This is a genomic window from Brachybacterium paraconglomeratum (assembly GCF_003994255.1).
Lineage (GTDB): Bacteria > Actinomycetota > Actinomycetes > Actinomycetales > Dermabacteraceae > Brachybacterium > Brachybacterium conglomeratum.
This window is the reverse complement of record NZ_ML133853.1, coordinates 229,951-287,033: the sequence shown is the minus strand read 5'-3', so window position 1 is coordinate 287,033 and position 57,083 is coordinate 229,951. Positions and strand designations below refer to the sequence as shown.

Genomic DNA, 57,083 nt, shown 5'->3' with positions numbered 1-57,083 from the left:
GGAGTTCACGGTGACGCCGGTGCCGGCGGCGTCCTTCGCGAAGCCGCGGGAGACGGCCAGCAGCGCCGTCTTGGAGACGCCGTAGTGGATCATCTCGGCCGGGGTGACGATCGCGGAGTCGCTGGCGATGTTCAGCACCCTTCCCCAGCCGCGCTCCTTCATGCCGGGCAGGGTCGTGCGGATCAGCCGCACCGCGGCCATCACGTTCACGTCCCAGTAGCGCTGCCACTGCTCGTCGGTGATCTCGAGCGCCGGTGCGGCGCCGAAGATGCCGAGGTTGTTCACCAGCACGTCCACCTCGCCGGCGGCCTCGAGCGCGGCGGCGAGACCGTCCTCGGCGGTGACGTCGCCGGGCGCCGCGATCAGCCGCGACGGGTCGACCCCGGCGCCGACCAGGGCATCGAGCGCCTCCTGCACCCGCTGGGAGCTGCGGCCGTTAACGGCCACCCGCGCACCGGCGAGCGCGAGCCGCTGCGCGATCGCGAGGCCGATGCCCTGCGTGGAGCCGCTGACGAAGGCCGTCCTGCCGGTCAGGTCCAGGTCGATCATGGGATGGTCCTCTCCTCGTGCCCCCAAGGGCCTCGCGCTCCGGGGTGCCAGGGGGCAACGCCTTCGGCCGACGGATCCTTCCCCGGTGATGCCCGACGCCGCGCGATGGTGCCCGCCGCCCTCGCGCTGCAGGAGCCCGTGACAGCGAGTCAGTCCCGGAGCGCCGCGGTCCGTCGCTTCTCGACGCGCCACACGATCAGCACTCCCACGGCCTGCGCGAGCAGGAACAGCAGCATGTACGAGCCGCCCGCGCCGGCGGAGCGGTCCTGGGCGATGCCGCCCCCGTAGGCGAAGACCGCGCCGATCCCCATCGCGAACACGTTGTTCATGGCGTGGAAGGCGATGGAGGCCTCGAGGCCGCGGCTGAGCAGCGCCATGAGCGCCGTGCTCGCGCCGAGGCCGATGTAGTTCAGCAGCATCCACGAGTCCGCGGAGGTGTGCACCAGGGCGAACAGGACGGTGGAGAGGCTGATCCCGAGGGCGAGCGCGGGCCGGGCCGCGCGCAGCCAGGAGCCGTAGGCGGCGGTGAGCACGCCGCGGAACACGATCTCCTCCGCCGCGGCCTGCAGCGGCGTGGTGAGCAGCACAATCGCCAGCAGCGCGACTGTGGTGCCGGTGACCGCGACGGCGGTGAGCGGGGAGGGCTGCACGAGCGGGAGGATCAGGTTCGCCACCGCCATCAGTCCGGCGAACACGGCGGTCCAGCGGCCCAGGCGCCGCCAGGAGAAGCGTCGGCCCACCGCGAGCACGTCCCGCCAGGACGTACCGGTCATCAGGCGCAGCACGGGAAGCGCGATCGGGACCAGCAGGATGATCGACAGGTTCAGCGCGAGATAGGTGAGCGGGGTGAGGGATTCGTCGGCGGGATCCTTGCCCAGCACGCGCACCTCGACGATCGCGGCGACCGCCAGGAACAGGATCTGCAGCAGATAGAGCGCGCCGACCACGACGACCGTCATCAGCACGGGCTTCCACCAGCCCATGACGAGATGGGCCCCGAAGGGGCGGGCGGGGTCGACGGGACCACTGCGGTCCACGGAGCGGTCGGAGGTGGCTGGGGTGGTCACGACGGTCCTTCCGGTCGGGTCGTGCGCGGTGTGCGATCAGCGGTTCAGCTCAGGTGACGGTCGAAGTGGGCGGCGATCGCGCGCTGCAGGCGGATCTCGTTCTCGGGGTTGCCGAAGCCGTGGCCCTCGTCGTCCGCCACCAGGTACTCGACCGGCACCCCGCGCTCGCGCAGCGAGGCGACGATCCGGTCGGACTCGGTCTGCATGACCCGTGCGTCGTTCGCGCCGTGGGCGATCAGCAGCGGGGTCGTGATCTCCTCGACCCGGCTGATCGGGGAGCGGGCGAGCATGTCCGCCTCCCGCTCGGGATCGTCGGGGTCTCCGGCATAGGCGAGCCAGTTGCTGGCGAGGTACGGGCGGCTGAAGGGCGGGAGGGCGCGGACGAAGCTCGTCAGGTCCGCGATGCCGACGAGGTCCACGGCCGCGGCGAAGCGCTCCGGGGTGAAGGCCGCTCCGACCAGCGCGGCGTACCCGCCGTAGGAGCCGCCCATGATCCCGACCCGGTCCGGGTCGGCGAGGCCGCATCCGACGGCCCAGTCCACCGCGTCCAGGAGATCGGTGTGCATGGCGCCGGCGAACTCTCCCTGCGCGGCGAGGGTGTGACGTCGGCCGTGTCCGGTGGAGCCGCGGAAGTTCACCTGCAGCACGGCGTGCCCGCGGTCGGCCAGGAACTGCGCCTGCGCGCTGAAGCCCCAGGCGTCATGCGCCCACGGCCCGCCGTGGGTCACGAGCACGAGCGGCAGGTCCCGGGCAGGAACGCCGACGGGCAGGGTGAGGTAGCCATGCAGCTCGGGTCCGTCCCCGGCGGGGAACGAGACGGGCTCCATCGGGGCGAGATGCGCGGGGTCCAGGTGCGGGTGCGGTCGGAACAGCCGACGGCTGTCCCCGGTGGCGTGGTCGTACAGCCACGCCTCCGGCTCCCGATCGTGGACGAAGGTCGCGACCCAGCGGGTCCCGGTGAGGTCCGAGCTCAGCGTGCCGAGCACCCCGTCGGAGAGCGCGGCGAGCGCCGAGTGGACCTCGGTGAAGTCCGGATCGACCACCTCGATGTGGGCGCGGGGTCCCGCGAAGCGGGCGGCGAGGACCTCCCCCGTCCCGCGATCGATGTAGAGGGGAGGCGGGAGCACGCCGGGGGCCAGCATGCCCATGATGTCCAGACTCCGGCCGGGAACGGCGGCCAGCACGCTCACCTCGGCGCTCTCGCGGTCCACGCGCACCAGCTGCAGGTCATCGCCGTCGAGGTAGAGGCTCAGGAGCAGGCCTGTGCCGTCGGGGGTGGAGCGCTGCACCTCGACCCCCAGGGGCTGCTCCGGGCCGCCGGCGCGCAGCAGCGGGCGCCGCTCGCCGGTGTCCGGGTCGATCGCGGAGAACTCGGTGCTCCCGTCGGCCGTGACGCGCGAGGCGAAGACGGGCTCCCCCTCCCGGTCCAGCAGCAGATCCACCCCGGGCTCCGTCTGCTCGTGCAGCAGCGTGGTCTCGCCCGTGCACACGTCGATGAGGAACATGTCGAAGCTCGCAGGCCGCGGGTTCATCGTGACCAGCACCGTCCCGGGACGAGCGGGCAGCGGTTCGGCGGAGAAGACCCGCGATCCCGGCTCCAGCGGAGTCAGGTCCTCGGCCACGGCCGACGGGTCCTCGAGGTCCACCCGGAACAGGTGCCAGTCCTCGTTCCCGTCGGTGTCCTGCAGGTAGAGCAGCCAGCGCGGGTCGTCGGACCAGAAGAAGGTCAGGATCCCGCGTCGGGTGTCGTGGGTGACGCGGCGGGCGTCCTCGTGCTCCTGGTCGATGTCGCGCACCCAGACGTTCCTCCGCCCGCCGGACGGTGCCAGATAGGCGAGCGATTCGCCGTCGGGCGAGATCACGGGGTGGGAGAAGGCGGGGTCTCGGAACAGGTCCGCCGCCTCGAGCCGGCGGGGGGCCGGAGCGGCGGGGCGGGGGTCGGGGCGGGCGGTCATGAGCGTCTCCTCGGTCTCGATGGCGATGCCCGCACCGCACACCGTGCCCCGGGGGCACGGTCAAGGACGCCCTTCCCCGCCCGCCGTCGAGAAGGGAGGATGGCCCCCATGCCCGCACCCCGCAGCGAGACATGATGGCCTGGAGCACGCGTCGCCTCGCCCAGCTCGCGGGCACCACGATCAAGACGATCCGGCACTATCACGCGATCGGGCTGCTCGAGGAGCCCAGTCGTGCCGGGAACGGCTACAAGCAGTACGAGACCGCGCACCTGGTGCGTCTGCTGCAGATCGCGCGGCTGCGGGAGCTGGGGATGCCGCTGGCGGACATCGCCGAGCTCGAGACCTCCGGGGAGACCTTCACGCAGACCCTGCGCACCCTCGATGCGCAGCTCGCCGAGTCGATCGCTCGCAGCCAGCACCTGCGCGCCGAGATCGCCGAGCTGCTCGAGCACCATGCCGAGGCCGACGTCCCGGCGGGCTTCGCCTCCGTCGCAGACGCCCTCACCCCGGCCGACCGGGCGATCGTCATGATCAGCGAGCGCCTGTTCGACGAGCAGGGCATGGAGGACCTCCGAGAGATCGCCGCGGAGCACCAGGAGGCCGACCACGCGTTCAACGCCCTGCCGGCCGACGCGGACGAGGAGGAGATCGACGCCGTCGCCGCAGATCTCGCTCCGGTGCTGCGCACGATCCACGAGGAGCACCCCGGCACGAGGAACCCGCCGCTCGGGCCGGAGCGGCGCTCGACCCTGCCGGATCTCATCCAGGTCGTGGCCGAGCTCTACAACCCGGCCCAGGTCGAGGTGCTGCGCCGCGCGTACGTGCTCGCGCGGCAGGCAGGGGCCGACGACGGCGGAGCACGGTCCGACGTCGGCGCGACGCCCGACCCCGGGGATCAGGCCGGCGGCTGAGCGCCCGCCCGTCGGAGGGCGTCCGGGCTCAGAGCCCCATCAGCACGATGCCCGCGAAGGCGAGCACGAGCGCGATGGCCACCGCGATGGTGGTGCGCGCGGAGGAGTCCCGCTGTCCCGCGTCGGCGCTCGCGGACACGACCGGGATGGGCCCGGTATGGGTCGTCGGGGTCAGATCGTGACCGAGGTGGATATCGGTGCGAGAGTCCATGCCGGAGGCCTCCTTCAGCGGTGTGTGGGACGCGCCTGGTGCAAGACGTGTCCTGCCAGGTCAGTCGGGGGAATCGTGCGCCTCGGCGCACCGGTCAAGAGTAGGGTCCTCGCGGGCGCGCGCGAAAGAGCTGTCCAGCACCCGTCAGCGGGATCACACCGCCCCGGGCGCACTGCCCGTCGACCCGTCCTGTGCCCTCCCCGCACGGCGCCGGAGCCCGGGGTCTACAGTCGGTCCCAGCTGCCCGCACACCCCACGCCTGGCCCCGCACCGTCGGCCGCCGACGGTCACCGTGGACGTCGGAAGAGGGTCCCATGACCGATGAGACCGACGCGGCCGATCCTCCCGCGGCTCCTCCCTGCCCGAGCATCGGCGCGGCGCCCTCGACGATGCCGCCGAGTGGCAGCGCTGCTGTGCGAGGACCTGCACGGCGCGGACGGCATGAAGGCGGGAGCGGATCCCCCGATCCGTCTCCCGCCTCCGCTGGGCCACGGGCCCGGCGCCGGCCTCCGCCCCCGCGGAGTGCCACCATCCCTCTCCCCCGAGAGTCCCGCACCCAGTGCCTGGAATCTATGACGGGTGCTGGGAATGCGCGATGGGGCGAACTGCCTGGGGAGAACTCCCCATGCCCTCCCCCGGCCATCCCCCGAATCCAGCCCGCGCCCACCTGCGGTCCAGCTGCTCGCGGTAGCCTTCCAGCACGCCCAGGACGAGGCGTGCGCACGGCCCTCGAGGCGGTCCCCCGCCTGCACGGGCCGACGCTCGGACCTCGTCACCGTCCCGGGGAGGACAGCGAATCGCAGTGAGCGCAGGAGAGACACCCTCGGCCGAGCAGCCGAGCAGCGGGAGCAGCCGGTTCCCGGACCCCTTCGCGCCCGACTCGCCGCCCCCGCAGGCCCTCCAGCCCGAGCCTCCGGCCCAGCAGCCCACCCCGTCGGCCGACGGGCCATCCGCCGCCCCCGGCGCTCAGGACCTGCCATGGAAGGCGACCGCGGAGCGTCGTGACCTGTGGGGACCGAAGCAGACTGCGCTCGAGGGCACGGTCCGCGGCCCCGCCTCCCGCGAGGTGTCCGCGCCGCGACCCTCCTGGCTGGTGCGGCTCGGTGCGCCCGCCGTCCTCGGCGGGCTGGCCGGCCTCGCGACCCTGCTCGTCGTGCTCGGCACCGGCCTCGGCGGGCCCGTGCTGGCCCTCGGCGCCGCGGTCGGCATCGGCGCCGTCGCCCTCGGCGGGGTCGGCGTGGCCGTGAACCGTCCGCGGACAGGATCCGCCGAGCGCCCCGTGATCGACGCGAGCGTCGCCGGCGGCACCCGCGAGGTGCTCGAGCGGATCCTCGAGGCCGATGCCGCCACCCGCGACCGCGTCGCGCAGCTGCGTCCGCAGGCCTCCGCGGCCCCCGCAACTCAGGTGCTCGACGACGTCGACGCGCTGCTGACCAGGATCGACGCGCTCGTCGGCGCGGAGCAGCTGCAGGCGATGCGACCGTCCGCGGGCGAGGTGACGATGCTGGAGGGCATCGCCACCCGCTACGTCCCCGACCTCGTCGACGCCGCCGCCGACATCATCTCCTTCCTGCGCACCTTCGCCGGCTCCGCTCGCGAGGAGGCGCTGGCGAACCTCGCCTCGATCGACAGGCAGCTCGACGTGCTCGGCGAGGGCGTCGAGCGGATCGAGAGCGATCTCGTCGGCGGCGTCTCCCATTCGCTCGAGGTGCACTCCGAGTTCCTGCGCCAGCGCTTCGCCGACCAGCACCTGGACCCGATCATCGACGTCTGACCCGCCCCGTCGGCCGCACCGCCGCCCCTCCGCACCACCGCCGACCGACCGCACCCACCGACCATCCGCCCGAGAGTTGCCCGGCCCCGCCGGCATCGACCACCAGCCATCACCCGCGACCCGCACAGGAGGCACCGATGGACAAGCTCCAGCCGCCCACCCCCGCCCAGGAGATCACCCCGGCCGAGCCGGTCCAGGAGATCAGCGACGACGACGCGGTCTCCGTCCTGCCCGACCTCCCGGCCGAGAAGCAGCAGGAGCTCGAGCAGCGGGCCGACGCCTGGGTCGACCAGGTCTCCGCCCTGAACCCGCACTCCCAGGAGTTCACCGCGCAGGTCAACGCTCTCGGCGCGGTCGCGCGGCGCACCTTCGAGCGCACCTCGCAGACCTCCTCCCGCTTCATGGAGCAGTCGCTGCGGGACGCGAAGGACAAGAAGGGCAGCGCCCAGGAGAACGTCGCGAAGTCGCTCACCGAGCTGCGCACCACCATGGAGGAGCTCGCGCCGAAGGAGGAGACCTTCGCCGACAAGGCGCTCGGCTTCCTGCCCGGCCGCAACCGCGCCAAGCGCTACTTCCGCAGCTTCGAGTCGAACCAGGACCAGCTCGACCACGTCCTCGGCGCGCTCTCCCGCGGCCAGGAGGGGCTCCAGCGCGACAACGCGGAGCTCGCCGTCGAGCGCCGCGCCCTCTGGGAGGACCTCGGCGCCCTCCAGAAGGCCTCCCACCTGCTGGGGCTGCTGGATGATCGGGCCGTGCGCAAGGCCGAGGAGATGCGCGCCTCCGGCAAGCAGGCCGACGCCGACGCGCTCGAGCGGGACGTGCTCTTCGCCGTGCGTCAGCGCCGCCAGGACGTCGCCACCCAGATCGCGGTGACCGTGCAGGCCTACCTCTCGATGGGCGTCATCGAGGACAACAACACCAAGCTCCAGCAGGGCGTGGAGCGGGCTCGCACCACCACCGTCACCGCGCTGCGCACCGCCGTGATCACCGCGCAGGCGCTCGAGAACCAGAAGCTCGTGCTCGACCAGATCGACGCGGTCAACGCCACCACCGACAACCTCATCTCCTCCACCTCGAAGATGCTCGCCGACAACTCGGTGAAGGTGCAGCAGCAGGCCGCGAGCTCCGGCGTCTCCGCCGAGACGCTGCAGAAGGCCTTCGACAACCTGTTCACCACGATGGACGGCATCGACTCCTTCCGCACCCAGGCCAACCAGAACTTCCTCACCACGGTGACGAACCTGGAGCAGCAGGTCGAGCGGGCGCGGCCGTACATGGAGCGGATGCAGAAGGAGCGCCCCGAGCACGAGGAGATCGAGAGCGCGGCGAGCCTGCTGGAGATTGAGGACCGCTGACCTGGCGGGACGGCCGGAGTCGACCTGCGGCGGCACCGGCCGGCGTCTCCCGGATCAGCCTGCGGCGGCAGGTGATCTGCACAATGGGGCTCTGAGCGGCACGCCGTGGAGCTGAGCTCCGCGGCGTGCCGCTCAGAGCCCCTTTCTGCCGGCCGCGGCGACTGGCCCGGACTGCGCAGGATCGGACGCACCTGCGCCTCCCCGCCCCGCTAGCGTGGGCGCTCCGAGGCACCGACCGGAGGAGGTCCCGTGCGCCCCCTGATCCTCACCCAGAACATCACCGCCGACGGCAGCGTCGAGCTGCTCGACGACTGGTTCGACCCGATGGCCCAGGACGCCGACCAGGCCCAGATCGTCGCCCGCGACAGCGCCGCCTGCGACGCGATCCTGCTGGGCCGGCATACCTTCGAGGACTTCCGCGGCTTCTGGCCGGAGCAGACCGAGGACACCACCGGCGTCTCCGACGAGCTGAACGCCCTGCAGAAGTACGTGGTCAGCTCCACGATGACGGACCCCGCGTGGCAGAACTCCACGATCCTCACCGGCGACCCGGTCGCGCAGGTGCGCGCACTGAAGCAGACCGAGGGCGCGGAGATCTCCCTGACCGGGTCGATCACCCTCTGCCACGCGCTCATCGCCGCCGGGCTCGTGGACGGGTACTGCCTGTGGACCTACGCGTACGTGCAGGGGCGTGGACGCCGGCTCTTCCCCGACGGGCACAGCGAGCGGCTCGAGCTCGTCGAGCACCTCTCCTTCGCCTCCGGCGTCACCTACACCCGTTGGACCTCCCGGAAGGACCGCTCATGACCACCGCCGACCCCTCCACCCCGGACACCGGCACCCGCTACGCCGTCACCCGCACGATCGCCGCTCCGCCCGAGGCGGTGTTCGCGCTGCTCGCGGACCCGGCCCGGCACCACGAGACCGAGCCGACGGACTGGGTTCGCGGCTCCCTCGAGGAGGACCCCGCGCCGCTGATCGGGGTGGGGCAGGTGTTCGGCATCGAGATGTTCCACGAGAACGCCCACGGCCGCTACGACATGCACAACCGCGTGATCGCCTTCGCGCAGGACCGGACGATCGCCTGGGAGCCGGGGCAGTACGGCCCGGACGGCGAGCTCGGCACCGGCGGATGGACCTGGCGCTACGACCTCGCCCCCGCAGGCGGCGCGGGCGACGGGGACTCAGCCACCGAGGTCACGCTGACCTACGACTGGAGCGCTGTGCCCGACCCGCTCCGGGAGGAGTTCGGCCTGCCGCCGTTCCCGCCGCGCTTCCTCGAGGAGTCCCTCGCCGCGCTCGAGCGGGCGGTGACGGCGCAGTAGCCGCCGCTCGCCCGCTCAGCGCACCGCCGCGGCGCCCGCGCCGGCGCCGTCCTCGTTCTCCAGCGACACGGCCACCGTCAGCGTCGCGTCGGCCGGCACGTCCCCGACCAGCGGGATCGTCACGACCTCGCGGGCGGAGCGGACGTCGGCCGCCTCGAGCTCTCCGACGGTCCGCTCCCCGTCCCAGACGAACACGCGCCGGGTGCCGGGCGCCGCGGTGCGCACCACGGCGCTGATCTCGCGGCGTCGGCGGGTCGCCTTGTCCACCCGCACCGCGTCCGCGCCGAGCGTGGGGAAGCCGCCGAGCCCCACCCCGTCGGCCGCGGACTGCAGGATCGACTGGGGCGAGGCGACGGAGCGGGCCGAGGTGTTCGGGATCCTGGGCTCGACCGGCGCCGACGGCTGGGCCTCGAGGCCCGGTAGCTCGAGCACGCCCCAGCGGAAGGGGTCGGCCTGCACGCCGGGGAAGGTGGACCAGCCGATGCGGGACTGGCCGGTGCGGTCCTGGGTGTCGGAGTCGTAGACGACCACGTTGAAGCCCATGCGGGTGGGGTCGATGCCGTCGGGCAGCTCCGCGAAGGGGATCGTCGTCTCGAGCACGTAGCCCTGGTAGGGCTCGGAGATCTCGGCGGCGATCCGCACCGAGGGCGCGACCTCCTCGATCGGGCCCTGGCGGTTGTCGTGGTCGCGTCCGGCGACCGGTCCGCCCGCGCCGCCCGTGCCGTCGTCCGTGCCGGGCAGCGCCCCGAGGATGAAGGTGGTGGCGGTGTGGTCGGAGGTGCCGCGCGGGTCGATCATGATCTCGACGGAGTCGGTGCGGAAGCGCTGCTTGTTGTCCTCCGCCGGCAGAAGTGTGCCGAGCACGTCGTCGGTGACCTGCACGAACACGTGCAGCGCTGCGTCGTCGTAGGTGACCCAGGTGGAGCCGGAGGCGTCCTCGGGGGTGACCTCCGAGCCCTCCCACAGGGTGCCGATGTCGATCGGCTCGCTGGGGTACTCCCCTGTGCCGCGCACCGCGTCGACCTCGACGCCCTCGGTGCGGGAGGCGACCAGCCGCGGCACGAGGTGGAGGCCCTGCGGGGTCGCGGCGGCGACGCCTCCGGCCGACGCGGTGACCGTGACGGCGTAGACGCCGCCGTCCGGGGCGCGGTTCGCCGTCGGCAGCGAGGGGTCGGTGTTCTCGATCCGCACCGTGGCCGTCGACTCGCCGAGCGCGGGCACGCCTTCCACCAGCAGCTGGGCGGGCTCGGCGGTGAAGCCGTCGGGCAGGGTGAGGGTGACCTCCGCGTCCTGGACCTGCTCGGAGCGGTTGCGCACCACGATCTCGAACTCCTCGGCGCGGCCCTGGCCGAGCGAGCGACGGGTGGGCACGAGCGCGTCGAGGCGCTGCATGCCGAGCTCCTCGGTCCACTCGAGGAAGGCGGCGATCTCGGCGCGGTCGGCGATCCCGGCCTCGACCACGCCGGCGGTGCGCAGCGGGAGCACGTTCTCACCGCTGCCCTTGCGGGAGGTGACGCGGGCGCGCAGCAGCACGTGCTCGCCGGGGGTCGCGCTCTCCGGCACCTCGACGGTGAAGGTCGCGGTGCGGGACTGCTTGGCGGGGATCGTGCCGAGGACCTGCCGGCGCCCGGCGTCCCAGCCGTCGGGGACCTCGAGCTCGACCTGCACGCCGGGCAGGGCGCTGCCCGGGGAGCCGATCTCCACCTCGACCTCGACGCTGCCGCCGGTCTGCACGGCGAACTGCTCGCTGCGCAGCTCGAGCGTGGTGCCGAGCGGCAGCCCGCCCTCGACCGGGAGGCTCGCCCCGCCGAGCGCTGCGGTGTCACCGCTGGTCGGGTCCGGGAACGGGGTGCGGGAGTCGATGAGGGTGAACCAGGCGGCGGGGATCTTCGCGGGGTCCGTGGTGGTGGGCGGGAAGACGTGCCAGCCCTGGGTGCGATAGGCGTGGATCGAGTCGTCGCGCACGGCGGACCAGCGCTTGCCGTGCGTCTCGGACTCGGTGCCGTTCCACGCCCCGAACACGACGTCGCTCGCCACCAGCGGCGTGAACCCGGTCGCGACGGCGTCGGGCCCGGTCGGCGCCTGCCCGTCGGAGCCCGAGCGCAGCAGCCGCTTCGGGGCGAAGGGCGCGAGCCCCTCGTCGAAGTGCTCGGGGAAGACGTCCTCGCGACCGGCGAGGAGGTACGCCTCCACCGCGAACATCGCGGCCTGCTGGTGGTTGCCGTGGTTGCCCTGCACGGCCGAGGGGTTCATCGTCACGATCACGTCCGGCCGGGTCGCGCGCACGACGCGGATCACGCGGCTGAGCACGTCCCGCCCGCCCCACACCTCGTGGCTGAGCGGGGCGGAGAGGGTGTAGAAGAAGTCGACCGCGTCGAGGTTGAAGACGTGCTCGATCCCGGCGAGGCCGACGGCGGTGCGCTCCTCGCCCTCGCGGAGCAGCCCCAGCGCCGGGCCCTCCTCGAGGCCGACGGCGTTCCCGCCGCCCTCGCCGCGGGTGATCGTGATGACCCCGGCCGTCTGATCCTCGTACTCGTTCCACTGCCCGAAGGCGGCCAGGGTCCAGGCCTCGTCGTCGGGGTGGGCGCCGATGTAGAGGATGTCCAGGTCGACGCCGCCGTCGGCGAGGGCGCGCTCCATGGGCGGCAGCCCGCTGAGGTCCAGGGCGGTGGCGCCGGCGGCGAGTCCGAGCACTGCCGAGCCCTTCAGGAGGCGCCGGCGGGAGAGCCCGCGGGCGGCGGGGGCGTCGGGGACGGGTGCGGCAGAGGCGGGGCGGGCGGGGAGGGGAGGGTGCGACATGGTTCCTGACTTCTCTCGTGCGGCGGTGCGTCGATGCACCGGTGGATGGGTCGGGGTCGTACGGGCCGGGCCTGCGTCAGTGCCGGCCGGGGTCAGTGCCGGCCGGCGTCGGAGCGGAGCGCGAAGGTGCCCTGGGCGCGGCGTCGGCCGAGCACGGGGCGGTCGGGGACGATGCCGTCGAGGAACTCGTAGCCGCCGCGGGTGAAGGCGGCGCGGAGGTCCCCGTCGGCCGCGCCGTCGCTGAGGTGGCGCCACCAGTCGGTGATGTCGCCCCAGCCGGGCGCTGCGAGGGAGCCGCCGAACTGCTGCACGGCCAGCGCCGAGCACAGCGAGGCGAAGCGCAGCCGCTGATCGAGCGGCCACTCGGCCAGGGTGCCCAGCACCATTCCGGCGGCGAACACGTCCCCGGCGCCGGTGGTGTCGATGGCGTGGACGGGCACGGCGGGGCAGAACGCCTCCTCGCCGGTGGAGGCGTCGATCGCGTAGGCGCCGTCGACCCCGTCGGTCACCACTGCCAGCGGCACCTTCTCGGCGAGCGCCCGCACGGCGCGGCCGGGGCTGTCGGTGCGGGTGTAGGCCGTGGCCTCGAGCGCGTTGGGGGTGAAGGCGTGACAGTGGGCGAGCGGGGCGAGGTCCGCGGGGTCCCAGCGGCCGGTCGCATCGAAGCCGATGTCGGCGAAGATCAGCGCGCCGCCGCGGGCGAGCTCCGCCCACCAGGAGGTCTCCCCCGCGAGGTCCACGACGGCGGCGCGGGCGGCGGGGGCGCGGGCGATCATGGCCGACAGCGGCTCGGGCAGGTCGTGGCCGTGGGTGGCCATGGCCCGGTCGCCGTGGGCGGCGATGGAGACGGTCAGCGCCGAGTGGAAGTCGTCGAAGCGTCGCGAGGCGGACAGGTCGATGCCCTCCTCCTCGGCGAGGGTCTGCCACATCCAGTCGCCGTAGGCGTCGTCGCCGAAGCCGGCGACCAGGCCCGTGCGCAGGCCGAGCCGGGCGGCGGCGGTGGCGAGGTTCGCGATGCCGCCGGGGCTCGAGCCCATCCCCTTGGACCACAGCTCCTCGCCGGGCTGGGGCAGGCGGTCCATGCCGGTGAAGACGATGTCGAAGAACACGGTGCCGGAGAGCAGCACGTCCAGCGGCGGGTCCGACGGGGTGCGCAGCGAGGCCAGCGGGTCCCAGTCCTGCCGCTCGGCGGCCTCGGGCGGGGCCGGGGTCGCGGCGCCCGGGGCGTGCGAGGCGGCGGCGGGCCCGTCGGTCAGGGCGTCGGGGCGGTCGGTCATCACTTGGCGACTCCTTCGAGCATCCCGCGGATGAAGTGGCGTTGGAGGAACAGGAACAGGATCACGGTGGGCAGGGCGATGATCACGGCGGCCGCGGCGAGCAGCGCGGTCTCGGAGGTGTACTGGCCCTGGAAGGTCGCCAGGCCCAGCGGGGCGGTGCGTCGGCTGCCGCTCGGGGTCATGATCAGGGCGATGAGGAACTCGTTCCATGTCCACATGAACACCAGCACCACGAGCGTCACGATCGCCGGCCGGGAGGCAGGCACGAGGATGCTGCGCAGCGCGCGCAGGGGGCCTGCGCCGTCGAGCGCGGCGGCCTCGAGCAGGCTCGTCGGCATCGAACGGAACTGCGCCCGCAGCCAGAAGGTGCCGAAGGCGATGGACTGGGCGACCTGCGGCAGGGCGATCGCGAGATAGGTGTCGGTCAGGCCCAGGGTGCGCAGGTCGAAGAACAGCGGGATGATCGTCGCCTCGGCGGGGATCATCATGCCCAGCAGGAACAGGTAGAAGAGCACCGTCGCGCCGGGGAAGCGCATGGTGCCCAGCGCATAGCCGGAGCCGATCGAGAGCACGGTCGCCAGGCCCACCACGATCGCGGCGACCACGACGGAGTTCCCGAGCGAGCTGCCGAAGCCGCCCACCGTCCATGCCTCGAGGTAGTTGCCGGGGTAGAAGCCGGCCGGCTCCCCCAGCGGCGCCGAGACGGAGCCGATCAGGATCGTCAGCACGGGCGCGAGCGCGAACAGCGCGAAGGCGATCAGGAGGACGTAGTTCATCACGACCTCGCCGCGGGAGACCCTCATGACTCACGCTCCCCGATGCGGGTGACGCCCACGTTGATCGCGAAGATCAGCAGCGTCAGCACGATCGCGACGGCGCTCGCGGAGCCGACCTCGCGCAGGTCGAAGGCGCGGAAGTACACCTCGTAGCTGGGCACGGTGGTGGAGTTGCCGGGGCCGCCGGAGGTGGTCATGTAGACGAGGTCGAAGGTCTTCAGCGCCGCGATGATGGTCAGCACGAGCGCGACGGTGATCTCGCCGCGCACTGCGGGCAGGGTGATCGCGAAGAACTCCTTCACGGGTCCGGCGCCGTCCAGCCGCGCCGCCTCGAACAGCTCGGCGGGGATGCGGCTCATCCCGGACAGCATCAGCAGCATCACCAGCCCCATCTCTACCCAGGTGCCGATGAAGCCGACGGACGCGAGCGCCGTGCCCGGGTCGCCGAGCCAGCCGCGGGTGAGGCCTCCGAGGCCGACGGCCTCCAGCACCTGGTTCAGCGGGCCGACGGGCGAGTAGATCTGCCGCCACGCGACCGCGACGACGACCAGCGCGATCACCTGCGGCAGGAAGATCACGGTGCGGAAGAAGCCCATCCCGCGCACCTGGCCGCGGCGCAGGATCGCGGCGAGCACGAGGCCGACGACCAGCGGGATCACCGCGTAGAACACGATCAGGACCAGGGCGTTCCCGATCGCGGCGCGGAAGGCGGCGTCCCCGGCGAGGTCGACGTAGTTCTGGAGGCCCACGAAGGTGGAGGCCCCGAAGCCGCGCCACTCGAAGAGGGAGAACTGCGCGGCGCGGCCCAGCGGGTAGAGCGCGAACGCGGCGTAGACCGCGAAGGCGGGCAGCAGGAACAGCAGAGGCGTGACCCACGAGCGGGCCACGGCCGAGGGACGCGGACGGCGCGACGTGGCAAATGTGCCACGTCGTGTCACCCGCGTCCCGTCGGCCGACGCGCGGGCGGGCGCCCCGTCGGCGGACGCGCGGGCGGCCGCCCCGTCGGCCCCTCCTCCTGCCCGGGCCGTGCTCCGGTGAGCTGACGCCATGTGGTCAGGACCCCTCGGTGAACGCGGCGTAGTCCTCCTGCAGCGCGTCGGCGGCGGCCGCGGGCTCGGTCTGCCCGCCGATCACCTCCTGCAGGGTTGCCCCGGCGGTGTCGGCGAAGGACGGGGTGGCGTAGTCGAGATAGGGCAGCAGGGTGCCGTCGGTGGAGACCGCGTCGAAGGCCTCGTAGACGTCCTTGTTCACCCCGGACTCGGGGGCGAGCTCGGCGGTGCGGTTCACGGGCATGCCGCCGTTGTCGGCGATGAGCTGCATCGCCTCGTCGCTGGTGAGGAAGTCGATGTAGGCGGCGGCGACGTCCTTGTTCTCGGCGGCGGCGGGGATCGAGAAGGGGATGCCGGTGCCGCCGGTGGTGGCGACCGCGCCGTCGGCCCCGGGCGGCGGGGCCATGAAGCGCAGGTCCTCGCCCATCACGGCCTCCATGTCGGGGGCGAGCCAGGAGCCGCCGATGAGGAGCACGCCGGTGCCCTTGGTGTACAGCGGCCAGGCGTCGTCGTAGGCGAGGCCGTTGGGGGAGTCGCCCATCGCGCCGGAGGTGCCCCATTCGGCGAGCTGGGTGAGGGCGGCGACGTTCTGCTCGCTGGTCCAGTCGGCGCCGGCGTTGCCCATGCCGAGGGTGACGATCTCCTCGGCGGGCACGAAGTTGGCCTGCAGCGGGCCGAAGACGTGCAGGGCCGGCCACTGGTCGAGGTTGCCGAGCATGATCGGCTGCTCCCCGGCCTCCTTCGCGGCGTCGACCAGGGCGAAGAGCTCGTCCCAGGTGGCGGGGGCCTCGAGGCCGAGCTCGTCGAGCTTCTTCTGGGAGTAGTAGATGCCGCAGATCTCGCCGGTCTGGGCGAGGCCGTAGAGGGCGCCCTCGCCGAAGGTGACCCCGTCGGCCGAGTAGCGCATCTTCGCCAGCACGCTGTCGCTGAAGCGGTCCTCCCAGCCGTAGGCCTCGGCGTAGCCGGTGAGGTCGGTGAGCAGCTGGTCGGCGACGTAGGCGCCCATGTCGCCGCGGGCGTTGTTGACCTGGAGCACGTCGGGCACGTCGTTGCCGGACAGGGCCAGGCCCGTCTGCTGCTGGAGGTCGTCGAAGGACTGGCTCTGCCGGTCCACGGTGACGTTGGGGTACTTCTCCTGGAACGCGGTGATCAGGGCTTCGATCGCGTCGTTCTGCGCGCCGCGGACCTCCTGGTCCCAGACCGTGAGGGTCACGTCCCCGAGGGAGGCGATGTCGGTCTCGACGTCGCCGGCCGCCGGGCCGCCGCCGTCGGAGGCGTCCCCGCCGCCGCCGTCCGAGCCGGGGGCGCAGGCCGCGAGGAGCCCCAGGCCGCCGAGCGCTGCGCTGGTCCCGAGGAAATGACGTCGTCGCATGGTGTCCTCCTGAAGGGTCGGCGGTGCCGCTCCGTCGCGTCCGCCCGTCCGAGCACCCGGGTGTGGTGCACGGCACCATGATGGCATGATCTGCACGGGACTGCACGCTCCTGTTCGAAGCTGCGTGAAGTTGCGTGCTCGATGCTACGGTATCGCCATGCTGAGCGAGGAGCGCCACCGGGCGATCGTGTCGGCGATCCGCCGCAGCGGTGCGGCGACCGTCGCCGCTCTCAGCGCTGACCTGCAGGTCTCCGAGGCGACGATCCGTCGGGACCTCGACGCGCTCGCCGAGCAGGGCCTGGTCCGACGGGTCCGCGGCGGCGCCACCGATCCGCGCGGCTCCGTGCGTCCCGAGGCCGATCCGCGCTCCTTCGCGGACGTCGCCGCCTCCGCCCCCGCCGCGAAGCAGGCGATCGCGGCGCTCGCCTGCACCCAGATCCGCGACGGCGAGGTGATCGCGCTGGACATCGGCACCACCGTCGCCGCGATGTGCCCGCTGCTGGCCGAGCGCTCCCTCACCGTGGTCACCGCCTCCCTCGCCGTGGTGCGGGCGCTCGCGAGCGCACCGGCGATCGACATCGTCGTGCTCGGCGGGCTGCTGCGCCCCAACTACGACTCCCTCGTCGGCACCCTCACCGAATCGGCACTGCGCCAGCTGCGCGTGGACCGCGCCTTCCTCGGCACCGCCGGGGTGCGGGCCGACGGCGCGGTGCTCGACTCCACCCCCAGCGAGGTCCCCGTCAAGCGGGGCCTGCTCGAGGTCGCGACCTGCTCCTACCTGCTGGCCGACCACGAGAAGTTCCCCGGCTCCGGCTTCCTCGAGGTCGCCCGCCTGCCGCGCTTCACCGCCCTGCTCACCGACCGCCCCCTGCCCATCGAGATCGACCTCCCCGAGGGGGAGGCCGTGGAGGTCCTGCTGCCATGAAGCTCACCATCCTGGGAGGCGGAGGGTTCCGCGTCCCCCTCGTCCACGAGGCGGTCGCCACCGCCGCCACCGGCCTCACCGTCGACGAGATCGCGCTGCACGACGTCGACCCCGAGCGCCTCGCGACCATCAGCGCGGTCATCGAGGAGCAGGGCGCGCGCCTGGCCGCCGAGGGACGGGCCGCCGCCCTCCCCCGCCTGATCGCCACCACCGACCTGTGCGAGGCCGTGGCCGGCGCGGACTTCGTGTTCAGCGCCGTGCGCGTGGGCGGGGCCGAGGCCCGCACGATCGACGAGCGGGTCGCGCTCGGCCTCGGCCTGCTGGGCCAGGAGACGATCGGGCCGGGCGGCCTCGCCTACGCGCTGCGCACCCTCCCCGTCGCCCTCGAGATCGCGCGGACCATCTCAGAGCTCGCCCCGTCGGCGTGGACCATCAACTTCACCAACCCCGCCGGGATCGTCACCGAGGCGATGCGCTCCGTGCTCGGCGACCGCGTCGTCGGGATCTGCGACACCCCGATCGGGCTGGTGCGCCGCGTCGGCCGGCTGCTGGGCGCGGACCTCGTCGCCGGCGAGCGCGGCGCGGAGGTCGACTACGTGGGCCTGAACCACCTCGGATGGCTGCGCTCGGTGCGGCTGGAGGGGACCGAGCGCCTCCCCGACCTGCTCGCCGACGACGCGGCCCTCGAGGAGATCGAGGAGGCGCGGCTGATCGGCAAGGACTGGGTGCGGGCCGACGGGGCGCTGCCCAACGAGTACCTCTTCTACTACCTCCACACCTCCGACGCGATCGAGCGGATCACCGGCGCTGCGACCACGCGCGGGGAGTTCCTCGCCAAGCAGCAGGGCGACTTCTATCTCGCCGCCGCGGAGGCCGACGGGCGGGGACCGGAGGCGCGCGCGAGCGGGCACGCCGGGGCTGCCGGCTCGGCGGGTCGCCCCGACGGAGCGGGCGGAGCCGGAGGGGAGGGTGAATCCGACTCCTGCTGCGCCTCGCCGCTGGCTCTCTGGCGCGAGACCCTTCACGAGCGGGAGGCGACCTACATGGCCGAGTCCCGCGACGAGGAGCGGCGAGAGGAGGACGTCGCCGGCGGCGGCTACCAGGAGGTCGCGATGCGACTCATGACCGCCCTCGCCACCGGCCGTCCCGAGCGGATGATCCTGGACGTCGGCAACATCGCCGCCGGCCGCGAGGACGCGCCGGCGAGCGAGCGGATCGTGCCCGAGCTGCCTGCGGACTGCGTGCTCGAGGTGCTGTGCGAGGTCGACGGCGACGGGGTGCACCCCCTGCCGATCGCGCCGGTGGAGCTCGGCAGGCTCGGGATGATGTCGACCCTCCGCGCCGCCGAGCGGAAGATCCTCGAGGCCGCGACGACCGGCTCCCGCGAGGCGGCCTGGCAGGGCTTCGCCACGCACCCGCTGGTCAGCTCGCCCGAGCTCGGCCGGAAGCTGCTCGAGGGATACGAGGCCGGACACCCGCAGATCGCGGCGCTGTTCTCCGGCCGCTGAGCGGGGACTGGGCCAGGGCTGAGCAGCGCCTGCCCCTCCTCCTGAACCCACCGCCCGTGCAGCGCACGTGCCAGGATTGACCGCTCGTCGCAGCGGTCACCGGGTCCCGTCCGCAGAAGAGGGACTCCAGCGGCACGGCGAGGAGCTGAGCTCCGCGGCGTGCCGCTGGAGTCCCCTTTCTGCTGATCCCCCTCGCGCCGTGGACGGCTGACCGCTCGGCCGGACCGCTCGATACGGTGGCCGCGTGTCCCTCACCCTGTTCCTGAGCCTGATCGCCCTGGTGCTGGTCTGCGCGATCATCCAGCGTGTGGCCGGGATGGGGCTCGGCATCGTCTTCGCGCCCTATGCGGTGGTGCTGATCGGTGCGCACGAGGGGATCATGCTCGCGAACCTGCTCGGCGGGCTCGTGCCGGTGGTGATGCTGCCGCGGATCTGGTCGCAGATCGAGTGGGGCAAGGTGCTGCGGCTGGGACTGCCGGCGATCGCGGTGATGCCCTTCGCCGCCTGGCTGTCCTCCATCTCCCCGCCCGCGCCGCTGTACCTGGTGGTCTCCACGCTGGTGCTGCTGAGCCTGGTGATCTCGGTGCTCCTCGCCCGCGTCCACACCACCGTCGACGGCGTCCCGGTGCAGATCGGCACCGGGGTCGGGATCGGTCTGGGCACGGTGCTCGGCGGGGTCGGCGGACCGGCCGCGACCGTGTACGCGGTCCTCTCGCGGTGGCCGGCCCTGGCGATGGTCGCCACGCTCCAGCCGCTGTGGATCCTGGTCTCGTTCGTGTCCTTCGGCAGCAAGCTGGCCTGGGACGACGGTCAGCTGCCGGACATGCCCGTCTGGGTGTGGGCGGCGATGCTCGGCTCCCTCGTCCTCGCGGTCGGTCTCGGCGAGGCGCTGCAGCGGAAGCTCGGGGAGCTCGGCATCCACCGTCTCGTGATCGTGCTGGGCTTCATCGGCGCGGCGCTGTCGCTGTGGACCGGGCTGCGGCTGCTGCTGGGCTGAGCACTCCGACGCGGCCCCGCCCAGGGACCCCGGCGAGCGCACCGCCAACAGGACCCGGTCCGGCGGCCCGGGCGCCGACCCGTCGGCCTCCCTCGTCGAGGCATCCCGGACCGGGCTGACCTGGTCGTCACCGAGCGGCGTGGACCAGGACCTGCTGCGGCTGGGTCACACCCGCATCGACCGGCCGATGATCCCCTTCGATCCGGAGATCCCTGCCCCCGCCGCGGCGGACGTGCGGCGAGGCGGCGGCGCCTGACGCCCCGGCACGACGAGGTCAGGGCGAGGGCGCCTCGATGAACGGGTCATCGCCGCCGGCGGAGCACCGTCGGCGGATCACTCCCGCTCCCAGGCGCGGTCCAGGGACATCCCGGACGGCGCGGAGGCGGCGCCGTCACTCTCGTCCCCTGCCCGGAGCCCCGGGCGCGTCCCACCGGAAGGACCCTCATGAGCACGTTCCGCCGCCTGATCGGCACCGCCCAGAAGGCCCTGGACCAGCAGGGCTCGGGCCGCTCCCGCACGGGAGGGGGCTCGGACTGGCGCTCCCTCGTGCGCGGCGCCGCCGATGCCCTCACCGGGGACGACTCCTCGCAGCGCTCCGCACACGGCTCCTCGTCGCGCCACGACGACAGCCCCCGCCGCGATCAGCGGGACGGGAGCTCCTCGCGGCGGGCGGGCGTGGGCATCCCGACGACGTCCATGCCGTCGCTGGCCGGGGACCATGCGTCCCGTGACGCCGCCGGCGCGAGCGGGCCCGCCGGCAGGAGCGGAGGGGGCGGCGCCGCGGCGGCGGAGCTCTCCGCGGAGGACCGTCGGGCGATCGCCCGCTACGACTACCTGGTGCGCACCGCCGAGCCGGACCAGCTCGAGCGCGTGCACCGCGAGGCGTTCGAGCGCCTCACCCCGGCCCAGCGTGAGCAGCTGAGCTCGTCGATGCGCAGCGAGCTGCCCGAGGGCGAGCGGCCGCGCTCCGATGCCCCTCAGGACCTGGCCCGCTCCGCGACCCGTCTCGGGGTGCTGGATCCGCGGCGGCTCACGCGGCTGCTGGGTCGTTCCGGCGGCAGCGCCGGGAGCGGCCGTTCCGGCGCGATCGGGAAGGCCGCGCTCGGCGCCGGAGCCGTCGGCCTCGGAGCGGCGGGCGCAGCGGCGGGCGGTCTGCTCGCCGTGGTCGCGGGCGGCGCGGTGCTCAGCTCCGTCGGCGGCTCCCTGCTCGAGTCCGCGATCGGCGACGGGATCGACGTCGACGCCCTCGCCCCCGACCTCTCCGACCAGCTCGCAGGATTCACCGAGGGGTTCGAGGGGAAGGAGGGCCTCGAGGGGCTCGAGGGCCTCGACGGCGCGGCCGACGGTCTCGGCGGCGGCATCACCGATCTCGGCGAGCAGCTCACCGGCTTCGGCGACCAACTCTCCGACCTGGGGATCGGCGACCTGTTCGGGCGCTGAGCCCTCCCAGCTCCCGCGCTGCGCAGCTCAGCTCTCCCCGCGGGCCACGGACCCGCCCGCAGGCAGCGGGCAACATCCGGTGCCCGGCTCCGGGGCCCGGCTTCCCTCAGCGCTGCCGGGCCGCATCGCTCACTTCGCCTCGGGGTCGGGCTGGTGGATGCCGAAGACGTTGTTCTCGGTGTCGTGGAAGTAGCCCTGCCAGGCCATGCCGGGCAGCGCGTACTTCGGCAGCGCGACCGTGCCGCCCGCGGCGGTGATCCGCGCGGCGACCTCGTCGAAGTCGGCGACGCCCATGGTCAGGGTGGCGCCCATGACCGGGCCGCCCACCTCGGCGTTCTCCCCGCCCGGGCGGCCGAGGATCGCGCCGTCGATGCCGGGGCCGGTGCCGGTGGTGACGCCGAAGTACGGCATGCCCGCGAAGCCGGACCAGTCCTCGGTCGTCCATCCGAACACGCTCGTGTAGAACTCGACGGCGCGCTGCGGATCGGCGGCCTGGATCTCGAAGTGGACGGGGCGGCCCTTCGACCAGTCCTGGCCCTGCGCGGTGTCGCCGTCGGTGCTGCCTGCGGTGCCGCCCTGTGCGGAGTTCTCGGTCATGACGGATCCTCTCCGGTGCGGTCCCGCGCCGGTGCGGGGGCTCGGGGGAAGCGTACGGCCGCGGGCCGACGGACGGGAGGGGTCCGGGGCCGATGCGGTGGCGCGCGCCGCCTGCTCCCGACGACGCCGCAGCCGCTGCGCCTCCGCGCCTCCACCACCCCCTCGCCATCGACATCTCCTCGGAGCCCGCGGTCGAGGCCGGATTCGCCGAGCTCGCGGAGGCTGGCTGGAGTCCGGACATGGTGGTCGCGAACGCCGGCGTGCAGCTGTTCGGGCAGGACGCGAAGATCGCCGACCTTGACCTCGCCGTCTGGCAGCGGACCGTGGACGTGAACCTCACCAGCACCATGCTCACCGTGAAGCACGCGGTCCGCTCGATGCTCACCACCGGCGGCGGCTCGATCATCCTCACCGGCTCCCCGACGGGACTGACCGGGGAGGGCAACGACTTCACCTCCTACGCGACCACGAAGGCCGGGATCCACGGACTCGCCCGCACCGTCGCCGCCGCCTACGCGGCCGACGGGATCCGTGTGAACGCCGTGGTCCCCGGCTACACCGAGACCCCGCTGGTCACGACGATCTCCGACGATCCGGCCGAGCGCGCCGCGATCGTCGGCCGGATCCCGATGGGCCGCCCCGGCACGCCGGCCGACGTCGAGGGGATCATGGTGTTCCTCGCGAGCGACGACGCCGCCTTCGCCACCGGCGCGCTGTTCCGCGTCGACGGCGGCATGACCTCGCTGTGAGCGCCGCCGACGGCGCTCCCTCCCCCACCGCATCAGCCGCTGGACGCTCTGCGGAGGGCCACTCCCCCGCGGTCGCGTCCCCTACGAGCAGGCCTTGGGCGTCCGGCCGCTGGTCGCTCGAGGTCGAGATGGCCGGCGCCGTGCCGAGGATCGGCACCGGCCATCTCGACCTCGAGCTCGCGGACCCGGACTGGCCGGAGCGGCTCGACGCGGCGCTCGCGGACGCGGGCACCGGGCTCGCCCTCTGGATCGTCTCCCCCTCCTCTGCCGATACGTCGGCCCTCGCCGAGCTGCGGCGACGCCTCGCCGCAGCAGCCCGGCAGGGAGCGCCGCTGCGCTTCGTCGGGATCGCCGACGACGCCCGGCACGTGACCACCCCGGAGCTCGCCGCCGCCCTGCGCTCGGCGCTGCCGGAGGGTCTCCCCGTCGCCGCCGGGGCGCGCTCCCACTTCACGGAGCTGATCCGCGAGTGGGACACGGTCCTCGCCGCGGAGCCGGAGGCTCTCGCCTTCGCGACCACGCCGCTGTTCCACACGCTGGAGACCGAGCAGCTCGTCGAGGCGATCGCGATGCAGCGACTGCTCGCCGAGCAGCTCACCGCCCGTGCACCCGACCTGCCCGTGCACGTCGGACCGATCACCCTTCGCCCGCGCTTCGCTAACGTCGCCACCCGCCCCCAGCCGGTGCCCGCGCCAGCACCGCCGGTCGACCCCCGGGCGGGCACCGCGCTGCACGAGGCACGGACGATAGCGAGCGCCGCGGCGCTGGCCGTCCCCGGGGTCGCGTCGCTGACCTACGAGCAGGTACCCGACGCACTCGCCGCGCTGGGACGTGCAGACCGGCCGCTGCCGACCGAACCGGCAGAGGATTCCCTGGTCACCGCCCGCTCCGCCGACGGACTCATCTGGGCGATCAACGACGGGACGACGCTGCTGCTCGTGAGCCTCTCGGACCGTTGCCGCCACGTGCTCGTCCCCGGCCGGCCTGCCCCGGTCGCGCTGGAGCCTGCCGCGTGGACGGCACTGTGACCGGCGACCTCAGGAATCGACCAGCGTGACCTCGAACGAGTACCGCGAGGCGCGATACACGTGGTACCCGAACTCGACGACGCCGCCGTCGTTCGCGAAGGACTTGCGCTCCATGGTCAGCAGCGGCGCGCCGATCTCCTCCTCGAGCAGCTCGGCGTGCTCCTCATCGGCGATGGTCGCGCCGATCCGCTCATGGGCGAGCACGGTGGTGATGCCGCGCTCACGCAGGCAGGCGTACAGGCCGGAGGCGGCCAGCGCCTCGCGGGAGGGCGCGATCCGCTCGGGGATCGTGTTGCGCATGACGGCGAGCGGCTCCCCGTCGGCGTAGCGGACGCGGATGAGGTCCAGGACCTGCTCGCCCGGGGAGAGCTGCAGGCGGTCCAGCGCCTCCGGGGAGGGCCGGCCGATGCGGTACTCGATGATCTCGGTGCGCGGCGCCTTCCCGGCGGTGCGCAGGTCGTCGTACAGCGAGGTCAGCGCGACCTGCCGGTTCACGGGGGCCTGCACCACCTGGGTGCCGACGCCGCGCTTGCGCACCAGCATGCCCTTGTCCACGAGCTCCTGGATGCCCTGGCGCACGGTGGGCCGGGAGAGCTTCAGCCGCTTGGAGAGGGCCAGCTCGTTCTCGAGGCGGCTGCCCGGGGGCAGCACGCCGGAGCGGATCGCGTCCTCGATCCCGCCGGCGAGCTGCAGGTACAGAGGGGTGCTGGTATCGCGCTCGATCGTGAGGTCCAGGGTGATCGCGCCGTTCTCCGACGCGGCGCTGCCCGCCGCGCCGTTCACCGGCGCCGCGTGCTCCGTCGTGCTCCCGATGGCGTCGCTCGTGCTCTCGCTGTCCACGTCTGTCTCCTCGTCCTCCGGGTCTCCCCAGCGAGTTCCGGGTCCTCCCCCGCCGCGGCGCGGGCCCGCCCCGCAGGATACGGGGCGGGCTGAGCCGTAGGACCGCGGTCGGGGCTCTTCAGGCGCGCCGCTTCAGGCGGGGCGCTCCTGCAGGGTCACGTCCACGGCGCCCTCGGCCGTGAGCGACCGCTCCGCGGCCTCGCACACGGCGGCGGCCGCGTAGCCGTCCCAGGCGGTCGCCGAGCGGGGTGCGATGTTGCTGCCGTCGGCCACCGCGGCGACCCACGCCTGCACCTCCGCGTCGTAGGCGGCGATGAAGCGGGGGCGGAAGTCCAGCGGCACCTGCCCGCCCCAGCGGGAGCCGGCCTGCTGGGTGGTGACCATCCCGGACTCCTGGCCCACGGTCGCCGCGCCCTTCGAGCCGACGAGCTCGGTGCGCACCTCGTAGCCGGCGTCGGTGCTGACCCACAGCTCGTCGGTGACCACGGTGCCGGAGGCGGTGCGGAACAGGAACAGCAGCGGGTCGTGCAGCCCCTCGGGCGCCTTCTCGGTGCTGCGCGGCATGACGGTCTGCACCGAGACCACCGGCTCCTCGAGGAAGAAGGAGATCGCGTCGATCTCGTGCACGGCCGAGTCGTAGACCATGTGGGTGTCGGTGAAGCCGGGCAGCACCGAGGCGTTGCGGTGCTTGCAGTTCAGCAGCATCGGCGTGCCGAGCTCGCCCGCCTCGAGGGCGTCCTTCAGTTCGCCGTAGCCGACGTCGAAGCGGCGCATGAAGCCGAGGGAGACCAGCGGGGCGCCGGCCTCGGCCTCGGCGCGGACCACGTCGTAGGCGTCGGACGGGTTCATCGCCAGCGGCTTCTCGCAGAGCACCGGCTTGCCCGCCTCGATGCAGGCCAGGACCTGCTCGCGGTGGAACTCGCCGGGGCTGGCGATGAGCACGGCGTCGACGTCCTCGGCCGCGACGACCTCCTGCCAGGTGTCGACCACGCGGGAGCCGGCGGCGGTGGCGGAGACCTTCTCGGCGGTCTCGCGCAGGTAGTCGCTGAGCACGCTGACGCGCACGCCCTTGATGCGGCGCGTGATGCGCTCGACGTGGTCGGCGCCCATCCGCCCCACGCCGATCACGCCGACGCGGACGTCCTGCGGGGGTGCGGTCTGCGGCGCCGCGTTCTGCTGCAACGGGGCTGCATGCTCTGCGGTCATCGGGCCTCTCCTTCGAGTCGCGGGTCGATCCCGGCGTCGGCCCAGGTGTCGCGCACCCAGCCCTGCTCGGGATGGTCGGTGATGTTCCAGGCCCGCTCCGCCTCGGGGCCGGCCATGACGTTGAGGTAGTACATGTCGTGGCCGGGCGCGGCGGCGCAGGGGCCGTGCCAGCCGTGCGGGACCAGGACCGTGTCGCCGCTGCGCACCTCGGTGAGCACGTCGATCGGCGTGTCCTCGCCGCTGGAGGTGGTCTGGTGGAAGCCGAAGCCGGGACCGGCCGGGCCGTCCTGGATCTCGTAGTAGTAGATCTCCTCCAGCTCCGATTCCGTCTCGGTCGTCTCGTCGTGCTTGTGCGCGGGATAGCTGGACCAGTTCCCGCCGGGGGTGATGACCTCGCAGGCGATGAGGGAGTCCATCTGGTCGAAGGCGCCGACGGTGCCGAAGTTGCGCACCTTGCGGGTCATGTTCCCGCCGCCGCGGATCTCGACGGGCACATCCTCGGCGCGGATCAGCGCGACGGGGTGGGCGCCGGTGGCGACGGCGGTGGCGAGCGCGAAGCGGCCGCCCTCGGCCGAGGAGATCGTCAGCTGGGAGCCGACGGGGACGTAGAGCACGTCGGTCGCGGAGGTGAAGACGTCCTCGCGGCCGCGCAGGCGGTGGGTCTCGCCGTCCACGGTGACGTCGCACGCCCCGTTCAGCGGCACGACCATCGCCTCGACGCCGCCCGCGGTGACCAGCTCGCTGCCGCCCGGGGCGAGGGCGAGGACGCGCAGGCCGGTGTGGACCCAGCCCTCGCGGGCGCCGGGATCGATGATCGTCTCGTAGTTCCCACGGCCGGTGGCCCCGGCCGGCAGATGGAGCTGCTCGGTGGTGCTCATGGATGCTCTCCTGTTCTCGATGCTGGGAGCGGGATCGTCAGGACGCGCTCGCGGAGCGGATCATGTCGACCGAGGCGGAGACCGCCGCGGTGACGTCGTCCCCCGCGGGGTACAGCAGGGTCCGGCCGACGACGAGGCCGCGCACGTTCGGACGGGCCAGCGCCCTCCCCCACGAGGCGCGGATCGTCTCGGGATCTTCGTCCACCGGGTCGCCGCCGAGGATCAGGGTGGGCATGGTGGTGGCGTCCATGACCCGCTCCATGTCCTCGACCGCCGGGAGCTTCAGCCAGGTGTAGGCGCTGGTGGCGCCGAGGCCCTGGGCGATATGGATGGACTTGATGACCGCCTCCGGGGAGAGGTCGTTGACGACCTTCGTGCCCGGCCCGCCGGGGCGGGAGGACATGAACGGCTCGACCATGGCGATCAGCTCGTGGCGGGCGAGGTCGGTGACGGCGTTCGCGCTCGCCTCGAGGATGAAGGAGGTGCGGTCGTCGTCGAGGTCGATGCGGGTGAGCATCTTCCCGCCGTCGAAGCCGGCCTGCTTGATCGAGGCGGCGTCGTAGGCGGTGAAGCGGTCCTCGATCTCCCAGGACCCGCCCTGCAGTCCGCCGCGGTTCATCGAGGCGAACACGACCTTGTCCTCGAGCGCACCCATGACCAGCAGGTCCTCGAGGATGTCGGCGGTGCCGAGCACCCCGTCCACGCCGGGCACGGCCAGCGCCTCGCGCATGCGGTCCAGCAGCTCGGTGCGGGAGGCCATGGCCTGGTCGCGGGAGCCGACGCCGAGGGCGCCGCGTGCCGGGTGGTCGGCGGCGATGATCATCATCGTGCCGTCGGTGTCGGCGACGGTGCGGCGCTTCCGCGCGGCGGCGAGGCGGGCGAAGCGGCCCGGGTCCTCGATCCGCACGCGCGTGACCTCGTCGTAGGTCGAGACGAAGCCGTCGGCTCCGACGGTGGTGGGGCTGGTGGTCATCGCTGCTCCGCCCCGACGGCGCCGCGCCCCCGCAGGGCGCCGAGCATCTCGTCGACCGTCTGCCCCTTGTTGGGATCGCCGCCCGCGATGAGCAGGTCGATCTCCTCGGTGGTGGGCATGGCGGTGGAGCACTCGAGGCGGGAGGTCACGATGGCGCCGGCCGCGTTGCAGCGGGTCAGCGTCTCCTCGAGGGACTGGCCGGTGAGCAGGCCGTGGCAGAGCGAGCCGCCGAAGCTGTCGCCGGCGCCGAGGCCGTTGATGACCTGGATCATGTTCGGGGCGACGACCACGCGCTCGTCGGCGGTCTTGCCGAGCACGCCCTTGGGGCCCTGCTTGACGATCGCGACCTTCACGCCGGCCTCGAGCAGCGCGTCGGCCGCACGCTCGGGCTCGGTCTCGCCGACGGCGACCTCGCACTCCTCCTTGTTGCCGACCGCGACCGTCGTGTACGCCAGCGCCTCGCGGTACTGCTCCCGAGCCTCCTCGATCGAGGACCAGAACATGGGCCGGTAGTCGAGGTCGAAGACGGTGTGCCCGCCCTCGGGGCCGCCGTCCTTCCCGCGCGCCTCGAGCGCCGCGTGGTGGGCGGAGCGGCTGGGCTCCTCGGACAGGCCGGTGCCGGAGAACCAGAACAGCGGCACCCTGCGGATCGCGGCGAAGTCGAGGTGCTCGGGCGCGACCTGCAGGTCGGGGGCGCTGGGCTTGCGGTAGAAGTACAGCGGGAAGTCGTCCGGCGGGAAGATCTCGCACAGCGTGATCGGGGTGTTCAGCTCGTCGTTCTTCACGACGTAGCGGCCGGAGACGCCCAGGCGCTCCATCTCCTTGACCACGTAGCGGCCGAAGGGGTCGTCGCCCACGCCCGTGATCACCGCGGGCGTGTGCCCGAGACGGGCCGCGGCGACGGCGACGTTGGTGGGGCTGCCGCCGAGGAACTTGCCGAAGCTGTGGATGTCCTCGAGGCCCTTCTCGATCTCCAAGGGATAGATGTCCACGCCGCTGCGGCCGAACGTGATGATGTCGAGATCAGATGCCATGGCTCTCCATGCCTCCCTGCGTCAGAACCTGGTGCGGTGTCGCGGGCTGCTCTGCCCCACGACCCTCCGGTCACCACCCATGATCACATGGGGAACGGTCTTTGTCCATACAAATATAGGTGATTGTCGGGCGGCCGACGGTCCGCCACTCGATCTCCCGGGACCGGGCGAGTGCCCGGCTGCCGGGCGCCCGGGCTCAGAGCTCGCCGGTGAGGAACTGCGCGCGACCTCGGCCGAAGGACCAGTCCTCGTGGCCGTTCTCCACGACGGAGACGATCAGGTCGTCCTCGCGCACGAGACCTGCGGCGGCGAGGCGTTCCGACAGCGCCGCGTAGATCGCCTTCTTCTGCTCCTCGCCACGGCCCTGCTGGGTGATGTGGATGATCACCACGCCGTCGCTGCGCTCGAAGCCGAGACCGGTGTCCTCAGCGATGATCGAGCCGACGGGCAGGGTCTCGAGGATCTGGTAGCGGTCCCCGGGCGGGGCGGCGAACAGCTCGAGCATGACGTCCTGGACGATGTCGGCCATCTGCCGGGACTCTTCGGGGGTGCGGACATCCTGCTGGGTGATGCGGACGAGAGGCATGAGGAGCTCCTTCTGTGGGGATGGGACTGCGGAGGGATCAGAGCGGAAGGGGCGGACCGAAGCGGTCTCGGCGGCCCATCCCATGAGAAGTGCGGGAATCAGGCCCGATAACGACACTTCTCATGGAATCGACGGGGCCGCCGTCGGGGTCAGACCCCGGCGGCCTCGGCGGCGGCGAGCAGGGTGCGGGCACCGCGCTCGAGGCCCTCGACCTTGCCGAAGGCCGCGTCCTCGTGCTCGATGTTGACGCTGAGGTCCGGGCTCACCGCCGCGAGCGCCGTGAGGAACCGGGTCCAGTAGTCCACGTCGTGCCCCTCGCCGAGGGCCACGAAGCGCCAGGCCGGGTCCTCGGGCCAGGTGCTGCAGTAGTGGCCGATGCCGGTGGGGGTGCGCTGGGCGGGATCCTCGGGCACCGGGTCGAAGGCGGTGTCGAGCACGCCGCGCACGGCCGCGCCCGGCAGCACCGCGGTGTCCTTGGCGTGCACGTGGGTGATGTGCGCGCCGAGCCGCTCGATGCAGTCGATCGGCTCCATCTGCTGCCAGAACAGGTGCGAGGGATCGAGGTTCACACCGATGTTCGTCGGCTCCACGCGGTCGAGGAACTGCTCGAAGGTGAGCGGGGAGAAGACGAGGTTGCGCGGGTGCATCTCGAAGGCGAGCTGCACGTCGCGCTCCCGGGCGAGGGCGTCGATCTCCTTCCAGAAGGGCACCGCGACGGACCACTGGTGCTCCAGGATCTCCAGATCGATGCCGTTCCAGGGGTTCACGATCCAGGCCGGGTAGCGGGCGCCGGGGTCGGTGCCGGGCGTGCCGGACATCGCGACCACGTCGCGCACGCCGAGGCTGCCGGCCAGCTCGATGGTGCGGCGCAGGTCGTGGGCGTGCGGGAGGCCCTCGGTGGGCAGCGGGGAGAGCGGGTTGCCGGAGACGGTCAGGCCCGTCAGCTCCATGCCCTTGTCGGCGAAGAGGGCGCGCAGCTCGCCGCGCTCCTTCTCGCTGGCCAGCAGCGCGTCGACGTGGGCGTGCGGGGAGGGGATGAAGCCGCCGGTGTTGAGCTCGGCGCCCTTCAGGCTCGCCCCGGCGAGCACGTCGAGGGCCTCGGAGAGGGAGCGGTCCTGCAGGCAGGCGGTGTAGGCGCCGTAGGTGAAGGCCATGTCGGGTCCTTTCGGGGGTCGTGGACGGGATCAGTCGATCTGGATGGCCGCGCCGCCGCGATCGGCGGACTCGGCGACCGCGCCGAGGATCCGCATCTGGCGGTAGCCGTCGGAGAAGCTCGCGCAGCGCGGCAGGGCGCCGTCCTCGATGCCCGCGACCTGCTGGAGGAAGGCGTGGGCCTGGTAGGTGAACTGTTCGATCTGGTTCAGGCCCACGCCGCCGAAGGCCATGGAGGAGCCGTTCTTGAAATAGGGGAAGTCGGGGTTGACCAGCACCTGGCGGAGTCCGCCGAGGCCCGCGGGCGAGGAGGCGTCGGCCAGCTGGATCTCGCCGGTGCGGTCCAGGGACCAGGTGGCGGAGCCGCCGGTGCCGAGCACGGCGAGGTTCTTGTAGTTGGGCAGTCCGTGGGCGACGCGGGAGACGGAGAAGGTGCCGGCCGCGCCGGAGGCGAAACGGGCGGTGAAGGTCGCGACGTCGTCGTTCTCCACCTCCTCCTTGGGGGCGTCGGCCGCGGCGGTGACCCCGCGGCCGCCCGCGACGGCACCGGTCGCCACGGGGCGCTCGGCGATGGTGCGGACCAGCTGCGCGCCGGAGACCTCGACGACCGGGCCCATGATGAGCTCGGCGGAGTCGACCAGGTGAGAGCCGACGTCGCCGAGGGCGCCGGAGCCCATCGGGCCCTTGTAGCGCCAGGCCATCGGCACGTTCGGGTCGGCGCCGTAGTCGCACCAGTAGCGGGCGTCGAGGTGGGCGACCTCGCCGAGCGCGCCCTCCTGCGCGAGCTTGGCGAGCATGGCGATGCCGGCGTTGCGGCGGAAGGTGTAGCCGGTGGCGAGGACCAGGTCGGGGTGCTTCGCCTCGAGCTCGGCCATGGCCTTGGCGTCCTCGAGGGTGCCGGCCAGGGGCTTCTCGCAGAGCACGTGCTTGCCGCTCGCGGCCATCGCCTCGGCGATCTCGCGGTGCAGGGCGTTGCCCACCACGATCGAGACGATGTCGATGGAGTCGTCCTCGGCGACCTCGCGCCAGTCGCCGACGGCGTTCTCGTAGCCGTAGCGCTTCGCGGCGTCCTCGGCGAAGGGCAGGTGGGCGTCGGCGATGGTCGCCAGGCGCACGGGCGGAAGGCCGAGGTCGTAGACGGTGCCGGCCTGGCGCCAGGCGTTGGCGTGGGTCTTGCCGGCCATGCCGGCTCCGATCACGGCGACGGAGAGCGGTGCGGTGGTCATGGGGGCCTCTCGGGTCGGGCTGCCGACGGGGTCGGCGGGACGGGTGACGTGCGGGTGGTCGGTGGGACGGGAGCTGGGCGGTCCGACGGGCGGGCCGACGGCGCCGGGGTCAGCGCAGGCGGATCACTCCGCCGGCCTCGCGGAACTCCCACTCGATGCGCTCGAGGGTGAACTTCCTCGTCTCGGGCACGCGGATGTAGTAGTAGATGACCGCGAAGATGTTGATCGCCGCGAACAGGGCGTAGGTGAACACCGGGCCCACCCCGTCCATCAGCACCGGGAACATGACGGTCACGATCATGTTGGTGATCCACAGGATCATCACCGCGAAGCCGTTGGCGGCGCCGCGGATGGCGTTGGGGAAGATCTCCGAGAGCATCACCCACATGACCGGGCCGGGGCCGGACTGCATGCCGAGCATGAACAGCACGATCACCACGACGACGAGGTAGGGCACGAACTGCGGGATGTCCGCGGAGACCTGCCCGTCCAGGCCGATGTAGGGGTTGATGCCGAAGAGGAAGATCGCAGTCATCGCGATCAGGGACAGGGTCAGGATCACCTGGCCCACCAGCAGCACCTGGCGGCGGCCGAAGCGGCGCAGCGCCAGCAGGCCGGCGGCGGAGCCGATCACCGAGGCGACGCCGGTGAAGACGTTGAGGATGATCGAGGCCTGCGAGTCGAAGCCGGCGGCCATCAGCACGCGGGGGGCGTAGTACATCATCGTGTTCACGCCGGTGAGCTGCTGGAGGATGGCGAAGGTGCCGCCGAAGATGATGATCGAGCGCAGCCACGGGACCCTGAGGCCCGCCTTGAGGCTGAGCTTCTCGCGCTTCTCCTCCTGGCGGCGGTTCTCCTCCATCTCGGCGACCTCGGTGACGACGTCGTGCTTCCCCTCGATACGGATCCGCTTCAGGGCGCCGATGGCTTCCTTGAGCTCGCCGCGGCCCACGTGCCAGCGGGCCGACTCCGGCATCATGCGGATGCCGATCCACAGCGCGATCGCGGGCAGGGAGCAGACCACGAGCATCCAGCGCCAGGCGAAGCCGTTGCCGTCCGAGACGGTGACGCCGGCGATGCCCGCGAGGAGATCCCAGGAGACGGAGGCGCCGGACTCGTAGGTGCCCGAGGGGTCGTTCTCCACGACCGCGGTGGGGCCGCCCTGGACCGCGGCGATCACCGCGTTCATCGCGAAGGCCGCGAGCTGACCGGTGACGATCATGAGCTGGTCGACCGCGACCAGCATGCCGCGCTGCTCCTTGGGAGCGGACTCGGAGAGGTACACCGGGACCGTCGTGGACGCGCCGCCGACGGCGAGGCCGAGCACGAAGCGGGCGACGTACATGAACGGCAGGTTGGGGGCGAAGGCCACGGCCAGCGCGCCGAAGAAGAACAGCGCGGCCAGGATCATGATGTTGTGGCGGCGGCCGAAGCGGTCCGACAGGCGCCCGCCCAGCACCGCGCCGACGGCGCAGCCGGCCAGCAGGAAGCCGCCGATGAGCCCCTCCTCGAGGGAGGTCAGCTCCAGGCCGCCGGCCTGGAGGGGCATGTGCATGTAGGGCAGGGCGCCGGAGATCACGCCGGTGTCGTAGCCGAAGAGGAAGCCGCCGAGGCAGGCGACGATGGCGAGGAGGCCGATCCGACGCTTCTTGCCCGAAGCCGGGGTCCTCTCGACCAGCTGACGGATCTGTCTGGTCGTCTCCGACGGTGTGGAGCTCATGTTCCCTCCTTGGAACCTGAGGCCGACGCCGGGGCGTCGGTGCGCGGCTGCTGTGCTGTGGGGGCCGCACGCTGTCTGGGAGTCGCTTCCCGGGAGTCCCCCGGAGGATGGGCCGGCGACCGGCCGACGCCGCCGTCTCGACGCTCGGGTGTGGTCGACGGTGACACCATGTCAGGTCCTCGGGACCTATGGAAAGCTTTATTGTCCGGTCTTATCCACCGGACGGGGCTGACGAGAACGCAAGCTAACACACCATCCTGGGGTGCGGAAGGACCTTTCGAACCTCGGATCCCCCACTTCTGGGGCCGGACCTGCAGGACCTCGGGATCAATCTTGTCATGACAAAGTCTTGACATGGTCCGGCCGACGGGCCATGCTTGACCCATCACGAACTCACCGTCGAGTGGACCGCGGCGCGCGGACCGCCGACGCAGGCACCGACTCCCGCCTCGGCGGGACTGCACAACGGAGGCAGCATGAGCGAGAGCCCCACCGGCACGATCCGACTCACCGTCGCCCAGGCGCTGGTGCGATTCCTCGCCGCCCAGCACAGCGAGCGCGACGGCGTGCGACAGCGCCTGGTCCCCGGCGCCTTCGGCATCTTCGGCCACGGCAACGTCGCGGGCGTCGGCCAGGCGCTCCTGCAGAACGCGCTGGACCCCGCCCCCGCCGAGGCCGGCGCCCCGGCCGAGGAGCAGATGCCCTACTACCAGGCGCGCAACGAGCAGAACATGGTCCACACGGCCGTGGCCTACGCGCGCACGAAGAACCGCCTGCAGGCCATGGCGTGCACCGCCTCGATCGGCCCCGGCTCGACCAACATGGTCACCGGCGCGGCCCTCGCCACGATCGACCGGATCCCCGTGCTGATCCTGCCCAGCGACGTCTTCGCCAACCGCGCCGTGGACCCCGTGCTGCAGCAGCTCGAGGACGAGCGGGCCATGGACGTCACCGTCAACGACGCCTTCCGCCCCGTCTCGCGCTACTTCGACCGCATCTGGCGGCCCGAGCAGCTGATCCCCTCGCTGCTGGCCGCGATGCGCGTGCTCACCGACCCCGCCGAGACCGGCGCCGTGACGATCTGTCTTCCCCAGGACGTGCAGGCCGAGGCGCACGACTGGCCCGCGGAGCTGTTCGCCGAGCGCACCTGGCACGTCGGCCGCCCCGTGCCGGAGCCCGCGGCGCTGGACCGCGCCCTCGAGGTGATCCGCGGGGCGGAGCGCCCCGTCGTCATCGCCGGCGGCGGCGCGATCTACTCCGAGGCGAGCGAGGCGCTCGCGGCCTTCACCGACGCGACCGGCATCCCGGTGCTGGACACCCAGGCCGGCAAGGGCGCGCTGAGTGCCGACCACCCGCTGTGCATCGGCGGCGTCGGCGCGACCGGCAACGACGCGGCGAACACGCTCGCGGCCGAGGCCGACGTGGTGATCGGCGTGGGCACCCGCTACACCGACTTCACCACCGCCTCCCACACCGCCTTCCGCAACCCCGACGTGCGCTTCGTGAACCTCAACGTCAAGGCCTTCGACGCCGCGAAGCACGCCGCGACGATGCTGGTGGCCGACGCCCGCGAGGGCCTCGCCGCGCTACAGGTCGGGCTCTCCGGCTGGCAGGCCCCCGCCGCGCACGGCGAGCGGGCCAGGCAGCTCCGCGCCGACTGGGAGCAGCTCGTCGAGCCCTGCTTCCAGCCCCACGACCAGGAGCTGCCCGCCCAGACCGAGATCTTCGGCGCGCTGAACGAGCTGATGGGCGACACCGACATCGTCATCAACGCCGCCGGGTCCATGCCCGGCGACCTGCAGGCGCTGTGGAAGGCCCGCTCCCCGCAGCAGTACCACCTCGAGTACGGCTACTCCTGCATGGGCTACGAGCTGCCCGCCTCGCTCGGCGCGAAGATGGCCGCGCCGGAGTCGGAGGTCGTCGCGATCATCGGCGACGGCACCTTCCAGATGGCACCGCAGGAGATCGCGACCATCGTCGCCGAGCGGATCAAGGTCATCCTCGTGATCCTGCAGAACCACGGCTGGTCCTCGATCGGCTCCCTCTCGGAGTCCCACGGCAGCCAGCGCTTCGGCACCAAGTACCGCATGCGCGACGAGAAGAGCGGGATGCTCGACGGCGACAAGCTGCCCTTCGACATCCCCGCGAACATCCGCTCCTACGGCCTCGAGGTGCAGGAGGTCTCCGACACCGAGTCCTTCCGCGAGGCGTACCGCCGCGCGGAGGAGTCGGCCGAGGCGACCGCGATCGTGGTCAACACGAACCTGTACGGCCCGAACCCGCCCGGGATCGGCTGGTGGGACGTGCCGGTCAGCGCCGTCTCCCGCCTGGAGTCCACCAAGGACGCCCGCGCGCAGTACGAGGCCGACCTCGCCCCGCAGCGCCACTACCTGTGACCTGCCGGGCCTGACCGGCCCTGTCCCGCGGCCACCGTCGGCCGCACCCGCCCCGCGGCCACCGTCGGCCGCACCCGCCCCGCGGCCCCCGTCGGCCGCACCCCCGGACCCGCGGCCCCCACAGGCCGCACCCCGACCCGCAACGCACCTGAGGAGAACCACCATGGGATACGAGATCACGCATTGGATCGGTGGCCAGGAGGTCGCCACCGCCGGCTCCACCCAGCCGATCATGAACCCCGCCACCGGCAGGGAGGTCGGCACCCTCCACCTCGGCGACGAGGCCACCGTCGACCAGGCCGTCCAGGTCGCGCTCGAGTCGCAGAAGGGCTGGGCGAAGGTGTCGCTCGCCAAGCGCACCCAGATCCTCTACCGGATGCGCCAGCTGATGATCGAGCACACCGACGAGATCGCCGTCGTGATCTCCCGCGAGCACGGCAAGACCGTCGGCGATGCGAAGGGCGAGATCGCCCGCGGCCTGGAGACCCTCGAGTTCGCCACCTCGATCACGCAGGACCTCAAGGGCGGCTTCTCGGCGAACGTCTCCACCGGCGTCGACGCGCACACGCTGCGCCAGCCGCTCGGCGTCGTCGCCGGGATCACCCCGTTCAACTTCCCGGCGATGGTGCCCTTCTGGATGCACCCGATCGCGATCGCGACCGGCAACGCGTTCATCCTCAAGCCCTCCGAGCGCGACCCCTCCGCCTCGAACATCGTCGCCCGCCTCTACCAGGAGGCCGGCCTGCCCGACGGCGTGTTCCAGGTCGTCCACGGCGGCAAGACCGTCGTCGACGCGCTGTGCACCCACGACGGCATCAAGGGCGTCTCCTTCGTCGGCTCCACGCCGATCGCCAAGCACGTCCACGCCACCGCCTCCGCGGCCGGCAAGCGGGTCCAGGCCCTGGGCGGCGCGAACAACCACGCCGTGGTGATGCCGGATGCGAACGTCGAGTTCGCCGCCGCGCAGGTCGCCTCGGGCGCCTTCGGCTCCGCCGGCGAGCGCTGCATGGCCGTGCCGGTCGCCGTCACCGTCGGCGACATCCACGACGAGTTCATCGCGGCCATCAAGGCCGAGGCGGAGAAGCTCGTGGTCGGTCCGGGCGACGACGAGAGGACCGACATGCCGCCGGTCATCACGCCCGACGCGAAGGCGCGCGTGATCCGCATGACAGACGAGGCCGAGCAGGCCGGCGCCACCATCGTCGTCGACGGCCGCGGCCTCGTGGTCGAGGGCCACGAGAACGGCAACTTCGTGGGGCCGACGATCATCACCGACCTGGCCGCCGACCACCCGACCTACACCGAGGAGGTCTTCGGCCCGGTGCTCGTGGTGATGCACGTGAACAACTTCGACGAGGCGATCGACCTGGTCAACGCCTCGCCCTTCGGCAACGGCACCGCGATCTTCACCGACTCCGGCCACTACGCGCGCCGCTTCGGGGACGAGATCCAGGTGGGCATGATCGGCATCAACGTCCCGATCCCGACCCCGGTGGGCTACTACTCCTTCGGCGGCTGGAACGACTCGCTGTTCGGCGAGCACCACGCCCACGGCCCCGAGGGCGTCTCCTTCTACACCCGCCAGAAGGCCGTCACCACCCGCTGGCCCTCCCAGAACGAGACGGTCGAGTCCTCGATGAGCTTCCCGACCCACGACTGAGCAGCCGCACGGGCGGCCGACGGGGCCGGGCGGCCCCCGTCGGCCGCCCGGCCCGTCCCGTCGGCCGCCCGGCCGCAACCCCGTCTCGTCAGCCGCCTGGCCGTCCCGTCGGCCCCCAGGCCCGTCCCGCCGGCCCCCGGATTCCCGGCCCCGCAGGTTTTGCGTCCGCTACGACTCATGACAGCACCCGCATGAGTCGTAGTGACAGCAAAACCTCATCAGCAGCCGCCCCACCGCCGGCTCCACGTCCGGCACTCCGGCCCCACGCCCCGCATGACCTCCGAAGGAGCAGAGTCTTGACCACCACCTCGCCCTCCCCCGCCGCCGGCGACAAGTCCCGCAATCCCGTCGCGCCCTACGACAAGCTCACGATCGGCGTCTGCCCCGACCAGTGGGGCGTGTGGTTCCCCGAGGACGAGAAGCAGATCCCGTGGCGCACCGCGCTCGGCGAGATGGCCGAGGCCGGCTTCTCCGTGATGGAGACCGGGCCCTGGGGCTACTTCCCGAAGGACGCGAAGGAGCTGACGTCCGTGATGGACGAGCACGGCTTCCGCGTCGTGGCCGGCACCGGCTGGGGCATCCTGCACAAGGAGGAGGCCTGGCCGGAGACGGAGAGGACCTTCCGCGCGATCGCCGAGACCCACGCCGCCGTCGGCGCGGAGTACATGGTGCACCTGCCGCCGATGTACCGCGACGAGAAGACCTGGGAGTTCACCGACGACCGGGAGCTGACCGGCGAGGCGTGGCGGCGCTACGTCGAGAACGCGAACGAGCTGGGCCGCATCATGAAGCAGGACTACGGCCTCACGATGGTGCTGCACCCCCACGGCGACTCCCACATCGAGACCCCCGAGGAGATCGCCCGCGTCTTCGAGGCGACCGATCCGGAGCTGGTCAGCTTCTGCCTGGACACCGGCCACATCGTCTACGGCGGCGGCGACCCGATCTCGATGATCGACGAGTACCCCGAGCGGATCGGCTACGTGCACATCAAGGCCTTCGACCCGGACATCACCCGCGAGGCGCACGAGAAGGACTGGCCCTTCGGCGAGGCCGTCGCCAAGGGCGCCTCGGTGAAGCCGCCAGCCGGTCTGCCGGACATGGAGGACCTGGTCCAGAAGCTGGTCACCCTCGACAAGGAGCTGTACGTGATCTGCGAGCAGGACCTCTACCCCTGCGATCCGTCGCTCCCGCTGCCCAACGCCATCGCGACCCGCGAGTTCCTGGCCGAGTGCGGCCTGGGCGTGAAGTGACCCGTCCCCGCTGACCCCGCCGCGCCGCGCACCGCGTCGGCCCCGCCCCTTCGAAGGAGGACCTCCATGGTGAAGATCCTGCTTGACCCGTCCATGTACCACCCCCACCTCAGCGTCGCCGAGGAGCTCGCGAAGGCCGCCGAGCTCGGCTTCGAGTACCTCGAGCTCTCGCCTCGCGCGGACTTCCACGAGTGGCACCACTACCCCAAGGTGGACCGTCACCAGATCGCCGAGGTGAAGCAGGCGATCAAGGATACGGGGGTGAAGATCTGGACCTTCAACCCCGTCTTCGACTGGGCGAGCCCCGACGAGCAGGAGCGCCAGGCGCAGGTGCGCAACTGGAGGCGGCTGCTGGAGATCGCCGACGCCCTCGAGGTGCCGCTGATCGCGACCGAGTTCTCCGGCGACCCGAACCGTCCCCGGCAGAGCGAGGGGCAGTTCTACAGGTCGATGGAGGAGCTTGTCCCCGTCTTCGAGAAGTACGGCCTGGAGTGCACGATCGAGGCGCACCCCTACGACTTCGTCGAGGAGAACGACCGGGCCGTGCAGATCATCCGCGGCGTGGACCGCGACTGGCTCAACTACGAGTTCTGCTTCCCGCACGCCTACCACCTGGGCCAGGGCGCCCGGGACCCGCGCGAGATGATGGACTACGCCGGGGACCGCCTGAAGCACCTGCACATCGCGGACGTCTTCGACCACACCGCGAACGTCGGCAACCGCTACATCGTGAACCCGCCCGGAGTCGATGCCCGCATCCACCAGCACAACGAGATCGGCAACGGCCAGATCGACTGGGACGCCGCCTTCGCCTACCTGCGCGAGCGCGAGTACGACGGGCCCGTGTCCGTGTGCGTGTTCGGCTGGGAGGAGGAGGCCGACGCGATCAACGTGCGGATGCGCGAACGGATCCAGAAGGAGCTCGGCGCCGACTGAGCCCCGGGGCCGACGTGCGGCAGCGCCCCGGCCCCACCACCGGGCCGATGGGCGACGGCATCGCCGGCCCAGGGCGACGGGACCCGCGTCCCCTCGGCCATCTCCATCTTCCGGACTTCCTGAAGGAGACGACATGCGTGAGATCGGCATCGGCGTGGTGAGCCTCGGCTGGATGGGGCGGCTGCACTCCGCGTCCTACCAGCGCCTCCCCTCCCGCTTCCCGGAGCTGGGCATCCGCCCGCGGCTCGTGGTCGCGGCGGACCCGATCGAGGAGAACCAGCAGGCCGCCGTGGAGCAGTTCGGCTTCGAGAAGGCCGTCGCCTCGATCGACGAGGTGCTCGCCGATCCGGAAGTGGACGTCGTCTCGATCTGCTCCCCGAACTTCCTCCACCGCGACTTCGCGGTGAAGGCGGCCACGGCGGGAAAACCCTTCTGGATCGAGAAGCCGATGGGCGTCTCCGCCGAGCAGTCCCGCGAGATCCGCGACGCCGCGGCGGCGGCCCGGGGCGGCGCCGGCATCGCGACCGCGGTGGGCTTCAACTACCGCCATGCCCCCGCGATCGCGCACCTGCGCGAGCTCGTCCGCGGTGGGCGGCTGGGGCGGATCACGAACGTGCGCTGCTGGCTGATCGCCGACTACGCCTCCTCCCCCGAGGGCCCGCTGACCTGGCGCTATGATCGCGCCAAGGGCGGCAGCGGCGTGATCGGCGACCTGCTCTCCCACGGCGCGGACCTGGTCCAGCACGTCACCGGGCAGCGGATCGCCGAGGTCTCCGCGGCCACCGACATCTTCGTCCGCGACCGGCCGATCCCGACGAAGCTCGGCGTGGGCCACGGCGGCTTCGAGGTGGGCGAGGAGCGCGGGGAGGTCGAGAACGAGGACTGGGTCGCGGCGCTCGCCCGGCTCGACGGCGGGGCGCACGCGACGCTGGAGTCCTCCCGCGTCGCCCGCGGCCATCGCAGCGACTACGCGCTGGAGGTGTTCGGCACCGAGGGCTCGGCCCGCTGGTCCTTCACCCGCATGAACGAGTTCGAGGTGATGATCGGCGAGGGCGGCACCGAGCACGGCTACACCACCGTGCTCGCCGGCCCCGGCCACGGGGACTACGCCCGCTTCCAGCCCGGCCCCGGCATCCCCATGAGCTTCGACGACCTCAAGACCATCGAGGGCGCCGCCTTCCTCTCCGACGCGGTCCACGGCACGCGCCTCGCGCCGAGCGCGGCCGACGGGGTCAGCGCCGCCGAGATCTGCGAGACGATCGTGCGCTCGGCCGCCTCCCGCAGCTGGGAGGACGTTGTCCAGGACTGACGGCGCCAGGGCGATGGCTCCCGCCCACGCCGGAACCGTTCTCGCTGCAGCGCACAATTCTGCGTCCCCTGCGTGATCTCACCGCCCTGTGCGAGCTGAGGTCACGCGGGGGACGCCGAATCGTGCACGCCCGACGAGGTGAGCGGCGTCAGCCCGTTCGGCGCAGGCGCGCCGCCGACGTTCCGGTCGCCTCAGCCCGCCCGTGCCGCCGAGATCGCGACCGGTGCCGCGTCCTCACCGGCGAGGGTCGCCTCCATCCCGCCCGTCGGCCAGTCGAAGCCCCCCGGCAGCGCGGAGGCGTCGAGCCGCACCGCACCGGTCGGGCCGCTGAGGAAGACGTGGCACATCCCGTCCTTCTCGACCGCCCGCGCCCAGTCGACCCCGTCCAGCTCCAGCTCGCCGAGGCCGCGGGAGCCGGCCAGGTGCGCCTTGTGCTCGGCCATGAACTCGCCGAGGGACTCCAGCGCCGCGACCTGCAGCTCGTGGAAGGAGCCGTCGGCGCGCGGGCCGACGTTCAGCAGCACCCGGCCGCCCTTGGAGACCGCGTCGACGACGTGGCGCACGGCCTGCGCGCCGGACATGTACTGGGAGGCGTCCTCGACCTGGTTGTAGCCGAAGGAGAGGCCCACGCCGCGGCAGTTCTCCCAGGGCAGCCCCTCGGGGATCTCGCCGGCCTGGTACTCGGTGGTCACGAAGTCCTGGTGCGCGCCGGCGAAGCGGTCGTTGATCAGGCCCTCGGGCCGCGCGGCATAGAAGTGCTCGAGCAGCTCGCCGAGCCCGCCCTCCTCGAAGTGGAAGTTCTCGTCGGGCCAGCCGATGTCGTTCCATAACACGTCGGGTGAGTAGCGGTCGATGAGGTCGCGGACGTGGGAGGCGCAGTACTTCCCGTACTCGTCATCCCGCGGACGCTTCAGGTCGTGCACGTCCTCCCCGCTGACCAGCGGCTCCGTCGGCCGCACATGCCAGTCCAGGCCCCCGGAGTAGTAGACGCCGAAGCGCATCCCCGCCTCGGTCACCGCGGTCGCGATCTCGCCGACGAGGTCCCGCTGCGGGCCGCGGCGGACGGTGTTGCGGTCCCCGGTGCCGGGGGCGTCCCACAGGGTCACGCCGTCATGGTGCTTGGTGGTGGGCACGACGTAGTCCGCGCCGGCGCGGCGGAACAGGTCGGCCCAGGCGGCGGGGTCGAAGTCGGAGGCGTCCCACTGGTCCAGGAAATCGTCGTAGGGCGCGTCGCCGTGGACCTCCCGGTGGTGCTCGGCCGCTGGGGAGCCCTCGATGCGGATCGTGTTGAAGTACCACTCGGCGTAGGGGTTGTGGGCGAACCAGCCGGCGTCGTCGGGGACCGCGCCGAGCTCTGCGGTGGGCTCGGCCCAGGCGGGCACCGAGTAGGGGCCCCAGTGGATGAAGATGCCGAGCGGCGCGTCGCGGAACCAGTCGGGCAGTCGCTGCGGGAGGGAATCCCAGGTCGAGGGGTCGCTCATGGCGGTGGGGCTCTCCTTCGAGTCGGGCGTGCGGGCCTGCACCGAGTCTCCTCCCCGATCAGCCCTCCCGCAGCACCTCGTGCACGATCGAGTCGTCGCGGCGGTCCCAGCCGAGCTCGCTGCCCCGCTGGTAGAGCTGCTGTGCGGCGATCGCGAGCGGCACCTGCTGGTCCACCTCCTCTGCGGCCTCGGCGACCAGCCCCATGTCCTTGACGAAGATGGTCAGCGCGGAGCGGACGTCGTCGTAGGCGCCCTCGACCATGCGTGCGCCGCGATCGCCGAACATGAACGAGGCGGCCGCGCCGGTGCCGAGCACCTCGTGGACCTGGCGGAGGTCCAGGCCCATCGCGTCGGCGAGCGCGAGCGCCTCACCGGCGGCGGCGATGTGCACGCCGCACAGCAGCTGGTTGACGATCTTGAAGCGCTGCCCGTCCCCGGGCTTCGGGCCGACGACGGGGGCGTTCGAGGCCAGGGCGTCCAGGACCGGCCGCGCGTCCGCGACGTCGGACTCCGCACCGCCGACCATGACCAACAGGTCGCCGTCGGCCGCGCGGGCGGCCCCGCCGGAGACGGGCGCGTCCACGATCCGCACGCCCGTGCCCGCCAGACGGGTCGCGGTCGCGTCGAGGGCGGCGGGGCCGACGGTCGACATGATCAGCAGGATGGTCCCGTCGGCGAGCTCGCCGGCGATCCCGTCCTCCTCGCCGAAGAGGACGGCGTCCAGCTGGTCGGGGGTCGCGACCATGACGGCGACGACGTCGGCGCCTCGCGCGGCCTCGCGCGCTGTCTCCGTCGTGGCGGCGACCTCGGCGATCGCCTCACGGGCCGCGGGGAACAGGTCGTAGGTGGTCACGGGCAGCCCGGCGCCGGCGAGGGCGCGGGCCATGGGGGCGCCGATCGCGCCCAGTCCGATCCAGGCGACAGCGGGGGTGGTGGTCATCGGGAGCTCCTCAGGTCGGGGGCTGGAGACGGCAGGGTGGCGGTCGGCGTCAGCGGGCGGCGACGGAGGCGTTGAGCACGTCGACCACGTCGGCGAGCGCCTCCTCGCCGCCGACGTTGCCGGGGAAGACGACGTAGGGGGCGCCCATGACCTCGTCGGGCGCCTCCTGGGCGGAGAACAGGGAGACCTGGCCGGGCCAGAACTGCCCCTCTACGCGGGCGCGGCGGATCCCGAGGCCCTTCTCGGCGACCTCGTGGGAGGTGATCCCGCCCTTGGCGACGACCCAGGCGGGCCGGGCGGCTCGCACCCGGCGAACCACCTCGACCACGGCGTCGGAGACGCTGCGGGCGATGGCGAGGGACTCGGCGGGGTCGTCGGTGCGCACGAGGTCGCGGCTGGTGTAGACGACGCAGTCGGAGCTCGCGAGGGTCTCTTCGGCCCGGGCGGCGACCTCGGCGAGGTGCTGCTCGCGGCGCTCGTCGAGCACGGAGGGGACGTGGATCTCGAGCTCGGCGAGGGTACCGCGGCGCTGGACGGCGCGCAGCTGCGTGGTGGTCAGCCCCACGTGGGAGCCGACGACCACGAGGCCGTGGTCGAGCCGGCCTGCGGGGATCGTGATCGAGGCGGGGTCGACGACCCGGGCGCCCTGCTGCCCGACGAGGGGGCGGACGAAGGAGGGCGCACAGCGGGTGACGAAGGTGCGTCCCTCCGCCTCGAGCGCCGCCATCGCCCCGGCGACGACCTCGAGGTCCTCGTACTCGGTGGCGTTGACGACGACCCAGGTCCGCTCGCGGGCGCCGGCGAGGAGCGTCCGCACCCGCGCGGTGCCGCCCTCACGGATGTCCTCAAGCGAGAGCGAGAGGACCTCGCTCGCGCGCACGGCGCCGCCGGAGCGCTCCTCGAGGAATTCCCGCAGGTCGGAGCTGGTGTAGCCGAAGGTGGCGTCGCGGGCGAAGTCGGTCTCGGCGACCTCGACGGCCATCCCGTCCACGCGGGCGTAGTGGATGTCGCCCTCGGTGAACCGTCCGGCCTCGAGCATCGCCGGGCACAGCACAAAGGCGTCGACGTCGATGCCGCGCGCGGCGAGCTCGTCGGCGATCGCGACCGGTTCGGCGATGACGTGCCCGCGCAGGGTCGAGTCGGAGCGGGAGACGACGTGGAGCCCGGACGCCGGCACTCCCCCGTCGAGCACCCCGGCGAGGACGCGCCGGTTCAGCGCGACCGCCTCCTGCTCGTCGAGCGCGCGCGTGTTCGTCAGGACGAAGCAGGCGCTGCCGGGCTGCTCGAGGACGCCGACGGGGATCGCCGGGTCGAGGTCGAAGGCGACATCGATCCCGGCGACGCACTGCGAGCCGGTGGGGTCGTCGTCGAGGATCAGCAGGCGACGGTCGGTGGGCGCGGTGGCGGTCACGGGTCCTTCTTCCAGGAGGCGGGACGAGGCGGGCAGCACGCGGCAGATGCCGCTTCATGAGCAGGTCCGGGACGAGGCGGAGCAGGGACGACGAGCGCCCCTGCTCCCACCTTGTCAGATCTGCACCGGTCGTCTACGCGGCGATCACGAACACGACCGAGGACAGCGCGAAGGCGAGCAGCGAGATCGTCGTACCGATCAACGACCAGGTCTTGAAGGTGGTGATCGTGTCGAAGCCGCAGAACTTGCCGATCAGCCAGAAGCCGGAGTCGTTCACGTGCGACCAGCCGATCGACGCCGCGCCGATCGCGATGACGACGGCGGCGACCGCGATGGTCCCGAAGTCGCCGGCCATGATCGCCGGCGCCATGATCGAGGCGCCGGTGGTCGCGGCGACGGTCGCCGAGCCCTGGGCGATGCGCATCGCCATGGTCACCAGGTACGCGGCGATGATCAGCGGGAGCCCCATCGCATCCAGGCCCTCGGCGACAAGTCCGCCGATGCCGGTCTCGGTGAGGACGCGGCCGAAGGCCCCGCCGGCGCCGGTGATCAGGATGATCGAGCAGACGGGGGCGAGCGCGTCGTCCACGAGCTCCTCGAGAAGTCCGCCCACCTGCTGACCGGAGCGACGGCGCGGGATCACATAGAGCACCAGCATCGCGGTCAGCGCGGACAGGGCCATCGCGACCGGGGTCGCGCCCACTAGTCGGGAGAGCTGGTAGAGGGCGTTCTGGTCGGAGACGGAGCCGGAGGCCTCCATGGTCGAGAGCCCGGTGTTGAAGAAGATCAGCGCCAGCGGCATGAGGAGGACCAGCAGGATCGCCCCGAAGGCGGGCCGTTCCTCGACCGGGACCTCGCGCGGCTCGCCGAGCAGGGCCGGCACCGGGGTGTCCGGGAAGCGCTTCGAGATCGCCCGGGCGACCAGGTAGCCGCCGAAGTACCAGGTGGGAAGCCCGATCAGAAGCCCGACGATGATCACGAGACCGATGTCCGCGCCCATCACCGTCGCGGCGGCCGTGGGCCCGGGGTGGGGCGGCAGCAGCGCGTGCATCATCATGAACGACGCGATCGAGGGGAGCACGTAGAGCATGAACGAGCCGCCGAGGCGTCGGGCGACCGTATAGATGACCGGCAGCATCACGATGAAGCCGGCGTCCAGGAAGATCGGGAACGCGTAGAACAGCGAGGCGACCGAGAGGGCGAGCGGCGCCCGCTTCTCCCCGAAGGTGTCGAGCATCTTGTCGGCGAGCACCTGCGCGCCGCCGGTGACCTCGATGATGCGTCCGAGGACCGCACCGAAGCCCACGAGCAGGGCGACTGTGCCCACGGTGCTGCTGAAGCCGGCGATGACCACGTCGATCACGTCGGCGACGCCGATGCCGGCGGCGAGGCCGGTCAGAACGGCGACGATCAGCAGCGAGAAGAAGGCGTGCAGACGGGTCTTGATGATCAGGAACAGCAGGAAGGCGATCGCGACGACCGCGATCGTCAGGAGCAGCCACACAGGCCGCTCCGCGAGGACGAGTTCTTCCACGGGAGTGTCTCCAGGGGTGTGGTGGCGGTGCTCGTCGGGTGCCGTCACGCCGGAGCGCTCGGGACCCGGGTCGACGCGCGGGTCCCGAGCGCTCGCTCGAGTCCCGGGCGTCGATGCCCGGCCGACGGGCGGAGCCCGCAGGATGGATGGGTGGGTTACGGCGTGATCCTGTCCGACGGGCAGAGCCCGCAGGACTGATCGAAGAGGTGCGGCGCAGGGCCGGCCGATGGGGCGTCGGCCGGCCTCCGTCGTCAGGAGTCCTTCGGCGTCGCCTTCGGCGCGGGACCGAGCTCGGCCAGGAGCTGCGACATCTTCGCGTAGGCCTTGTTGCGGTAGGCGATCAGCTCCGCGGCGGTCGCCTCGTCGTAGTCGCCCAGCAGGCCCTTGCCGTTCTTGACGCCCTTGCGGTCTGCGGCGACGGCGTCGGTGAGGATCTTCGGGGTGGCGAGGCGGTCGCCGAAGGCGTCCTCGAAGGTCACGAAGCAGTTCGCGTAGACGTCCAGGCCCGCCTGGTCGGCGATCGCGAAGGGGCCGAAGAAGCCCAGGCGGAAGCCGAAGGTGGTGCGGACGATGGTGTCGACGTCCTCTGCGGTGGCGACGCCCTCCTCGACGATGGAGGTCGCCTCCTTCAGCAGCGCGTACTGGAGGCGGTTCAGCACCATGCCGGGGGTGTCGGCGACCTGGGCGCCCTCGTTCCCCGACTTCTCCAGCAGCTCCTTGACCGCGGAGACGGTCTCGGGCGTCGTGGCCTCACCCGCGACGAGCTCGACGCCGGGAATGAAGGGGGCGGGGTTGGAGAAGTGGACGGTGAGGAAGCGCTCGGGGTTCTTCACCGCGCTGACCAGCTCCTTGACCGGGATGGTCGAGGTGTTGGTGCCGATGATCGCGTCGGGTCGCGCGTGCTGCGAGATCGTGCCGAGCACGTCGCGCTTGACGTCGAGGCGCTCGAAGACGGCCTCCTCGATGAAGTCGACGTCCGCGACGGCCTCCTCGAGGCTCTTGCCGGCGGAGATGTTCTTCGCGACGAGGTCCGCGGAGCCGGGCGAGAACAGGCCCTGCTCCTCGAACTCGCGCGCCTCGCGCTGCAGGCGCTCGAGGGAGGCGTTCGCGTTCTCGACGCTGACGTCGGCGATGGTGACGTCGAAGCCGGCGATGGCGAGGACCTGGGCGATGCCGCCGCCCATGTATCCGGCGCCGACGATGGTGACGGTCGAGATGGTCGAGATGGTCATTCGGGGGAACTCCTTCGTCCGGGGGCGCCTCTCGGACGAGGGCGCCAGCGCTGCCACGCCCGACGCCGCCTTCGTGAAGGCGTTCCGTGGGCTCGTGACAGCCATTCTAGCTATCCTATTGGATATTGACCAGGGGTGGTCCTGCGACGTGATACTGCCGCAGAACCGAGGACCGAGGCACCTTATGGGCGCCTTGCCCCTGCCTGTCGCGCAGGTCAGTGCATGTGCTTGCCGCCGTCGACGTTGATCGACGTGCCGCTGACGAAGCTCGAGTCCTCGCCGACGAGGAACGCGATGAGGCCCGCGACCTCCTCGGGCTGGCCCACGCGCTGCAGCGGGATGTTCGCGCTCATCCCCTCCTTGCGCTCGTCGGTGAGTGTGCCGCCCATGATGTCGGTGTCGATCGGGCCGGGCAGGATGACGTTCGCGGTGATGCCGTACTGGCCGAGCTCGCGGGCGAAGCCGCGGGTCAGGCCCTGCACGGCGGCCTTCGCGGCGGCGTAGCCGGTCTTGGAGAAGGTGCCGCCGCCGTCGAGGGCGGTGATCGAGGCGGTGTTGACGATGCGACCGCCCACGCCGCCGTCGACCATGCGCTTCGCCGCGGCCTGGGTCATCAGCAGAGTGCCCTTGGCGTTGACGTCCATGACGCGGTCCCAGATCTCCGAGGTGAGCTCGAAGAAGGAGTGGGGGCTGGGGATCCCGGCGAGGTTCACCAGGCTCACCACCTGGGGCAGCTCCACGTCGATGCGCGCGAAGGCGGCGTCGACCGAGGCCTGGTCGGAGATGTCGACGCCGACGCCGATCACCTTCTGCTCCGACTCGGCGGGCAGCTCGGCGCTCAGCTCGGCGGCGAACTCCTCGACGGCCGTGCCGTCGATGTCGGCCGCGGCGACGCTCCAGCCCTCGGCCAGCAGCTTGCGGACGACGCGTCGGCCGATGCCGCGGGGCGCGCCGGCGCCGGTGACGACCGCGGTGCGGCGGGCGGGGAAGGGCTGGATGGTGCGGGTCTCGATGGTCATCTGGGGGTTCTCCTTCGAACTAGGTGCGTCGGGGCGGGGACTCAGGCGTCCTGGGCCAGCGCCGAGCTGAGCACCTGGCGGATGTACTGGACGTTCTCGGCGATCACGCCGAGGGAGTCGGAGCCGTAGTGCTCGCAGCAGAACGGGCCGGTGTAGCCGAGGTCGAGGGCTCGGCGGATGACCTGGCGGTAGTTGATGTAGCCGTACTTCAGCGGCATGGGCGCGCTCGAGTAGGCGCCGGTGGCCGGGTCGAGGTCGCGGGTGTAGTTCTTGATATGCCAGAAGTTCGAGTGCGGCAGCACCTTCTCGAACATGTCCGGCCAGGGCTCGACCTCGCGGTGCAGGCGCACGAGGTTGCCGAGGTCCGGGTTCAGGCCGACGCTCTCGTGGTCGACGTCGCGGAGGAATGCCACGGCATCGTCGGCCGTACCGATGTAGGTGTCCTCGTACATCTCGAGGCTGACCTCGATGCCCTGCGCCTTCGCGGCGTCGCCGAGGGTGCGGACCCGCTCGATCGCGAGGTCGCGCAGCGCCGGGTCGTCGACGTGCCCGTCGGCGAGCCAGAACCAGATCGCCGCGGCCTGCTCCTTGGTGAGGGCCTGCATGAAGCCGGTGTTCACGACGGTCACGCCGAAGCTCGGGGCCAGTTCGATGAAGCGCAGCGCGTCGGCGAGGTTCTGCTCGCCGTTCTCGACATCGACCACGGAGTTGCGGGTCATGGAGATGGAGGAGAGGGTCAGCCCCTCGCCGTCGAGGACACGGCGGAACTCCTCGACGCGCTCGTCGCTGAGCTTCGCGAGCGGCAGCCAGGCGTCGGTGGGGTCGATCTGGTCGACGCCGAGCTCCTTGACCTGTCGCAGCTGGGAGGCCCAGATGCTCGAGGAGGCCTCGAGGGTGGGAGTGCCGTCCGGCGTGGTGCTGCCGAACGAGAGCATGTTGGCTCCGATGGGCCAGTTCTCTGCGGTGAACATCGTCGTCCTTTCACGGGGGTCACTCGTGTCATCGATCCTATAGGAACTTCGGGAGTCGCGGAAGTGCCGGAAGGAGAAGCTCTCCTCTTGGTACCTTTCCAGGCATGCCCGCCTTCTCCGACAGCACCTCCGACGCCCTCGCCGAGGCGCTGTCGGCCGTCCCCGCGGGAACGCCGGTCTCCGGCGTCGCGGGCCGGATGCTCGAGCTGTTCACGGGCGGCGGACTGGAGCCGGGCACCCGCCTCCCCCCGGAGCGCCAGCTCGCCTCCGTCCTCGGCGTCGGCCGCTCGGCCATCCGCGAGGCGCTCGCGGCGCTCGAGATCCTCGGGATCGTCGACGTGCGCCCCGGCTCGGGCACCTACCTGCGCGGCACCGCGAGCGAGCTGCTCCCCCAGACCCTCAGCTGGGGCCTGATGATCGGCGAGCGCAGCACCGACCAGCTGATGGAGCTGCGAGCGGGCCTCGAGAGCTTCTGTGCCCGCCTGGCCGCCGAGCGGATCTCCTCCGTGCAGATCGACGCTCTGCACGAGTCGATCGAGGGCATGCGCGATGGCTTCGAGGACCTCGACGCCTTCGTCACCGCGGACGCCGCTTTCCATGCAGTGCTCGGCGCCGCCGCGCAGAACCCGATCGTCACGGACCTGCTCGCCGTGAGCCGGCAGCTTCTGCGCGTCTACAACGATCGCTCCGTGCACGAGGCCGAGGACATGCGCATCGCGCTGGAGGAGCACGCCGCGATCCTCGAGGCGCTCGAGGCGCACGACGGCGACCGCGCGGCCTCCGCGATGATCGCCCACATGGCCACCGCCCGGACTCGTCTGCTGCGGGTCGCCGAGGACGCCGGGGCGAGGCCCGGCGAGGGCGTCGACGCGGGCTGACCCAGCCGCCCGCCCCCGCTCACCCTGCTGGGCCGTTCTCGAGGCCCATCCCTCCTGAGGTGCCGCTATGGGGGTAAGTCCCGTCTGAGCTGTCCGATTGACCGGGTGATTCCGACACCTCGGACGGGGATGGGTCGACGCGAGCAGACTCAGCACACCCCCACCCGAGAAGCGCGCTCTCGCTCGACCGCATCTCGGCGCACCCATGCTCGCAGCGGCGCAACACCTCGCCGCCTTCGGCACCCCGACGCTCTGAACCGCCCTCCCGCGGGTCCATCTACGGCCAACCGGTTGACCAATTGCGGTTCTTCCGTCTACGGTGAACACCACGCACCTGCCCGACACCAACGACGGAGTTCCCGGACAATGAAGATCGGCATCGGCACCTACTCCCTGTTCTGGGAGTTCGAGAGCCGCAACCCCTCCCCGCTCGACATCCCGGGGATGATCGACCGCGCCGCTCAGCTCGGCTGCGAGGTCTTCCAGATCTGCGACGACCCCCGCGTCGAGCAGCGCGACACAGCCAGCCTGCACGACCTGCGCGAGCGGGCCGAGCTGCTCGGCGTAGAGCTCGAGCTGGGCACCCGCACCATCGGGCGCGAGCACCTGGGCCGGTACCTCGACATCGCCGAGGCGCTCGGCGCCCGCACCCTGCGCTCGATGATCCAGTCCCAGGAGATCGCCTCCGGCTCCGAGGAGGCGGTCTCCGAGCTGCGCGCCTCGCTCCCCCGCCTCGAGGCGGCAGGCGTCTCCCTCGCGCTCGAGACCTACGAGCAGGTCCCCACCTCCACCCTGCTCGGCATCGTCGAGGAGCTCGACTCCCCGCACGTGGGGATCTGCCTGGACCCGGCCAACTGCGTCTCGGCGCTCGAGCATCCGAAGGACGTGGTCGAGGCCTGCGCCCCGCGCACCGTGAACCTGCACGTGAAGGACTTCGCCTTCGCACGCCAGGAGGGCTGGGTGGGCTTCACCTACTCCGGCGCCCCGCTCGGCGAGGGCCTGCTCGACCTCGACCACGAGCTGCGCCACGTCTACTCCGGCGACCGCTCCGCATCGGCCATCGGCCGCGCACCGTCCGCGATCGTCGAGCACTGGCTGCCCTGGCAGGGCGACCTCGCCACCACCCTCGAGACCGAGCGCACCTGGACCGACCGCACCCTCGCCGCGCTGCGCGCCTGGCGCGAGGCGCACCACCCCTCCCCTGCCTGACCAGTCGGCCGACGTCGACCCCGTCGGCCCGGCCCCACCCGCACCGGCCCCGCCGGCCCCGTGTCGCACCGCCCCGCGGCCCCACCGCACACCCCCGCGACACCCGTCGCCCCACACGCCGACGAAACCCGTCGCCCCACCAGAAGGAGTCACCGATGACCAGCAGCAAGGAACTGAACCCCCTGTACGGCAAGACCGTGGAGCTCGACCCGTCGATCGCCGTCGCCGTCGTCGGCGCGGCCGGGAAGATGGGCACCCGCGTCTCGAACAACCTGAACCTCACCGACGCCCCGATCCTCTACGTCGAGGCGTCCGAGGCGGGCCAGGAGCGCCTGAAGGAGCTCGGCCGCGAGGTCTCCACCCTCGAGGACGCCGCGACCGCGGCCGACGTCGTGATCCTCGCGGTCCCCGACGTGGTCCTCGGAAAGATCTCCGAGCAGGTCGTGCCGCTGATGAAGGACGGTTCGGTACTGCTGACCCTGGACCCGGCGGCCGCCTACGCGGGCCTGCTCGCCGAGCGCGAGGGCGTCCACCAGGCCTGCGCGCACCCCGCCCACCCGTCGGTCTTCCTCGAGCGCACCACGCCCGAGGAGTGGGCCGACACCTTCGGCGGCATCGCCGCGCCGCAGGAGGTCGTGGCCGCCTACGAGGGCGGCGACGAGCAGGTCCGCACACGCACCGCCGAGGTGATCCGCGCGATCTACGCCCCCGTCATCGACGTGCACTGGGTGACGATCAAGCAGCTCGCCCAGCTCGAGCCCACCCTGGTGGAGACCACCGGGTGCATGATCGGCCAGTTCCTCAAGGACTCGATGGACCACGCGATCAACGAGGTCGGCATCCCAGAGAAGGCCGTGAAGGCGCTGTTCTACGGCCACATCTTCATCTCGCTCACCAACGCGCTGCGCGGCTCGAACCCCTTCTCCGAGGCGTGCCTGCGCGCGATGGACTACGGCCGCGAGTCCATCATCAAGCCCGACTGGACGAAGGTCTGGGACGACGAGGAGCTCGACAAGGTCCTCGCCCAGATGCTCAATCTCGACAAGATCGAGCGCTGACCAGCACACCCTCACGCCGGGGCGGTCGCTGACGACCACCCCGGCCCGTTCCGGAAGGACCTGATGGACCCCCTCCTCCTCGTCGGCATCGCCGCCGGCGCGATCGCGATCCTGCTGTTCACGGTCATCAAGCTCAAGTGGCCGGCCTTCGTCGCCCTGCTCCTCGTCGCGGTGCTGACGGCGCTGGCCGGCGGCATCCCCGTCCAGGACGTCGTCCCCCTGATGATCGAGGGCATGGGCGGCACGCTCGGCAGCGTCGCCCTGCTCGTCGGGCTCGGCGCGATGCTCGGCGGGATCATCGAGCGCACCGGCGGCGCCGAGGTCATCGCCCACGCGGCCGCCGAGGCGCTCGGCGAGAAGCGCCTCGCCCAGGCGCTGCTGATCGCGTCCGGCCTGGTGGCGATCCCGATCTTCTTCGACGTCGCCTTCATCATCCTGGTCCCGATCATCTTCGCCTTCGCGAAGGCGGCCGGGCACCGCGGACCGGTCGCGATCGGCATGCCGGTCGCCGTGTTCATGGTGTTCATCCACAACACCGTGCCGCCGCATCCCGGCATCGTCGGCTCCACCACCCTGCTGGGCGAGGACCTGATGGGCCTGGTGACCCTCTCCGGCATCGTGCTCGCGATCCCGATGAGCCTGCTCGTCCACCTCGTCGGCAAGCGCGTGACCTCGAAGGTCTTCGCGCTCTCCCCGGAGATCGAGGAGAAGTACGCCGGCACCGGCGCGGCCGAGCTCGGCAGCGCGGGGCACGGTCGCCGCGCCCACGTCGGTGGGAACGACGGCGCAGCGGTCGACGGCGCCTCCGGCTCCTCGCACGTCGCCGCTGCCTCGTCCCTCGCCCTCGCCCCCGCGGACGCCCGCACGGGCGACGACTTCACCGGCGACGGTTCGAGCGCCGTGTCCTCGGCCGACGGGGAACTCGCCGGGCATCGCCCGTCGGCCGGCCTGGTGATCGCGCTGATCCTGCTGCCGATCCTGCTGATCGCGCTCGGAACCGTCGGCGGGCTCCTGCTGACCGAGGGCTCGACCGCCGCGCACGTGGTCTCCTTCCTCGGTGCCCCCGCCTTCGCTCTGCTGGTCGCGACGCTCGCCGCGATGTACCTGCTGGGCATCATGCACGGATGGGGCAGGGCCCAGATCAGCGAGGTGATGGACGGCGCGCTCGGCCCGGCCGCGATCGTCATCCTGGTCACCGGCGCCGGCGGCGTCTTCGCGAAGGTGCTGACCGAGACCGGCGTGGGCGATGCGGTCTCCGGACTGCTCCTGGACGCGGGCGTGCCGATCCTGCTGCTCGCCTTCCTCGTCGCGCTCGCCTTCAAGGTCGCCCAGGGCTCCGGCACGGTCGCGACCCTCTCGGCCGCGGGCATCGTCCAGGGCACGGTGATGGCCGGGGACTACTCGCCGATGCAGGTCGTGCTGATCATCCTCGCGATCGGGCTGGGATCGGTCTCGCTCTCCCACATCAACGACTCGGGCTTCTGGATCGCCACGAAGTTCCTGGGCCTCTCGGTGGCCGACGGTCTGCGCACCTGGACGGTGCTCACCTCGGCCCTGGGGTTCACGAGCATGCTCCTGCTGTCGCTGGTGTGGATGGTGGTCTGACCATTTCCCGGTGGCTCTCCGCCCGGAGGGCCGGCACCGCATGATCAGGGGTCGGGCAGGGCACTCCGCTCCAGGGGAGGCTCCGCCCGACGGGACTCTCCTACCGCTCGGCCCCCTGCCCTACCCTGTACATTTCCTATAGGATCAGCATGCTGCGGCGCGGTGCGCCCGGCTCCCCACGACCCCGCGCCGTCGACCTCGCACGGCAGCTTCCGGAGGAATCCACGATGACGTACCTCTTCAACGACCCGGCCGCCTTCGCCGCCGACGCGGTCCAGGGCCTGGCCCTGTCGCATCCCGACCACGTGGCCGTGGTCCACGGCGGCGTGGTCCGCGCAACCGAGACCCCCGCCGGCCAGCCCGCCCTCGTGATCGGCGGCGGCTCCGGCCACTATCCCGCCTTCGCCGGCTGGGTCGGCCCGGGCATGGGTCACGGCGCCCCCTGCGGCAACGTGTTCGCCTCCCCGTCGGCCTCGCAGGTGTACTCCGTCGCGCGCAACGCCGAGAACGGCGGCGGCGTGATCCTCGGCTTCGGCAACTACGCCGGCGACGTGCTCCACTTCGGCGCCGCGGCCGAGAAGCTGCGCGCGGAGGGCATCGACGTGCGGATCATCAAGGTCAGCGACGACATCGTCTCCAACACTCCCGAGAACCACCGCGACCGCCGCGGCATCGCCGGCGACCTGCCCGTCTTCAAGATCGCCGGCGCCGCGATCGAGGCCGGCGCGGACCTCGACGAGGCCGAGCGCCTCGCGTGGAAGGCCAATGACGCGACCCGCTCCTTCGGCGTCGCCTTCGACGGCCCGACCCTCCCCGGCGCCGCCGGCGCCCTCTTCCACGTGCCCGAGGGGCAGATGGGAGTGGGTCTGGGCATCCACGGCGAGCCCGGCGTGCGCGACGAGCCGATCGGCACCGCCGACGAGATCGCGACGATGCTGGTCGAGGGCGTGCTCGCCGAGCAGCCCGAGCGCACGGAGGGCGGCTACCAGGGCCGCGCCGCGGTGCTCGTCAACGGCCTCGGCACCGTGAAGCACGAGGAGCTCTTCGTCGTCTACGCGAAGGTCGCCGAGCTGCTCGAGACCGCGGGCATCACGCCGGTCCGTCCCGAGGTCGGCGAGCTCGTGACCAGCCTCGACATGGCCGGGCTGTCGCTGACCCTGGTGTTCCTCGACGAGGAGCTCGAGCAGCACTGGCTCGCGCCCGTCGACACCCCCGCCCTCCACCGCGGCGCGATGACCGGCGCGGCGGAGCGCCCGCGCCGCACCGTCTTCTGGGAGGCCGGGGCCGACGAGATCCCCGTGGCGAGCAGCGAGTCCCGCGAGGTCGCCGGGAAGGTCGCCGGCGTGCTGGACCTGTTCGCGGGCGTGTGCGCGCGCGAGGAGGCCGAGCTCGGCCGGATCGACGCGATCGCGGGCGACGGCGACCACGGCCAGGGCATGGCCTACGGCTCCAAGGGCGCCGCGGCCGCGGCCCGCCAGGCGCTCGAGGACGGCGCAGGGGCTCGCACCCTGCTGGTCCGTGCCGGTGAGGCCTGGTCCGAGTCCGCCGGCGGCACCTCCGGCGCGCTCTGGGGCGCGGCCCTCATCGCGGCCGGCGCCGTCTACGACGACCAGGCCGGAGCGGAGGCGCGCACCGTCGTGGACGCGGTCGACGCCGGGATCGACGCGATCCAGCGCCTCGGCGGGGCGCAGGTGGGCGACAAGACCATGGTCGACGCCGCCGCACCCTTCCGCGAGGAGCTCGCGAAGGCCTTCACCGGCGCGAACGCGGCCGAGGCGATCCTGCAGGCCGCGGAGGTGGCCCGCGAGGCGGCCGACGCGACCGCCGAGATCACCGCGACCCTGGGCCGTGCCCGCGTGCTCGGTGAGAAGTCGGTCGGCACCCCGGACCCGGGGGCGATCTCCTTCTCCATCCTCATGCGCGAGCTCGGCCGGCACCTGTCCTGACCCGCCCGCCCCTGAATCCTCCTGGCCGGGAGGGTGATCAGCTCCCCTCCCGGCCGGGACCCCCACGGACGGGAGAGTCCCTCCCCCGCCGCGGCTTCGCCCCGGGACTCGCACCGACCGCGGGTTCACGCCGCGATCCCGTCCCGGGCATGCTGGGACGAAGGACCCCACCACCCAGGACCGAGGGACCCACCGCCTCGACCCCCGATCCGTACCCGCCACCTGCACATCCGTCACGCATCACCCGAAGGAGAACATCATGGCTCTCACCATCGTCACCGGTTCCGACAACGCCGGCCACGGCCACAAGTCCGCGCTCAAGGAGCTGCTCGAGAACGATCCCCGCGTCGGGAAGGTCATCGACGTCGGCGTCGCCGGGCGTGAGGACAACGAGCTCTACCCCAACATCGCCGTCGCCGCCGCCGAGAAGGTCGCCGCCGGCGAGGCCGACCGGGCCCTGCTGGTCTGCGGCACCGGTCTGGGCGTCGCGATCGCGGCGAACAAGGTCTCCGGCATCCGCGCCGTGACCGCGCACGACCTCTACTCCGTGCAGCGCTCGGTGCTCTCGAACAACGCGCAGGTCCTCTGCATGGGCGAGCGCGTGATCGGGCTGGAGCTCGCGAAGGAGCTGGTGAAGGTGTGGCTCGACCTCGAGTTCGACCCGGAGTCGAGCTCCGCGGCGAAGGTCCATGCGATCTGCGCCTACGACGGCTCCCTCGACAAGTGAGCTGAGCCCGGGCACGGCACGGCACCCCTGACCGGGACTTCACCCGACCCCGGCACCCCCGACCGGGAACTCACCCGACCCCGGCACCGGCACCCCGCCGCTTGAACGACGTCCGATACCAGGCCCTGCCAGTTGTGCGACGTCGGGTACCAGGCCCTGCCAGTTGTTCGACGTCCGGTACCAGGAAACTGGGTACGGGCCGGGAAGAAACCCCGCCACGGGGGGCGAGGAAGAGGCGA

48 protein-coding genes (1 of these 48 running past the window's edge) are annotated in these 57,083 nt (G+C 72.2%); 22 read left to right on the top strand and 26 right to left on the bottom strand.

From position 1 onward, the window contains the following. From DS079_RS07300 to DS079_RS07290, 3 genes are all read right to left on the bottom strand, one after another. Positions 1 to 546: the 5' portion of an SDR family NAD(P)-dependent oxidoreductase gene (locus DS079_RS07300; protein WP_126986240.1), read on the bottom strand. Its footprint begins 252 nt before the window's first position; the window shows 546 of its 798 coding nt (coding positions 1-546); it begins with the start codon at positions 544 to 546; its stop codon lies beyond the left edge, outside the window. 152 nt (positions 547 to 698) lie between these two features. Then, positions 699 to 1,616, bottom strand: coding sequence for a CPBP family intramembrane glutamic endopeptidase (locus DS079_RS07295; RefSeq protein WP_126986160.1), 918 nt, complete (start codon positions 1,614 to 1,616; stop codon positions 699 to 701). A 44-nt stretch (positions 1,617 to 1,660) separates the two neighbouring features. Continuing rightward, positions 1,661 to 3,571 (bottom strand): S9 family peptidase, encoded by a 1,911-nt coding sequence (locus DS079_RS07290; protein ID WP_126986158.1) that lies wholly within the window; start codon positions 3,569 to 3,571, stop codon positions 1,661 to 1,663. Between the two features lie 134 nt (positions 3,572 to 3,705). Here DS079_RS07290 and DS079_RS07285 point away from each other — a divergent pair, with 134 nt between their 5' ends. Continuing rightward, positions 3,706 to 4,482 (top strand): MerR family transcriptional regulator, encoded by a 777-nt coding sequence (locus DS079_RS07285; protein ID WP_126986156.1) that lies wholly within the window; start codon positions 3,706 to 3,708, stop codon positions 4,480 to 4,482. Between the two features lie 28 nt (positions 4,483 to 4,510). Here DS079_RS07285 and DS079_RS07280 read toward each other — a convergent pair whose 3' ends face one another. Beyond that, entirely contained in the window at positions 4,511 to 4,693 is a 183-nt protein-coding gene (locus tag DS079_RS07280; protein WP_126986154.1) for a hypothetical protein, read from the bottom strand. An 802-nt stretch (positions 4,694 to 5,495) separates the two neighbouring features. Here DS079_RS07280 and DS079_RS07275 point away from each other — a divergent pair. The 4 genes from DS079_RS07275 (at position 5,496) to DS079_RS07260 (ending at position 9,147) form a co-directional block, all read left to right on the top strand. Next, positions 5,496 to 6,467 carry a hypothetical protein gene (locus DS079_RS07275; protein ID WP_126986152.1) on the top strand — a complete coding sequence of 324 codons (972 nt, stop codon included), beginning with the start codon at positions 5,496 to 5,498 and terminating at the stop codon, positions 6,465 to 6,467. Positions 6,468 to 6,604: 137 nt separating this feature from the next. Continuing rightward, positions 6,605 to 7,822, top strand: a complete 1,218-nt coding sequence (locus DS079_RS07270; RefSeq protein WP_126986150.1) for a toxic anion resistance protein — start codon at positions 6,605 to 6,607, stop codon at positions 7,820 to 7,822. Positions 7,823 to 8,071: 249 nt separating this feature from the next. Further along, positions 8,072 to 8,629, top strand: coding sequence for a dihydrofolate reductase family protein (locus tag DS079_RS07265; protein ID WP_126986148.1), 558 nt, complete (start codon positions 8,072 to 8,074; stop codon positions 8,627 to 8,629). Then, on the top strand, positions 8,626 to 9,147 hold the full coding sequence (locus tag DS079_RS07260) for an SRPBCC family protein (RefSeq protein ID WP_126986146.1): 522 nt from the start codon (positions 8,626 to 8,628) through the stop codon (positions 9,145 to 9,147). The genes DS079_RS07265 and DS079_RS07260 overlap by 4 nt, the downstream gene beginning before the upstream one ends. Before the next feature lie 15 nt (positions 9,148 to 9,162). Here the strand turns inward: DS079_RS07260 and DS079_RS07255 are convergent, their stop codons facing one another. The 5 genes from DS079_RS07255 to DS079_RS07235 form a co-directional block, all read right to left on the bottom strand. Continuing rightward, a complete protein-coding gene (locus DS079_RS07255) occupies positions 9,163 to 11,946 on the bottom strand; it encodes a sugar-binding protein (RefSeq protein ID WP_126986144.1) in 2,784 nt (927 codons plus the stop codon). 92 nt (positions 11,947 to 12,038) lie between these two features. Continuing rightward, a complete protein-coding gene (locus DS079_RS07250) occupies positions 12,039 to 13,223 on the bottom strand; it encodes a carbohydrate kinase family protein (protein ID WP_126986142.1) in 1,185 nt (394 codons plus the stop codon). Further along, positions 13,223 to 14,026 (bottom strand): carbohydrate ABC transporter permease, encoded by an 804-nt coding sequence (locus DS079_RS07245; RefSeq protein WP_053918393.1) that lies wholly within the window; start codon positions 14,024 to 14,026, stop codon positions 13,223 to 13,225. Before DS079_RS07245 ends, DS079_RS07250 begins: the two co-directional genes overlap by 1 nt. Next, positions 14,023 to 14,886: a carbohydrate ABC transporter permease gene (locus tag DS079_RS07240; protein WP_053918395.1), complete on the bottom strand. Its 864-nt coding sequence runs from the start codon at positions 14,884 to 14,886 to the stop codon at positions 14,023 to 14,025. The genes DS079_RS07245 and DS079_RS07240 overlap by 4 nt, the downstream gene beginning before the upstream one ends. A 166-nt stretch (positions 14,887 to 15,052) precedes the next feature. Beyond that, positions 15,053 to 16,420, bottom strand: a complete 1,368-nt coding sequence (locus DS079_RS07235) for an ABC transporter substrate-binding protein (protein ID WP_126986138.1) — start codon at positions 16,418 to 16,420, stop codon at positions 15,053 to 15,055. Between the two features lie 157 nt (positions 16,421 to 16,577). On the opposite strand from DS079_RS07235, the gene DS079_RS07230 reads away from it, so the two are divergent. From DS079_RS07230 to DS079_RS07215, 4 genes are all read left to right on the top strand, one after another. Beyond that, entirely contained in the window at positions 16,578 to 17,345 is a 768-nt protein-coding gene (locus tag DS079_RS07230) for a DeoR/GlpR family DNA-binding transcription regulator (protein ID WP_126986136.1), read from the top strand. Beyond that, entirely contained in the window at positions 17,342 to 18,853 is a 1,512-nt protein-coding gene (locus DS079_RS07225; RefSeq protein WP_126986134.1) for a family 4 glycosyl hydrolase, read from the top strand. The genes DS079_RS07230 and DS079_RS07225 overlap by 4 nt, the downstream gene beginning before the upstream one ends. Before the next feature lie 244 nt (positions 18,854 to 19,097). Next, a complete protein-coding gene (locus DS079_RS07220) occupies positions 19,098 to 19,850 on the top strand; it encodes a TSUP family transporter (RefSeq protein ID WP_126986132.1) in 753 nt (250 codons plus the stop codon). 444 nt (positions 19,851 to 20,294) lie between these two features. Continuing rightward, positions 20,295 to 21,290, top strand: a complete 996-nt coding sequence (locus DS079_RS07215; protein ID WP_126986130.1) for a hypothetical protein — start codon at positions 20,295 to 20,297, stop codon at positions 21,288 to 21,290. A 129-nt stretch (positions 21,291 to 21,419) separates the two neighbouring features. On the opposite strand, the gene DS079_RS07210 is transcribed toward DS079_RS07215, so the two are convergent. After that, positions 21,420 to 21,887, bottom strand: a complete 468-nt coding sequence (locus DS079_RS07210; RefSeq protein ID WP_126986128.1) for a VOC family protein — start codon at positions 21,885 to 21,887, stop codon at positions 21,420 to 21,422. Between the two features lie 92 nt (positions 21,888 to 21,979). Between DS079_RS07210 and DS079_RS07205 the strand changes: the two genes are divergently transcribed. Both DS079_RS07205 and DS079_RS07200 read left to right on the top strand, forming a co-directional pair. Continuing rightward, the gene (locus tag DS079_RS07205; protein ID WP_241237579.1) at positions 21,980 to 22,636 is read left to right on the top strand and encodes an SDR family NAD(P)-dependent oxidoreductase; all 657 of its coding nucleotides are present in this window, start codon (positions 21,980 to 21,982) and stop codon (positions 22,634 to 22,636) included. A gap of 128 nt (positions 22,637 to 22,764) precedes the next feature. Next, positions 22,765 to 23,664: a D-apionate lactonase family protein gene (locus DS079_RS07200; protein WP_126986126.1), complete on the top strand. Its 900-nt coding sequence runs from the start codon at positions 22,765 to 22,767 to the stop codon at positions 23,662 to 23,664. Between the two features lie 9 nt (positions 23,665 to 23,673). Here DS079_RS07200 and DS079_RS07195 read toward each other — a convergent pair whose 3' ends face one another. The 9 genes from DS079_RS07195 to DS079_RS07155 all read right to left on the bottom strand — a co-directional run bounded on the left by DS079_RS07195 (position 23,674) and on the right by DS079_RS07155 (position 33,279). Further along, complete coding sequence (locus DS079_RS07195; protein WP_206516146.1) at positions 23,674 to 24,405, bottom strand: GntR family transcriptional regulator; 732 nt, start codon at positions 24,403 to 24,405, stop codon at positions 23,674 to 23,676. Positions 24,406 to 24,636: 231 nt separating this feature from the next. Continuing rightward, positions 24,637 to 25,710 (bottom strand): Gfo/Idh/MocA family protein, encoded by a 1,074-nt coding sequence (locus DS079_RS07190; protein ID WP_126986123.1) that lies wholly within the window; start codon positions 25,708 to 25,710, stop codon positions 24,637 to 24,639. Continuing rightward, the gene (gene iolB, locus DS079_RS07185; RefSeq protein WP_126986121.1) at positions 25,707 to 26,588 is read right to left on the bottom strand and encodes a 5-deoxy-glucuronate isomerase; all 882 of its coding nucleotides are present in this window, start codon (positions 26,586 to 26,588) and stop codon (positions 25,707 to 25,709) included. Before iolB ends, DS079_RS07190 begins: the two co-directional genes overlap by 4 nt. Positions 26,589 to 26,625: 37 nt before the next feature. Continuing rightward, positions 26,626 to 27,561 (bottom strand): Cgl0159 family (beta/alpha)8-fold protein, encoded by a 936-nt coding sequence (locus DS079_RS07180; RefSeq protein WP_126986119.1) that lies wholly within the window; start codon positions 27,559 to 27,561, stop codon positions 26,626 to 26,628. After that, entirely contained in the window at positions 27,558 to 28,595 is a 1,038-nt protein-coding gene (iolC, locus tag DS079_RS07175; protein ID WP_126986117.1) for a 5-dehydro-2-deoxygluconokinase, read from the bottom strand. Before iolC ends, DS079_RS07180 begins: the two co-directional genes overlap by 4 nt. A 196-nt stretch (positions 28,596 to 28,791) precedes the next feature. After that, positions 28,792 to 29,181, bottom strand: coding sequence for a tautomerase family protein (locus tag DS079_RS07170; RefSeq protein ID WP_126986115.1), 390 nt, complete (start codon positions 29,179 to 29,181; stop codon positions 28,792 to 28,794). 149 nt (positions 29,182 to 29,330) lie between these two features. Further along, entirely contained in the window at positions 29,331 to 30,335 is a 1,005-nt protein-coding gene (locus DS079_RS07165; RefSeq protein WP_126986113.1) for a sugar phosphate isomerase/epimerase family protein, read from the bottom strand. A gap of 30 nt (positions 30,336 to 30,365) precedes the next feature. Beyond that, positions 30,366 to 31,559, bottom strand: coding sequence for a Gfo/Idh/MocA family protein (locus DS079_RS07160; protein ID WP_126986111.1), 1,194 nt, complete (start codon positions 31,557 to 31,559; stop codon positions 30,366 to 30,368). A 109-nt stretch (positions 31,560 to 31,668) separates the two neighbouring features. Next, complete coding sequence (locus DS079_RS07155) at positions 31,669 to 33,279, bottom strand: MFS transporter (protein WP_126986109.1); 1,611 nt, start codon at positions 33,277 to 33,279, stop codon at positions 31,669 to 31,671. Positions 33,280 to 33,755: 476 nt separating this feature from the next. On the opposite strand from DS079_RS07155, the gene iolD reads away from it, so the two are divergent. From iolD to DS079_RS07130, 5 genes are all read left to right on the top strand, one after another. Beyond that, positions 33,756 to 35,675 carry a 3D-(3,5/4)-trihydroxycyclohexane-1,2-dione acylhydrolase (decyclizing) gene (iolD, locus tag DS079_RS07150; RefSeq protein WP_126986107.1) on the top strand — a complete coding sequence of 640 codons (1,920 nt, stop codon included), beginning with the start codon at positions 33,756 to 33,758 and terminating at the stop codon, positions 35,673 to 35,675. 163 nt (positions 35,676 to 35,838) lie between these two features. Next, the gene (locus DS079_RS07145; RefSeq protein ID WP_126986105.1) at positions 35,839 to 37,335 is read left to right on the top strand and encodes a CoA-acylating methylmalonate-semialdehyde dehydrogenase; all 1,497 of its coding nucleotides are present in this window, start codon (positions 35,839 to 35,841) and stop codon (positions 37,333 to 37,335) included. A gap of 296 nt (positions 37,336 to 37,631) precedes the next feature. Continuing rightward, a complete protein-coding gene (locus DS079_RS07140) occupies positions 37,632 to 38,588 on the top strand; it encodes a TIM barrel protein (protein ID WP_126986103.1) in 957 nt (318 codons plus the stop codon). 66 nt (positions 38,589 to 38,654) lie between these two features. Next, a complete protein-coding gene (locus DS079_RS07135; RefSeq protein WP_126986101.1) occupies positions 38,655 to 39,524 on the top strand; it encodes a sugar phosphate isomerase/epimerase family protein in 870 nt (289 codons plus the stop codon). Positions 39,525 to 39,657: 133 nt separating this feature from the next. Next, positions 39,658 to 40,833 carry a Gfo/Idh/MocA family protein gene (locus DS079_RS07130; RefSeq protein WP_126986099.1) on the top strand — a complete coding sequence of 392 codons (1,176 nt, stop codon included), beginning with the start codon at positions 39,658 to 39,660 and terminating at the stop codon, positions 40,831 to 40,833. A 191-nt stretch (positions 40,834 to 41,024) separates the two neighbouring features. Here DS079_RS07130 and DS079_RS07125 read toward each other — a convergent pair whose 3' ends face one another. The 7 genes from DS079_RS07125 to DS079_RS07095 form a co-directional block, all read right to left on the bottom strand. After that, positions 41,025 to 42,356, bottom strand: coding sequence for an alpha-L-fucosidase (locus DS079_RS07125; RefSeq protein WP_241237578.1), 1,332 nt, complete (start codon positions 42,354 to 42,356; stop codon positions 41,025 to 41,027). Between the two features lie 16 nt (positions 42,357 to 42,372). Beyond that, entirely contained in the window at positions 42,373 to 43,254 is an 882-nt protein-coding gene (locus DS079_RS07120; protein ID WP_126986097.1) for an NAD(P)-dependent oxidoreductase, read from the bottom strand. Between the two features lie 49 nt (positions 43,255 to 43,303). After that, complete coding sequence (locus DS079_RS07115; RefSeq protein WP_164736138.1) at positions 43,304 to 44,665, bottom strand: four-carbon acid sugar kinase family protein; 1,362 nt, start codon at positions 44,663 to 44,665, stop codon at positions 43,304 to 43,306. 133 nt (positions 44,666 to 44,798) lie between these two features. Continuing rightward, positions 44,799 to 46,199: a GntP family permease gene (locus tag DS079_RS07110; RefSeq protein WP_126986095.1), complete on the bottom strand. Its 1,401-nt coding sequence runs from the start codon at positions 46,197 to 46,199 to the stop codon at positions 44,799 to 44,801. Between the two features lie 251 nt (positions 46,200 to 46,450). Beyond that, positions 46,451 to 47,431 carry a 3-hydroxyacyl-CoA dehydrogenase family protein gene (locus DS079_RS07105; protein WP_126986093.1) on the bottom strand — a complete coding sequence of 327 codons (981 nt, stop codon included), beginning with the start codon at positions 47,429 to 47,431 and terminating at the stop codon, positions 46,451 to 46,453. A 215-nt stretch (positions 47,432 to 47,646) separates the two neighbouring features. After that, the gene (locus tag DS079_RS07100) at positions 47,647 to 48,450 is read right to left on the bottom strand and encodes an SDR family NAD(P)-dependent oxidoreductase (RefSeq protein ID WP_126986091.1); all 804 of its coding nucleotides are present in this window, start codon (positions 48,448 to 48,450) and stop codon (positions 47,647 to 47,649) included. Positions 48,451 to 48,491: 41 nt separating this feature from the next. Continuing rightward, positions 48,492 to 49,421, bottom strand: a complete 930-nt coding sequence (locus tag DS079_RS07095) for a sugar phosphate isomerase/epimerase family protein (RefSeq protein ID WP_126986089.1) — start codon at positions 49,419 to 49,421, stop codon at positions 48,492 to 48,494. A 104-nt stretch (positions 49,422 to 49,525) separates the two neighbouring features. Here DS079_RS07095 and DS079_RS07090 point away from each other — a divergent pair, with 104 nt between their 5' ends. From DS079_RS07090 to DS079_RS07065, 6 genes are all read left to right on the top strand, one after another. Beyond that, positions 49,526 to 50,299, top strand: a complete 774-nt coding sequence (locus tag DS079_RS07090; protein ID WP_126986087.1) for a FadR/GntR family transcriptional regulator — start codon at positions 49,526 to 49,528, stop codon at positions 50,297 to 50,299. Between the two features lie 366 nt (positions 50,300 to 50,665). Next, entirely contained in the window at positions 50,666 to 51,508 is an 843-nt protein-coding gene (locus DS079_RS07085; RefSeq protein WP_126986085.1) for a sugar phosphate isomerase/epimerase family protein, read from the top strand. A gap of 155 nt (positions 51,509 to 51,663) precedes the next feature. Further along, a complete protein-coding gene (locus DS079_RS07080) occupies positions 51,664 to 52,566 on the top strand; it encodes a phosphogluconate dehydrogenase C-terminal domain-containing protein (RefSeq protein WP_126986083.1) in 903 nt (300 codons plus the stop codon). Positions 52,567 to 52,629: 63 nt separating this feature from the next. Continuing rightward, positions 52,630 to 54,171: a GntT/GntP/DsdX family permease gene (locus DS079_RS07075; protein ID WP_126986081.1), complete on the top strand. Its 1,542-nt coding sequence runs from the start codon at positions 52,630 to 52,632 to the stop codon at positions 54,169 to 54,171. Between the two features lie 227 nt (positions 54,172 to 54,398). Further along, positions 54,399 to 56,117, top strand: coding sequence for a dihydroxyacetone kinase family protein (locus DS079_RS07070; RefSeq protein WP_126986079.1), 1,719 nt, complete (start codon positions 54,399 to 54,401; stop codon positions 56,115 to 56,117). Between the two features lie 259 nt (positions 56,118 to 56,376). Then, positions 56,377 to 56,844 (top strand): ribose-5-phosphate isomerase, encoded by a 468-nt coding sequence (locus DS079_RS07065; RefSeq protein ID WP_126986077.1) that lies wholly within the window; start codon positions 56,377 to 56,379, stop codon positions 56,842 to 56,844. The last annotated feature ends 239 nt before the right edge of the window (positions 56,845 to 57,083 follow it).

What these genes read in the sequence shown, in the direction of transcription:
- DS079_RS07065 (WP_126986077.1), top strand. Translation starts at nt 56,377, where the DNA reads ATGGCTCTCACCATCGTCACCGGTTCCGACAACGCCGGCCACGGCCAC.
- DS079_RS07205 (WP_241237579.1), top strand. Translation starts at nt 21,980, where the DNA reads ATGCGGTGGCGCGCGCCGCCTGCTCCCGACGACGCCGCAGCCGCTGCG.
- DS079_RS07145 (WP_126986105.1), top strand. Translation starts at nt 35,839, where the DNA reads ATGGGATACGAGATCACGCATTGGATCGGTGGCCAGGAGGTCGCCACC.
- DS079_RS07225 (WP_126986134.1), top strand. Translation starts at nt 17,342, where the DNA reads ATGAAGCTCACCATCCTGGGAGGCGGAGGGTTCCGCGTCCCCCTCGTC.
- DS079_RS07210 (WP_126986128.1), bottom strand. Translation starts at nt 21,887, where the DNA reads ATGACCGAGAACTCCGCACAGGGCGGCACCGCAGGCAGCACCGACGGC.
- DS079_RS07285 (WP_126986156.1), top strand. Translation starts at nt 3,706, where the DNA reads ATGGCCTGGAGCACGCGTCGCCTCGCCCAGCTCGCGGGCACCACGATC.
- DS079_RS07215 (WP_126986130.1), top strand. Translation starts at nt 20,295, where the DNA reads ATGAGCACGTTCCGCCGCCTGATCGGCACCGCCCAGAAGGCCCTGGAC.
- DS079_RS07200 (WP_126986126.1), top strand. Translation starts at nt 22,765, where the DNA reads ATGGCCGGCGCCGTGCCGAGGATCGGCACCGGCCATCTCGACCTCGAG.
- DS079_RS07120 (WP_126986097.1), bottom strand. Translation starts at nt 43,254, where the DNA reads ATGACCACCACCCCCGCTGTCGCCTGGATCGGACTGGGCGCGATCGGC.
- DS079_RS07160 (WP_126986111.1), bottom strand. Translation starts at nt 31,559, where the DNA reads ATGACCACCGCACCGCTCTCCGTCGCCGTGATCGGAGCCGGCATGGCC.
- DS079_RS07260 (WP_126986146.1), top strand. Translation starts at nt 8,626, where the DNA reads ATGACCACCGCCGACCCCTCCACCCCGGACACCGGCACCCGCTACGCC.
- DS079_RS07075 (WP_126986081.1), top strand. Translation starts at nt 52,630, where the DNA reads ATGGACCCCCTCCTCCTCGTCGGCATCGCCGCCGGCGCGATCGCGATC.
- DS079_RS07100 (WP_126986091.1), bottom strand. Translation starts at nt 48,450, where the DNA reads ATGACCATCGAGACCCGCACCATCCAGCCCTTCCCCGCCCGCCGCACC.
- DS079_RS07235 (WP_126986138.1), bottom strand. Translation starts at nt 16,420, where the DNA reads ATGCGACGACGTCATTTCCTCGGGACCAGCGCAGCGCTCGGCGGCCTG.
- DS079_RS07230 (WP_126986136.1), top strand. Translation starts at nt 16,578, where the DNA reads ATGCTGAGCGAGGAGCGCCACCGGGCGATCGTGTCGGCGATCCGCCGC.
- DS079_RS07095 (WP_126986089.1), bottom strand. Translation starts at nt 49,421, where the DNA reads ATGTTCACCGCAGAGAACTGGCCCATCGGAGCCAACATGCTCTCGTTC.
- DS079_RS07255 (WP_126986144.1), bottom strand. Translation starts at nt 11,946, where the DNA reads ATGTCGCACCCTCCCCTCCCCGCCCGCCCCGCCTCTGCCGCACCCGTC.
- DS079_RS07090 (WP_126986087.1), top strand. Translation starts at nt 49,526, where the DNA reads ATGCCCGCCTTCTCCGACAGCACCTCCGACGCCCTCGCCGAGGCGCTG.
- DS079_RS07190 (WP_126986123.1), bottom strand. Translation starts at nt 25,710, where the DNA reads ATGACCGCAGAGCATGCAGCCCCGTTGCAGCAGAACGCGGCGCCGCAG.
- DS079_RS07250 (WP_126986142.1), bottom strand. Translation starts at nt 13,223, where the DNA reads ATGACCGACCGCCCCGACGCCCTGACCGACGGGCCCGCCGCCGCCTCG.
- DS079_RS07155 (WP_126986109.1), bottom strand. Translation starts at nt 33,279, where the DNA reads ATGAGCTCCACACCGTCGGAGACGACCAGACAGATCCGTCAGCTGGTC.
- DS079_RS07245 (WP_053918393.1), bottom strand. Translation starts at nt 14,026, where the DNA reads ATGAGGGTCTCCCGCGGCGAGGTCGTGATGAACTACGTCCTCCTGATC.
- DS079_RS07080 (WP_126986083.1), top strand. Translation starts at nt 51,664, where the DNA reads ATGACCAGCAGCAAGGAACTGAACCCCCTGTACGGCAAGACCGTGGAG.
- DS079_RS07180 (WP_126986119.1), bottom strand. Translation starts at nt 27,561, where the DNA reads ATGACCACCAGCCCCACCACCGTCGGAGCCGACGGCTTCGTCTCGACC.
- DS079_RS07170 (WP_126986115.1), bottom strand. Translation starts at nt 29,181, where the DNA reads ATGCCTCTCGTCCGCATCACCCAGCAGGATGTCCGCACCCCCGAAGAG.
- DS079_RS07135 (WP_126986101.1), top strand. Translation starts at nt 38,655, where the DNA reads ATGGTGAAGATCCTGCTTGACCCGTCCATGTACCACCCCCACCTCAGC.
- DS079_RS07130 (WP_126986099.1), top strand. Translation starts at nt 39,658, where the DNA reads ATGCGTGAGATCGGCATCGGCGTGGTGAGCCTCGGCTGGATGGGGCGG.
- iolB (WP_126986121.1), bottom strand. Translation starts at nt 26,588, where the DNA reads ATGAGCACCACCGAGCAGCTCCATCTGCCGGCCGGGGCCACCGGCCGT.
- iolD (WP_126986107.1), top strand. Translation starts at nt 33,756, where the DNA reads ATGAGCGAGAGCCCCACCGGCACGATCCGACTCACCGTCGCCCAGGCG.
- DS079_RS07290 (WP_126986158.1), bottom strand. Translation starts at nt 3,571, where the DNA reads ATGACCGCCCGCCCCGACCCCCGCCCCGCCGCTCCGGCCCCCCGCCGG.
- DS079_RS07165 (WP_126986113.1), bottom strand. Translation starts at nt 30,335, where the DNA reads ATGGCCTTCACCTACGGCGCCTACACCGCCTGCCTGCAGGACCGCTCC.
- DS079_RS07070 (WP_126986079.1), top strand. Translation starts at nt 54,399, where the DNA reads ATGACGTACCTCTTCAACGACCCGGCCGCCTTCGCCGCCGACGCGGTC.
- iolC (WP_126986117.1), bottom strand. Translation starts at nt 28,595, where the DNA reads ATGGCATCTGATCTCGACATCATCACGTTCGGCCGCAGCGGCGTGGAC.
- DS079_RS07280 (WP_126986154.1), bottom strand. Translation starts at nt 4,693, where the DNA reads ATGGACTCTCGCACCGATATCCACCTCGGTCACGATCTGACCCCGACG.
- DS079_RS07085 (WP_126986085.1), top strand. Translation starts at nt 50,666, where the DNA reads ATGAAGATCGGCATCGGCACCTACTCCCTGTTCTGGGAGTTCGAGAGC.
- DS079_RS07270 (WP_126986150.1), top strand. Translation starts at nt 6,605, where the DNA reads ATGGACAAGCTCCAGCCGCCCACCCCCGCCCAGGAGATCACCCCGGCC.
- DS079_RS07105 (WP_126986093.1), bottom strand. Translation starts at nt 47,431, where the DNA reads ATGACCATCTCGACCATCTCGACCGTCACCATCGTCGGCGCCGGATAC.